At 61.5% G+C, this 48340-nt stretch carries 43 protein-coding genes; 22 read left to right on the forward strand and 21 right to left on the reverse strand.

Features of this window, described 5'->3' with window-relative positions; all coding sequences use genetic code 11:
* Nucleotides 1-266 precede the first annotated feature (266 nt).
* Both ACODTO_RS23320 and ACODTO_RS23325 read right to left on the reverse strand, forming a co-directional pair.
* Nucleotides 267-797 (reverse strand): REP-associated tyrosine transposase, encoded by a 531-nt coding sequence (locus ACODTO_RS23320; RefSeq protein ID WP_489107107.1) that lies wholly within the window; start codon nucleotides 795-797, stop codon nucleotides 267-269.
* A gap of 232 nt (nucleotides 798-1029) precedes the next feature.
* The gene (locus tag ACODTO_RS23325; protein ID WP_139640710.1) at nucleotides 1030-2070 is read right to left on the reverse strand and encodes a threonine aldolase family protein; all 1041 of its coding nucleotides are present in this window, start codon (nucleotides 2068-2070) and stop codon (nucleotides 1030-1032) included.
* Between the two features lie 192 nt (nucleotides 2071-2262).
* Here ACODTO_RS23325 and ACODTO_RS23330 point away from each other — a divergent pair, with 192 nt between their 5' ends.
* The 8 genes from ACODTO_RS23330 to fdhA all read left to right on the forward strand — a co-directional run bounded on the left by ACODTO_RS23330 (nucleotide 2263) and on the right by fdhA (nucleotide 12298).
* A complete protein-coding gene (locus ACODTO_RS23330) occupies nucleotides 2263-2967 on the forward strand; it encodes a TraX family protein (protein WP_489107108.1) in 705 nt (234 codons plus the stop codon).
* A gap of 280 nt (nucleotides 2968-3247) precedes the next feature.
* Nucleotides 3248-4501 (forward strand): serine hydroxymethyltransferase, encoded by a 1254-nt coding sequence (gene glyA / locus ACODTO_RS23335; RefSeq protein ID WP_024779447.1) that lies wholly within the window; start codon nucleotides 3248-3250, stop codon nucleotides 4499-4501.
* 21 nt (nucleotides 4502-4522) lie between these two features.
* On the forward strand, nucleotides 4523-5773 hold the full coding sequence (locus ACODTO_RS23340; protein WP_024779446.1) for a sarcosine oxidase subunit beta family protein: 1251 nt from the start codon (nucleotides 4523-4525) through the stop codon (nucleotides 5771-5773).
* A 15-nt stretch (nucleotides 5774-5788) separates the two neighbouring features.
* Nucleotides 5789-6118 (forward strand): sarcosine oxidase subunit delta, encoded by a 330-nt coding sequence (locus ACODTO_RS23345; RefSeq protein ID WP_024779445.1) that lies wholly within the window; start codon nucleotides 5789-5791, stop codon nucleotides 6116-6118.
* Nucleotides 6115-9132: a sarcosine oxidase subunit alpha gene (locus tag ACODTO_RS23350; RefSeq protein WP_139640705.1), complete on the forward strand. Its 3018-nt coding sequence runs from the start codon at nucleotides 6115-6117 to the stop codon at nucleotides 9130-9132. The genes ACODTO_RS23345 and ACODTO_RS23350 overlap by 4 nt, the downstream gene beginning before the upstream one ends.
* A gap of 132 nt (nucleotides 9133-9264) precedes the next feature.
* On the forward strand, nucleotides 9265-9897 hold the full coding sequence (locus ACODTO_RS23355) for a sarcosine oxidase subunit gamma (RefSeq protein WP_041022257.1): 633 nt from the start codon (nucleotides 9265-9267) through the stop codon (nucleotides 9895-9897).
* 160 nt (nucleotides 9898-10057) lie between these two features.
* On the forward strand, nucleotides 10058-10915 hold the full coding sequence (purU, locus tag ACODTO_RS23360) for a formyltetrahydrofolate deformylase (protein WP_489107109.1): 858 nt from the start codon (nucleotides 10058-10060) through the stop codon (nucleotides 10913-10915).
* Nucleotides 10916-11098: 183 nt separating this feature from the next.
* A complete protein-coding gene (fdhA, locus tag ACODTO_RS23365; protein WP_041022259.1) occupies nucleotides 11099-12298 on the forward strand; it encodes a formaldehyde dehydrogenase, glutathione-independent in 1200 nt (399 codons plus the stop codon).
* A 63-nt stretch (nucleotides 12299-12361) separates the two neighbouring features.
* Here fdhA and ACODTO_RS23370 read toward each other — a convergent pair whose 3' ends face one another.
* The 3 genes from ACODTO_RS23370 to ACODTO_RS23380 all read right to left on the reverse strand — a co-directional run bounded on the left by ACODTO_RS23370 (nucleotide 12362) and on the right by ACODTO_RS23380 (nucleotide 13955).
* The gene (locus ACODTO_RS23370) at nucleotides 12362-12706 is read right to left on the reverse strand and encodes a hypothetical protein (RefSeq protein ID WP_489107110.1); all 345 of its coding nucleotides are present in this window, start codon (nucleotides 12704-12706) and stop codon (nucleotides 12362-12364) included.
* 175 nt (nucleotides 12707-12881) lie between these two features.
* On the reverse strand, nucleotides 12882-13457 hold the full coding sequence (locus ACODTO_RS23375) for a hypothetical protein (RefSeq protein WP_489107111.1): 576 nt from the start codon (nucleotides 13455-13457) through the stop codon (nucleotides 12882-12884).
* 84 nt (nucleotides 13458-13541) lie between these two features.
* Entirely contained in the window at nucleotides 13542-13955 is a 414-nt protein-coding gene (locus ACODTO_RS23380; protein WP_489107112.1) for a DUF3757 domain-containing protein, read from the reverse strand.
* A 285-nt stretch (nucleotides 13956-14240) separates the two neighbouring features.
* Here ACODTO_RS23380 and ACODTO_RS23385 point away from each other — a divergent pair, with 285 nt between their 5' ends.
* Complete coding sequence (locus ACODTO_RS23385) at nucleotides 14241-14819, forward strand: DUF2780 domain-containing protein (protein ID WP_139640701.1); 579 nt, start codon at nucleotides 14241-14243, stop codon at nucleotides 14817-14819.
* Here ACODTO_RS23385 and yihG read toward each other — a convergent pair whose 3' ends face one another.
* Nucleotides 14820-15707 (reverse strand): 1-acylglycerol-3-phosphate O-acyltransferase, YihG family, encoded by an 888-nt coding sequence (gene yihG, locus ACODTO_RS23390; protein ID WP_139640699.1) that lies wholly within the window; start codon nucleotides 15705-15707, stop codon nucleotides 14820-14822.
* Nucleotides 15708-15880: 173 nt separating this feature from the next.
* Between yihG and rloA2 the strand changes: the two genes are divergently transcribed.
* The 4 genes from rloA2 to creD all read left to right on the forward strand — a co-directional run bounded on the left by rloA2 (nucleotide 15881) and on the right by creD (nucleotide 20136).
* Entirely contained in the window at nucleotides 15881-16387 is a 507-nt protein-coding gene (gene rloA2 / locus ACODTO_RS23395; protein WP_489107113.1) for a retropepsin-like aspartic peptidase RloA2, read from the forward strand.
* Between the two features lie 69 nt (nucleotides 16388-16456).
* Nucleotides 16457-17143: a two-component system response regulator CreB gene (creB, locus tag ACODTO_RS23400; RefSeq protein WP_175362383.1), complete on the forward strand. Its 687-nt coding sequence runs from the start codon at nucleotides 16457-16459 to the stop codon at nucleotides 17141-17143.
* A complete protein-coding gene (gene creC, locus ACODTO_RS23405; protein ID WP_489107114.1) occupies nucleotides 17143-18561 on the forward strand; it encodes a two-component system sensor histidine kinase CreC in 1419 nt (472 codons plus the stop codon). The genes creB and creC overlap by 1 nt, the downstream gene beginning before the upstream one ends.
* 201 nt (nucleotides 18562-18762) lie before the next feature.
* A complete protein-coding gene (gene creD / locus ACODTO_RS23410) occupies nucleotides 18763-20136 on the forward strand; it encodes a cell envelope integrity protein CreD (protein WP_489107115.1) in 1374 nt (457 codons plus the stop codon).
* A 183-nt stretch (nucleotides 20137-20319) separates the two neighbouring features.
* Here creD and ACODTO_RS23415 read toward each other — a convergent pair whose 3' ends face one another.
* From ACODTO_RS23415 to ACODTO_RS23455, 9 genes are all read right to left on the reverse strand, one after another.
* Nucleotides 20320-20949, reverse strand: coding sequence for a glutathione S-transferase (locus tag ACODTO_RS23415; RefSeq protein ID WP_053190510.1), 630 nt, complete (start codon nucleotides 20947-20949; stop codon nucleotides 20320-20322).
* Nucleotides 20950-21049: 100 nt separating this feature from the next.
* Nucleotides 21050-22351, reverse strand: a complete 1302-nt coding sequence (locus ACODTO_RS23420; RefSeq protein WP_139640686.1) for an MFS transporter — start codon at nucleotides 22349-22351, stop codon at nucleotides 21050-21052.
* Nucleotides 22352-22547: 196 nt separating this feature from the next.
* On the reverse strand, nucleotides 22548-22727 hold the full coding sequence (locus ACODTO_RS23425) for a hypothetical protein (protein ID WP_139640684.1): 180 nt from the start codon (nucleotides 22725-22727) through the stop codon (nucleotides 22548-22550).
* Nucleotides 22724-23854, reverse strand: a complete 1131-nt coding sequence (locus ACODTO_RS23430) for a PepSY-associated TM helix domain-containing protein (protein WP_024779429.1) — start codon at nucleotides 23852-23854, stop codon at nucleotides 22724-22726. The genes ACODTO_RS23425 and ACODTO_RS23430 overlap by 4 nt, the downstream gene beginning before the upstream one ends.
* A gap of 103 nt (nucleotides 23855-23957) precedes the next feature.
* Complete coding sequence (locus ACODTO_RS23435; RefSeq protein ID WP_139640682.1) at nucleotides 23958-26396, reverse strand: TonB-dependent siderophore receptor; 2439 nt, start codon at nucleotides 26394-26396, stop codon at nucleotides 23958-23960.
* A gap of 234 nt (nucleotides 26397-26630) precedes the next feature.
* Nucleotides 26631-27614 (reverse strand): FecR domain-containing protein, encoded by a 984-nt coding sequence (locus ACODTO_RS23440; RefSeq protein ID WP_139640680.1) that lies wholly within the window; start codon nucleotides 27612-27614, stop codon nucleotides 26631-26633.
* Nucleotides 27611-28129, reverse strand: coding sequence for an RNA polymerase sigma factor (locus tag ACODTO_RS23445; protein WP_489107116.1), 519 nt, complete (start codon nucleotides 28127-28129; stop codon nucleotides 27611-27613). The genes ACODTO_RS23440 and ACODTO_RS23445 overlap by 4 nt, the downstream gene beginning before the upstream one ends.
* A gap of 222 nt (nucleotides 28130-28351) precedes the next feature.
* The gene (locus ACODTO_RS23450) at nucleotides 28352-29059 is read right to left on the reverse strand and encodes a 3'-5' exonuclease (RefSeq protein WP_489107117.1); all 708 of its coding nucleotides are present in this window, start codon (nucleotides 29057-29059) and stop codon (nucleotides 28352-28354) included.
* Nucleotides 29056-30996 (reverse strand): putative nucleotidyltransferase substrate binding domain-containing protein, encoded by a 1941-nt coding sequence (locus ACODTO_RS23455; RefSeq protein ID WP_489107118.1) that lies wholly within the window; start codon nucleotides 30994-30996, stop codon nucleotides 29056-29058. The genes ACODTO_RS23450 and ACODTO_RS23455 overlap by 4 nt, the downstream gene beginning before the upstream one ends.
* 254 nt (nucleotides 30997-31250) lie before the next feature.
* On the opposite strand from ACODTO_RS23455, the gene ACODTO_RS23460 reads away from it, so the two are divergent.
* Complete coding sequence (locus ACODTO_RS23460) at nucleotides 31251-31697, forward strand: response regulator (protein WP_139640673.1); 447 nt, start codon at nucleotides 31251-31253, stop codon at nucleotides 31695-31697.
* Nucleotides 31698-31785: 88 nt separating this feature from the next.
* Here the strand turns inward: ACODTO_RS23460 and ACODTO_RS23465 are convergent, their stop codons facing one another.
* Nucleotides 31786-33963: a malate synthase G gene (locus tag ACODTO_RS23465; protein WP_489107119.1), complete on the reverse strand. Its 2178-nt coding sequence runs from the start codon at nucleotides 33961-33963 to the stop codon at nucleotides 31786-31788.
* A 549-nt stretch (nucleotides 33964-34512) separates the two neighbouring features.
* Here ACODTO_RS23465 and ACODTO_RS23470 point away from each other — a divergent pair.
* Nucleotides 34513-35031: a glycine cleavage system transcriptional repressor gene (locus tag ACODTO_RS23470; RefSeq protein ID WP_139640669.1), complete on the forward strand. Its 519-nt coding sequence runs from the start codon at nucleotides 34513-34515 to the stop codon at nucleotides 35029-35031.
* Between the two features lie 217 nt (nucleotides 35032-35248).
* On the opposite strand, the gene rarD is transcribed toward ACODTO_RS23470, so the two are convergent.
* From rarD to ACODTO_RS23495, 5 genes are all read right to left on the reverse strand, one after another.
* Nucleotides 35249-36136, reverse strand: coding sequence for an EamA family transporter RarD (gene rarD / locus ACODTO_RS23475; RefSeq protein ID WP_139640667.1), 888 nt, complete (start codon nucleotides 36134-36136; stop codon nucleotides 35249-35251).
* Between the two features lie 215 nt (nucleotides 36137-36351).
* Nucleotides 36352-37326, reverse strand: a complete 975-nt coding sequence (locus ACODTO_RS23480) for a serine/threonine protein kinase (protein ID WP_175384766.1) — start codon at nucleotides 37324-37326, stop codon at nucleotides 36352-36354.
* Between the two features lie 171 nt (nucleotides 37327-37497).
* Nucleotides 37498-39399 carry a PhoX family protein gene (locus tag ACODTO_RS23485; RefSeq protein WP_489107120.1) on the reverse strand — a complete coding sequence of 634 codons (1902 nt, stop codon included), beginning with the start codon at nucleotides 39397-39399 and terminating at the stop codon, nucleotides 37498-37500.
* 66 nt (nucleotides 39400-39465) lie between these two features.
* Nucleotides 39466-40230 carry a TOBE domain-containing protein gene (locus tag ACODTO_RS23490; RefSeq protein ID WP_175384768.1) on the reverse strand — a complete coding sequence of 255 codons (765 nt, stop codon included), beginning with the start codon at nucleotides 40228-40230 and terminating at the stop codon, nucleotides 39466-39468.
* A 57-nt stretch (nucleotides 40231-40287) separates the two neighbouring features.
* Complete coding sequence (locus tag ACODTO_RS23495) at nucleotides 40288-41028, reverse strand: ComFC family protein (protein WP_489107121.1); 741 nt, start codon at nucleotides 41026-41028, stop codon at nucleotides 40288-40290.
* A gap of 91 nt (nucleotides 41029-41119) precedes the next feature.
* On the opposite strand from ACODTO_RS23495, the gene bioB reads away from it, so the two are divergent.
* From bioB to ACODTO_RS23530, 7 genes are all read left to right on the forward strand, one after another.
* Entirely contained in the window at nucleotides 41120-42175 is a 1056-nt protein-coding gene (gene bioB, locus ACODTO_RS23500) for a biotin synthase BioB (RefSeq protein ID WP_139640656.1), read from the forward strand.
* A gap of 168 nt (nucleotides 42176-42343) precedes the next feature.
* Nucleotides 42344-43522 carry an 8-amino-7-oxononanoate synthase gene (gene bioF / locus ACODTO_RS23505; RefSeq protein WP_139640654.1) on the forward strand — a complete coding sequence of 393 codons (1179 nt, stop codon included), beginning with the start codon at nucleotides 42344-42346 and terminating at the stop codon, nucleotides 43520-43522.
* Nucleotides 43515-44246, forward strand: a complete 732-nt coding sequence (locus ACODTO_RS23510) for an alpha/beta fold hydrolase (protein WP_139640652.1) — start codon at nucleotides 43515-43517, stop codon at nucleotides 44244-44246. The genes bioF and ACODTO_RS23510 overlap by 8 nt, the downstream gene beginning before the upstream one ends.
* Nucleotides 44239-45051, forward strand: a complete 813-nt coding sequence (bioC, locus tag ACODTO_RS23515; RefSeq protein WP_489107122.1) for a malonyl-ACP O-methyltransferase BioC — start codon at nucleotides 44239-44241, stop codon at nucleotides 45049-45051. Before ACODTO_RS23510 ends, bioC begins: the two co-directional genes overlap by 8 nt.
* The gene (gene bioD / locus ACODTO_RS23520; RefSeq protein ID WP_139640649.1) at nucleotides 45048-45728 is read left to right on the forward strand and encodes a dethiobiotin synthase; all 681 of its coding nucleotides are present in this window, start codon (nucleotides 45048-45050) and stop codon (nucleotides 45726-45728) included. The genes bioC and bioD overlap by 4 nt, the downstream gene beginning before the upstream one ends.
* 105 nt (nucleotides 45729-45833) lie before the next feature.
* Complete coding sequence (locus tag ACODTO_RS23525; protein ID WP_139640647.1) at nucleotides 45834-46130, forward strand: pyrroloquinoline quinone biosynthesis protein PqqE; 297 nt, start codon at nucleotides 45834-45836, stop codon at nucleotides 46128-46130.
* Nucleotides 46131-46405: 275 nt separating this feature from the next.
* Entirely contained in the window at nucleotides 46406-48211 is a 1806-nt protein-coding gene (locus tag ACODTO_RS23530) for a phenylacyl-CoA dehydrogenase (protein WP_175362400.1), read from the forward strand.
* Nucleotides 48212-48340 lie beyond the last annotated feature (129 nt).

Genomic DNA, 48340 nt, shown 5'->3' on the forward strand with positions numbered 1-48340 from the left:
CTACCGTCGTTGAATCCGATCAAGCCTTCCATCCCGCGTAATTGCGCATTGGAATGCCTCCAATGTTGATAGGCGAAAAGAGCGCGTGGCAGGTGAGAGCCGTTCGTTTTCAGGCGCCGAACGCGGAGCGTCCGTGGAGGCGTTCCCACGCAGAGCGTGGGAACGATCGGTGTGGTGTCGGCGGCCTTCCTGCTGATCGTTCCCACGCTCTGCGTGGGAATGCCGCCAGGGACGCTTCGCGTCCCAGCTCCGCGGCCGTCTGCACGCTACCATCGTTGAATCTCGATCAAGCCTTCCATCCCCGCGTAATTGCGTGCACTGGAATACCGCCAATGTTCCGGTAATTCCACATACCCACGCTTCACCGGGTTGAAGTGGATGTAATCCAGCTTTTGCCGCATGACTGTTTCGCTATGAATCTGCTCCGCATGTGAGCCTTCCTGCCAAAGCTGATACCCCCGGTCTTGCTTATGTGCCCGCTTGCTGAACCTCAAGCGTTGCAACGCTCGTTCTGCGCCTTTGCTCTGCAGGTCATCAATAATCTGGCGTGCCGTAAATGATTTGAACTGGCGCAAGCACTTGTTCAGGTTCGGTGCCTGGGCGACGAAATGCAGATGATTCTCCAGAACGACATAACCCAGCAGTTGCAGGTTCTGGTGGGCTTGCTGATAACGCCAGCAATCGAGCAGGTGATCGACGAGGTAGGGCCGTACAAACAGCGGCAGCCAGTCCATGAGCGTGCAGGTGAGAAAGTGCGGTTTGTCAGGTTCGGTGATGACGTAGCGGCTCCGGCCCATGGATGCATTCCTTTGTAGCGCGTGGAATGGTCATGTTGCAGTTGCCGATTCATGGCGTGATAGGCGAAAAGGGTACGTGGCAGGTGAGAATAGTCTGTTCGTTTGCAGGCGCCGAACGCGGAGCGTCCGTGGAGGCATTCCCACGCAGAGCGTGGGAACGATCGGTGTGATGTCGACAGCCTTCCTGCTGATCGTTCCCACGTTCTGCGTGGGAACGATCAGTAGCCTGGCTTCAGGCGCTCATCACTTCCCGAATATCAGCCGCCAATTCCCTTACCCGCGCCTCTTCGGTATCCCAAGAACACATGAACCGTGCGCCGCCCTTGCCGATGAAGGTGTAGAAGCGCCAGCCGCGGGCGGTGAGGGCAGCGATGGCGGGTTCCGAGAGTTGCAGGAACACGCCGTTGGCCTGGACCGGGAACATCAGTTCCACACCAGGGATATCGCTCACCAGTTGCGCCAGCAGTTGGGCGCAGTGGTTGGCGTGGCGGGCATGCTTGAGCCAGGCGTCGTTTTGCAGGAGGCCGACCCAGGGGGCGGAGAGGAAGCGCATTTTCGATGCCAGTTGCCCGGCCTGTTTGCAGCGATAGTCGAAGTCCACCGCCAGGTCGTGGTTGAAGAACAGGATGGCTTCACCCACCGCCATGCCGTTTTTCGTGCCGCCGAAGCACAACACGTCCACGCCCACTTTCCAGGTCAGGTCTGCCGGTGAGCAGCCGAGGAAGGCGCAGGCATTGGAAAAGCGCGCGCCGTCCATGTGCAGGTTCAGCCCCAGTTCCTTGCAGGTGGTGCTGATGGCGCGGATTTCGTCCGGTGTATAGACGCTACCGACTTCCGTCGCCTGGGTCAGGGTCACGACCCGGGGCTTGGGGTAGTGGATGTCCTGGCGCTTGAGGGCGATTTCGCGGATCGAGTCAGGCGTCAGCTTGCCGTTTTCAGTGCGAGCCACCAGCAGTTTGGAGCCGTTGGAAAAGAACTCCGGTGCGCCGCATTCGTCGGTTTCGACGTGGGCGGTTTCCGAGCAGATCACGCTGTGGTAACTCTGGCATAACGAGGACAGTGCCAGGGAGTTGGCCGCGGTGCCGTTGAACGCGAAGAACACTTCGCAGTCGGTTTCGAACAGGGCGCGGAAATCGTCGGCCGCCCGGTGGGTCCATTCGTCGTCGCCGTAGGCGCGCTGGTGGCCCTGGTTGGCTTCTTCCATGGCCGCCCAGGCTTCGGGGCAAATGCCGGAATAGTTGTCGCTGGCGAACTGTTGACTCTTGTCGGTCATGGCCTTGCTCCTGAAGTAGAGGTCCTGGGTAAAGATCCCTGGCAGAAATTCCCGGGTGGGGAGCTTCATGGTTCGGCGTGTTTGATCAACGGCGCCGTGGTCGATGTTGGTGCGCACTTTACCCAAGATTAGCGAGGGAACACACCGGATGTTTCTGTCAGGAAATCTCAACTTCAGTGGATCGCCCTTTACATGAGTCGGCGCGACGGGGCGTTGGACCTGCTCAAGTGGCTGGCTTTGTTGGCGATGGTGCTCGATCATCTGCGATATGTCGGTTTTTCCGCCGATTGGCTCTACGTGCCGGGACGCCTGGCGTTTCCCGGGTTCTGCCTGGCGATGGCGGCGAACCTGGCGCGGAACGGGGCCGGTTTCATGCCGTGGCGTTATCTGGGCTGGCTGTTACTGTTCAGCGCGATCAGTGAAATACCTTATCGATTGTTCATCCCCGACCCCTCTACATTGAATGTATTGCCGACACTGATCCTGGGGCTGTTGGTGGCGCGTGGTTGGCAGGCATCGCAATGGGAGGCCCGGTGCCTGGCGTTGGGGGCATTGCTGCTGGCGGCACTGTGCGCTTCACACCTGATGTTCGGTTTCTTCGGCGTGCTGCTGCCCTTGGCGATGTTGGTGGTGTTTCGTCGGCCCTGGTACTTCGCATGGTTACCAGGGCTGGTGTGCCTGGCGGCCAATCAGTGGCGGGTGCTTTATGGCGCCGCATGGCTGGGGAGTGGGGTGGCGGTGTGGGGCATGCTGGCTTGCCTGTTTGCGCCAGGACTCGGGTTCTTGTTTTTGCGACGGGCGGATCGTTTTCATCCGCCGGCGATGCGGCGTTGGGCGTATGCCTTGTATCCCGGACACTTCCTGGTATTGCTCGCGGTTCGCCAGGTCATCCAGTAACGCCCATGGAACAGTTGTGGGAGCAAGGCTTGCCCGCGACCAGGCGCCTGGTTAGCCGAGCGACCGCGTTGTTTTCATCGCGGGCAAGCCTTGCTCCCACAGCTTTGTTCTATCCACACCTTCAACTCTGCAAGTGCATGTCGTAAACGCGCCTTTGCGTGGCGTCCATAGGCATTTGACCTGCCTGCGCCAGCCATACCATCGCATCCAAAGGGCACTGTCGAACGGGCGGTGCCTCACCAAGACAAAAAGGCGTACCGACGCCGCTGGGAGAGACGCGATGTTCAGCAAGCAAGACCAGATCCAAGGTTACGATGATGCACTGCTGGCGGCGATGAACGCCGAAGAGCAACGCCAGGAAGATCACATCGAACTGATCGCGTCAGAGAACTACACCAGCAAGCGTGTCATGCAGGCCCAGGGCAGCGGCCTGACCAACAAATACGCCGAAGGCTATCCAGGCAAGCGCTACTACGGTGGCTGCGAGCACGTCGACAAGGTCGAAGCCCTGGCCATCGAACGCGCCAAGCAACTGTTCGGCGCCGATTACGCCAACGTCCAGCCGCACTCCGGTTCCTCGGCCAACAGCGCCGTGTACCTGGCCCTGCTGCAAGCCGGCGACACCATCCTGGGCATGAGCCTGGCCCACGGCGGTCACCTGACCCATGGCGCCAAAGTGTCGTCCTCGGGCAAGCTCTACAACGCCGTGCAGTACGGCATCGACACCACCACCGGCTTGATCGACTACGACGAAGTCGAGCGCCTGGCGGTCGAGCACAAGCCGAAAATGATCGTTGCCGGTTTCTCGGCCTATTCCAAGACCCTGGACTTCCCACGCTTCCGCCAGATCGCCGACAAGGTCGGTGCTCTGCTGTTCGTCGACATGGCTCACGTCGCTGGCCTGGTTGCCGCCGGTCTGTACCCGAACCCACTGCCTTACGCCGACGTGGTCACCACCACCACCCACAAGACCCTGCGTGGTCCGCGTGGCGGCCTGATCCTGGCCAAGTCCAACGAAGAGATCGAGAAGAAGCTCAACGCCGCGGTATTCCCGGGCGCCCAGGGCGGCCCGCTGATGCACGTGATCGCCGGTAAGGCGGTGTGCTTCAAGGAGGCGCTGGAGCCTGGCTTCAAGGCCTACCAGCAGCAAGTGATCGAAAACGCCCAGGCCATGGCTGGCGTGTTCATCAAGCGCGGCTACGATGTAGTGTCCGGCGGCACCGATAACCACCTGTTCCTGGTCAGCCTGATCCGTCAGGGCTTGACCGGCAAGGACGCCGATGCCGCCCTGGGTCGCGCTCACATCACCGTCAACAAGAACGCCGTGCCGAACGATCCGCAGTCGCCATTCGTGACTTCGGGCCTGCGCATCGGTACCCCGGCGGTGACCACGCGCGGCTTCAAGGTTTCCCAGTGCGTGACGCTGGCCGGCTGGATCTGCGACATCCTCGACAACCTCGGCGACGCCGATGTCGAGGCCAATGTCGCCCAGCAAGTGGCAGCCCTGTGCGCGGACTTCCCGGTTTATCGCTGAGTCGGTTTTGGAGTAATGACTATGCAACGCTATTCGGGCTTCGGCCTCTTCAAGCACTCTCTCAGCCATCACGAAAACTGGCAGCGGATGTGGCGTACGCCGACGCCGAAAAAGGTCTACGACGTGGTTATCGTCGGCGGTGGCGGGCATGGTCTGGCGACCGCCTACTACCTGGCCAAGGAGCACGGCATCACCAACGTGGCCGTGGTCGAGAAAGGCTGGCTGGGCGGTGGTAACACCGCGCGCAACACCACCATCGTGCGCTCCAACTACCTGTGGGACGAATCGGCCCACCTGTACGAACACGCGATGAAACTCTGGGAAGGTCTGTCCCAGGACTTGAACTACAACGTGATGTTCTCCCAGCGCGGTGTGTACAACCTGTGCCACACCCTGCAGGACATCCGTGACTCCGAGCGTCGGGTCAACGCCAACCGCCTCAACGGTGTGGATGGCGAGCTGCTCAACGCCAAGCAAGTGGCCGACGAGATTCCGTACCTGGACTGCTCGAAGAACACCCGCTACCCGGTATTGGGCGCTACCGTTCAGCGTCGCGGCGGCGTGGCCCGTCACGATGCCGTGGCCTGGGGCTTTGCCCGTGCCGCGGACGCCCTCGGCGTGGACCTGATCCAGCAGACCGAAGTGATCGGTTTCCGCAAGGAAAACGGCGTGTGCATCGGTGTGGAAACCAACAAGGGCTTCATCGGCGCCAAGCGCGTCGGCGTGGTGACCGCCGGTAACTCGGGGCACATGGCCAAGCTGGCCGGCTTCCGCCTGCCGGTCGAATCCCACCCGTTGCAAGCGTTGGTGTCCGAGCCGATCAAGCCGATCATCGACAGCGTGATCATGTCCAACGCAGTGCACGGCTACATCAGCCAGTCCGACAAGGGCGACCTGGTGATCGGTGCCGGTATCGACGGCTGGGTCGGCTACGGCCAGCGCGGTTCGTACCCGGTGATCGAGCACACCATCCAGGCCATCGTCGAGATGTTCCCGGTGCTCTCGCGGGTGCGCATGAACCGTCAGTGGGGCGGCATCGTCGACACCACGCCGGACGCCTGCCCGATCATCTCCAAGACGCCGGTGCCGAACATGTTCTTCAACTGCGGTTGGGGTACCGGTGGCTTCAAGGCCACTCCGGGCTCGGGCAACGTGTTTGCCGCCAGCCTGGCCAAGGGTGAAATGCACCCACTGGCCGCACCGTTTTCCATCGACCGTTTCCACAACGGTGCATTGATCGACGAACACGGCGCTGCTGCCGTCGCCCACTAACAGGAGAAATTCCCTATGTTGCACATCTTCTGTCCTCACTGCGGCGAACTGCGCTCCGAAGAGGAATTCCATTCGTCCGGCCAGGCGCACATCCCGCGTCCACTGGACCCGAACAGCTGCACCGACGAGGAGTGGGGCGACTACATGTTCTTCCGCGACAACCCTCGCGGTTTGCACCATGAGTTGTGGATCCACGCTGCCGGTTGCCGCCAGTACTTCAACGCGACCCGCGACACCGTGACCTACGAAATCCTGGAAACCTACAAGATCGGCCAAAAGCCGCAATTCACCGACAAGGCTGACAGTCCGAAAGCGGCCGCACAGGCTCTGGGAGAGAAGGTATGAGCCAGATCAATCGCCTGTCCAACGGCGGACGGATCGACCGCAACAAAGTGCTGAGCTTCACTTTCAACGGCCAGACTTACAAGGGCTTCGAAGGCGACTCCCTGGCCGCTGCATTGCTGGCCAACGGCGTCGACATCATCGGCCGCAGCTTCAAGTATTCCCGTCCACGGGGCATCTTCGCCGCCGGTGCGGAAGAGCCGAACGCGGTGCTGCAGATCGGCGCCACCGAAGCCACGCAGATTCCTAACGTGCGTGCCACGCAACAGGCGCTGTACCAGGGCCTGGTCGCCACCAGCACCAACGGTTGGCCGAGCGTGAACAACGACATGATGGGCATTCTCGGCAAGGTCGGCGGCAAGCTGATGCCGCCGGGCTTCTACTACAAAACCTTCATGTACCCGCAATCGTTCTGGATGACTTACGAAAAGTACATCCGCAAGGCCGCCGGCCTGGGTCGCTCGCCGACCGAGAACGATCCGGATACCTACGACTACATGAACCGTCACTGCGACGTGCTGATCGTCGGTGCCGGCCCTGCCGGCCTGGCCGCGGCCTTGGCCGCCGGTCGCAGCGGTGCGCGGGTGATCGTGGCTGACGAGCAGGAAGAGTTCGGTGGCAGCCTGCTCGATTCCCGCGAAAGCCTGGACGGCAAGCCGGCGACCGAGTGGGTCGCGGCGGTGGTGGCTGAGCTGCGCTCGATGCCGGAAGTGTTGCTGTTGCCTCGCGCCACGGTGAACGGTTATCACGACCACAACTTCCTGACCATCCACGAACGCCTCACCGATCACCTCGGTGACCGCGCGCCGATCGGCCAGGTGCGTCAGCGTATCAACCGCGTCCGCGCCAAGCGCGTGGTGCTGGCCACCGGTGCTTGCGAGCGTCCGCTGGTCTACGGCAACAACGACGTGCCGGGCAACATGCTGGCCGGTGCAGTCTCTACCTATGTGCGTCGCTACGGCGTGGCACCGGGCAAGAAGCTGGTGCTGTCCACCAACAACGACCACGCCTATCGCGTTGCGCTGGACTGGTTCGACGCCGGCCTGCAAGTCGTCGCCGTCGCCGATGCCCGCAGCAACCCACGTGGTGCGCTGGTGGAAGAAGCACGCGCCAAAGGCATCCGCATCCTCACCGGCAGCGCCGTGATCGAGGCCCGTGGCAGCAAGCGCGTGACTGCTGCTCGCGTCGCCGCGATCGACGTTCGCGGACAAAAAGTCACCAGCCCCGGCGAATGGCTGGACTGCGACCTGGTCGCCAGCTCCGGCGGCTACAGCCCGGTGGTCCACCTGGCTTCGCACCTGGGCGGCAAGCCGATCTGGCGTGAAGACATCCTCGGTTTCGTACCGGGCGAAGCACCGCAGAAACGTGTATGCGTCGGCGGCGTGAATGGCGTCTACAGCCTCGGCGATACCCTGGCCGATGGTTTCGAGGGCGGCGCGCGCGCGGCCAGCGAAGCCGGCTTCAAGACCGTGGAAGGCGTTTTGCCTAAAGCCCTGAGCCGCCACGAAGAGCCTACCCTGGCGCTGTTCCAGGTGCCGCACGAAAAAGGGACCGCACGGGCGCCAAAGCAGTTCGTCGACCTGCAGAACGACGTCACCGCCGCCGCCATCGAGCTCGCCACCCGCGAAGGCTTCGAGTCGGTGGAGCACGTCAAGCGCTACACCGCACTGGGCTTCGGTACCGACCAGGGCAAGCTGGGCAACGTCAACGGCCTGGCCATCGCGGCCCGTTCGCTGAACGTGAGCATCCCACAGATGGGCACCACCATGTTCCGTCCGAACTACACGCCGGTGACATTCGGCGCGGTGGCCGGCCGGCACTGCGGGCACATCTTCGAACCGGTTCGCTTCACTGCGCTGCATGCCTGGCATGTGAAGAACGGCGCTGAATTCGAAGACGTCGGCCAGTGGAAGCGCCCTTGGTACTTCCCAAGGAACGGCGAAGATATGCATGCCGCGGTCAAGCGCGAATGCAAGGCTGTGCGCGACAGCGTCGGCCTGCTGGACGCCTCGACCCTGGGCAAGATCGACATCCAGGGTCCGGATGCCCGTGAGTTCCTCAACCGCATCTACACCAACGCCTGGACCAAGCTCGACGTGGGCAAGGCTCGCTACGGCCTGATGTGCAAGGAAGACGGCATGGTGTTCGACGACGGCGTGACCGCCTGCGTCGCTGACAACCATTTCATCATGACCACCACCACTGGCGGTGCGGCTCGTGTGCTGCAATGGCTGGAGATCTACCAGCAGACCGAATGGCCGGACCTGAAGGTGTACTTCACCTCGGTCACCGACCACTGGGCAACCATGACCCTGTCGGGGCCCAACAGCCGCAAGCTGTTGAGCGAAGTCACCGACATCGACCTGGATCGTGACGGCTTCCCGTTCATGACCTGGAAAGAAGGCCTGGTGGGTGGCGTGCCGGCGCGGGTGTTCCGGATCTCGTTCACCGGCGAGCTGTCGTACGAAGTCAACGTGCAGGCCGACTACGCCATGGGTGTGCTCGAGAAGATCGTCGAGGCCGGCAAGAAGTACAACCTGACCCCGTACGGCACTGAAACCATGCACGTACTGCGGGCCGAGAAGGGCTTCATCATCGTCGGCCAGGACACCGACGGCTCGATGACCCCGGACGACCTGAACATGGGCTGGTGCGTAGGCCGTACCAAGCCGTTCTCGTGGATCGGCTGGCGTGGCATGAACCGTGAAGATTGCGTGCGTGAGAACCGCAAGCAACTGGTGGGCCTCAAGCCGATCGACCCGAATGTCTGGCTGCCGGAAGGCGCACAGTTGGTCTTCAACCCCAAGCAGTCGATCCCGATGACCATGGTGGGTCACGTGACCTCCAGCTATGCGCACAACTCCCTGGGCTATTCGTTCGCCATGGGTGTGGTCAAGGGGGGCTTGAAGCGTATCGGTGAGCGGGTCTTCTCGCCGCAGGCTGATGGCAGCGTGATCGAGGCAGAGATCGTTTCTTCGGTGTTCTTCGATCCGAAGGGCGATCGGCAGAATATTTGATACCTGATCGTTCCCACGCTCCGCGTGGGAATGCATCCCGGGGCGCTCCGCGCCCCAAAGCGGACGCAGCGCGTCCATGGCGGCATTCCCACGCAGAGCGTGGGAACGATCAATTCAAGAGACAGGTGCTATATGACAGCAGCCAATGTTTACCAACAACGCCCAACCACCGGGGCCAAAGCCGAGTCGTCGCTGCATCATGCCGACCTCGCCAGCCTGGTGGGCAAGGGTCGCAAGAACGCCGGCGTGACCGTGCGCGAGAAAAAACTCCTGGGTCACCTGACCATCCGTGGCGATGGTCACGATGCGGCATTCGCCGCGGGCGTGCACAAGGCTCTCGGCATCGAATTGCCGGGCGCGTTGAGCGTTATCGTCAAGGGCGAGACCAGCCTGCAATGGATGGGGCCGGATGAATGGTTGCTGGTCGTGCCGACCGGTGAGGAGTTCGCCGCCGAGCAGAAACTGCGTGAAGCCCTGGGCGACCTGCACATCCAGATCGTCAACGTCAGCGGCGGCCAGCAGATTCTCGAACTGTCCGGCCCGAACGTGCGCGACGTGCTGATGAAGTCCACCAGCTACGATGTACACCCAAGCAACTTCCCGGTGGGCAAGGCCGTGGGCACGGTGTTCGCCAAGTCGCAACTGGTGATCCGCCACACCGCCGAAGACACCTGGGAACTTCTGATCCGCCGCAGCTTCTCCGATTACTGGTGGCTGTGGCTGCAGGATGCGTCGGCTGAGTATGGTTTGAGCGTGCAGGCCTGATTTTTGGCCTTGGCGGTCAATCTGTGGGAGCAAAGCTTGCTCGCGATCGGGCTACCTCGGTTTCAACGAGACTGCGTTGCTTTATCGCGAGCAAGCTTTGCTCCCACAGAGGCCTCCCTGCCATAGCAGCAGTTGTTCACAATCAACAGGAGTCACCGCAATGAGCCGCGCCCCAGACACATGGATTTTGACTGCCGACTGCCCCAGCGTGCTCGGCACGGTGGACGCGGTGACCCGCTTTCTGTTCGAGCAGGGCTGCTACGTCACCGAGCACCACTCCTTCGATGACCGGCTTTCGGGGCGTTTCTTCATTCGTGTGGAGTTTCGCCAACCCGATGGTTTCGACGAGCAGGATTTCCGTGCCGGCCTGGCCGAGCGCGCCGAAGCCTTTGGCATGGTGTTCGAACTGACGCCGCCCAACTACCGGCCGAAAGTGGTGATCATGGTGTCCAAGGCCGATCACTGCCTCAACGACTTGCTCTACCGCCAGCGCATCGGCCAGTTGTCCATGGACGTGATCGCGGTGGTGTCCAATCACCCTGATCTCAAGCCGCTGGCCGACTGGCACCAGATTCCCTACTACCATTTCCCCCTGGACCCGAACGACAAGCCGGCCCAGGAACGGCAGGTTTGGCAGGTGATTGAAGACACCGGTGCCGAACTGGTGATCCTCGCCCGCTACATGCAGGTGCTGTCGCCGGAGCTGTGTCGCAAGCTCGACGGCAAGGCGATCAATATCCACCACTCCCTGCTGCCGGGTTTCAAGGGCGCCAAACCGTATCACCAGGCCTACAACAAGGGCGTGAAACTGGTCGGCGCCACGGCGCACTACATCAACAACGACCTGGACGAGGGCCCGATCATCGCCCAAGGCGTGGAGGTCGTGGACCACAGTCATTATCCCGAGGACCTGATCGCCAAGGGGCGGGATATCGAAGGGCTCACATTGGCCCGGGCCGTGGGGTATCACATTGAAAGACGAGTTTTCCTGAACGCCAATCGTACGGTGGTGCTCTGACGGGCGCCATCGCGAGCAGGCTCGCTCCCACGGGAGATTGTGTATCCATTGTGGTAGCGAGCCTGCTCGCGATGAGGCGCTCCCATACAGCGCAGAAACAAAGACACAAGCACTAACCCGAGCAATCAACGCGCTGCCTGCCTGGGCAGCGCGGTTTCATAAAAACAACAGCGAGGTGAAAGCATGTCCGGTAATCGTGGTGTCGTGTATCTCGGCAACGGCAAGGTCGAAGTCCAGAAAATCGACTATCCAAAAATGCAGGACCCGCGTGGCAGGAAGATCGAACACGGCGTCATCCTGCGCGTGGTCTCCACCAACATCTGCGGCTCCGACCAACACATGGTGCGCGGCCGTACCACCGCCCAGACCGGCCTGGTCCTGGGTCACGAGATCACCGGTGAAGTGATCGAGAAAGGCAGCGACGTCGAGAACCTGAAGATCGGTGATCTGGTGTCGGTACCGTTCAACGTTGCGTGCGGTCGTTGCCGTTCCTGCAAGGAACAGCACACCGGCGTCTGCCTGACCGTCAACCCGGCCCGTGCCGGCGGTGCCTACGGTTACGTGGACATGGGTGATTGGACCGGCGGCCAGGCCGAATACGTGCTGGTGCCGTATGCCGACTTCAACCTGCTGAAACTGCCGGACCGTGACAAGGCCATGGAGAAAATCCGTGACCTGACCTGCCTGTCCGACATCCTGCCTACCGGTTACCACGGCGCAGTGACTGCCGGCGTTGGTCCTGGCAGCACCGTGTATATCGCGGGTGCCGGTCCGGTCGGCCTGGCGGCTGCAGCTTCTGCTCGTCTGCTCGGTGCAGCGGTGGTGATCGTCGGCGACGTCAACTCCATCCGCCTGGCTCACGCCAAGGCGCAGGGCTTTGAAGTTGTCGACCTGTCCACCGACACGCCATTGCACGAGCAAATCGCCGCGTTGTTGGGCGAACCTGAAGTCGATTGCGCCGTTGACTGCGTAGGCTTCGAAGCCCGTGGTCATGGTCATGACGGCGTCAAGCACGAAGCCCCGGCCACCGTGCTCAACTCGTTGATGCAAGTGACCCGTGTCGCCGGCAAGATCGGTATTCCTGGCCTGTACGTCACCGAAGATCCGGGCGCGGTCGATGCCGCCGCCAAGATCGGTGCCCTGAGCATCCGTTTCGGCCTCGGCTGGGCCAAGTCCCACAGCTTCCACACTGGCCAGACCCCAGTGATGAAGTACAACCGTGCGCTGATGCAGGCGATCATGTGGGACCGCATCAACATCGCGGAAATCGTCGGCGTACAGGTCATCAGCCTGGACGACGCGCCGAAAGGCTACGGCGAGTTCGACGCTGGCGTGCCGAAGAAATTCGTGATCGACCCGCACAAGCTGTTCAGCGCGGCGTAAGGCTGTAGGCAAGACGGAAAAAGGGCGACAGTGATGTCGCCCTTTTTATTGGGTCCCAGGGGCTCATTTTTTGTCTTTGGTCAGGGTCAGCGCTCGGGGATAGATCACATTGCCCTGATTATCTTCCTGGGGATTTCCCTCGTATTGGCAGGTGTCTCCCGTAGCGGAAATGGAGACTGCTCTGAGATTGTGGCTCAGGAAGTCGTCTGAGTTGGATTGAAATTGTTCCCCCGACCAAGAGCCTCCGTTTGCATCGGTTGCGGTGTATTTGAAGCCTTCATTATGTGGAGGTGGAAAAGATGAGGAAGCATGAAAAGACTTTATGGTGCCCGGCTGAGGGCATGACGCGATATTCGCAGCGTGGATAAGGCCAGGCAAAGCCACGAGCGAAAACATCCCGGCGAGCATTATTTTGCACATTCGATGTACTCCGTGACTTGATGACAGTCTGGATGTTCATCGATAGGCAGGCCCTCGACTACTGTCAGAGCTGACAGCATTCAAGGCTGATAAGAGATAGGCCCGCTCGTTTATATACCCATAAGTTGTTCGTTTCATTCCCCGTCAGCATGGATAACCCAACTCAGGGCTGGGTTACAGTGGCCGTTTTGACTCGCTCGCAGAAGTCAGGGTAGAAACCCCAGACATTCGTATCCCGACATTCATGCTGGGCCTGGGCAAGCGCATCCCTGTCGAATGTGAGGCTGCGGGGCAGGCTGGCGAAGGTGGTGTAGCCGTCCCTTTGGGTCTTGATCGCGTCGAACCCCCGCATGTCGTAGACCAGTTCAACGTCGTCGTCGGCAAGGAGCCGGGCCTTGACCGTTACCTGAGGGTACTGCTTCCCTCCTGGGGCGTTATTGAGCGCGGCGAGGCCATGGCCGACAACGCGTAGCAGGCGCGGCACCCAACCCTCGTCGGTCCCGTCGGCGTCCGGGCGATAGGTCACGGTAAGCGTTTGCTGGTCGCGGGTGACCGCGGTCAGAGACGGGTCGGAGCGCTTGATGCGGTGCTCGATGGTCAGCCAGGTCTTCTGCTCTTCGCTGACGCCATCGGCAACTTCCGGATTCAGCGGTCCTCGCTGGCATTCGTTGACACCCAGCGCAATCAGCATGCCCGCCAGGATGACCGCGAGGGTGGCGCCACCAATTTTTACGTCCATGGGCAAACTCTTCAGGGGGAGGCGCACTGTACGGTATCTATTGACTCCGGGTCATCTGCCAGCGGCGGGTGAACGATAAATCAATCAGAAACTCAGGTTGAAGTCGTCAGCATTGATGAGATTGCACACCTGAAGGGCAAGATTTTCGCAGCGCCGGTTCGTCCACTCTGAAAAAGGCGGCTGTACTTGAAGATACTGGAGGGCCAGATTTACGGACGCATATGCGCAAGTGAGGGTTGCTCTTCCCGGTGTTTGTGGAACGTCAATGTCGTGGAGAGCAAACTCGGCACCGTTGAGTTTCATGGATGCGGGATCGACCATTTTAATAGCGCTCTGATCTGCCCACTCCCGATCATCCTGTACTTCTATGGACTTAACATCCGAGAGTTTCAGGTGTTCACGAACCTCCGCAATGGCAGGACAGGTTATTTCACCGGCCTTAACATGGTTGATAAACAATAGAAGTAACCACGTGCATCCCGTCAGAGTATTTTTCATGTCCAGGCTCCATTGGTTCACATTGAACATGGTCCCCATTGGAGCCGATCGAGCTACTGTCAATCCTGACAGTTTTTTATGCCTATGTAGAATTAGCTCGCAGCCTTCATAGCACTTTCGGTGATAGTCGTCCTCTATGCGGGGGACATCGAGGGACGTTTCTAGCTTGGTCCGAAGACGGTCGGAATGTGGCCGGGGAACAATCCCTGCTGCCCTCAGTCCAACCCACGATTTTGTGCCGCCCTCATCTCGGGCGGTTTTTTTTGGCTCAAGAGGACGTTCGCAATGAAGGTTTCACGCGGTTTTGCACTGTCTTGCCTGCTCTCGCTGGCGGCCAGTCCAGCCTTCGCGCAGTTCAGCCTCAGTGATGCGGCCAATGCGGTGGCGGCCATGCAGGGCGGTCAGGGTGAGCAGGGGAAGGGCGCCGTGGCCGCCGCACCCGAGGCCGCCGGGCTGCTCAACACGTTGGGTTCGGAATTGAAGATCACACCGGAACAGGCCGTCGGCGGTGCCGGTGCGATGTTGGGGCTGGCGAAGAATCGTCTCAGCGAACCGCAGTTTTCCGAGTTGAGCCAAAGTGTGCCGGGCCTGGACCAGATCGCCGGCAACAGCGCCATCGGCGGGCTCAATGGCCTGGGCGGCCTGCTCGGTGGCGGTTCGCAGAAGAATGCCCTGCTCGATGGCCTGCTGGGCAACGTCAAGGACACCAATGACTTGAACAACGCCTTCAGTGCGTTGGGCATGGACAGCGGCATGATCGGCCAGTTTGCCCCGGTGATCCTCCAGTACCTCGGCCAGCAGGGCGTGGCCAGCTCCTTGCTGCAGAACCTCGGCGGCATCTGGGGCTCCGGCGCCGGTCTCTGATCAGCGGCGTTCGTCAAGCAAGGCGACGATGCGCCGGTCCTTTTCGGTCCAGAGCTGGTTGACCCAGTTCTGGACGTACTGGCGAAACACCGGATCGTTTTCGTAATCGCCTTGCCACAGTGCAGGATCCAGCGGACGAGTCTGGATGTCGATGATGACCCTCGGCACGGAACCGTTGATCAAATCCCAGAACCCCGGAATCCGCTCCTGCGGGTACACCACGGTGACATCCAGTATCGCGTCCAGTTGTTCGCCCATGGCCGCCAGCACGAACGCCACGCCACCGGCCTTGGGCTTGAGCAAGTGGGTAAAGGGGGATTGCTGCTGCTGGCTTTTTGCGGCGGTAAAGCGTGTCCCTTCGAGGTAGTTCACCACGGTGACGGGCTGGCGCTTGAACAGCTCGCAGGCCGCCCGAGTGATTTCCAGGTCCTTGCCGGCCAGTTCCGGGTTCTTTGCCAGGAAAGCCTTGGTGTAGCGCTTCATGAACGGATAATCCAGCGCCCACCAGGCCAATCCCAGGAACGGCACCCAGATCAGCTCCTTCTTGAGGAAAAACTTGAAGAACGGCGTGCGCCGGTTGAGGGTCTGGACGAGGGCGGGAATATCCACCCAGGATTGGTGATTGCTGATGACCAGGTAAGACGTATCGCCACGCAAGCCTTCGCCGCCGCGAATGTCCCAACGGGTGGGGATGCACAGGGCGAAGATCAGTTTGTCGATCTCGGCCCAGGTTTCGGCGATCCACATCACCCCCCACGAGGCATAGTCGCGAAGGCGTCCGGGCAGGATCAGCTTGAGCAGCGCGAACACCATCAACGGCCCGAACAGCACCAGGGTATTGAGCAACAGCAGCAGGGTGACGAAACAGCCGGTGAGCAGGCGGCGCATAAATGACTCTTGCAAGCGGGTGGGCGGGCCATGATAAGCAGCTTCGGGCGGCAGGCCAAATTGTGGTGGACGAATGTTTCACCTTTTGAGCGATATGCTGGTTGCCCTTCTGGAGCAACCGAACGAATCCGCCGCTCACGGTCTAAAAAGCCACTCACACGGAGCCCTATTGCATGAAATCCATTTTCGCCCTGCTTTCCCTGGCGGCCCTTCCCGTGCTGGCCGCCGAGCCGACCCTCTATGGACGTTACGAATACATCGCGCTGCCGGAAATCGGCGGTGAGGTGCTCAAGGCCAAGATGGACACCGGGGCCCTGACCGCCTCGTTGTCGGCCAAGGACATTGAAACGTTTACCCGCGACGGTGATGAGTGGGTGCGCTTCCGCCTGGCGACCAAGGACGCGAGCAACAAGGTCTACGAGCACAAGATCGCACGCATCAGCAAGATCAAGACCCGTTCCGAGGAGGATGAGGACGACGATGAAAAGATCGCCCCCACCAAACGTCCGGTCGTGGACCTGGAGCTGTGCCTGGGTAACGTCAAGCGTACCGTCGAGGTCAACCTGACCGACCGCAGCAGTTTCAATTACCCGCTATTGATCGGCGCCAAGGCCCTGCGCGAATTCGGTGCGGCGGTGAACCCGGCCCGACGTTTCACGGCGGACAAGCCCGACTGCTGATTTCCCCGATTGACGTGCCCCAAGGCTTGGGGCACCGTTCCGGCAACTTTACTGTCGGGCTCGCAAGACATGCCTCATATTCTGATTGTCGAAGACGAAGCCGCCATCGCCGATACGCTGGTGTTCGCCCTGCAAGGGGAGGGCTTCGAGACCACTTGGCTGAGCCTTGGGGCCGCCGCGCTCGAACACCAGAAAAGCACCCCCGCGGACCTGATCATCCTCGACGTGGGGCTGCCGGATATCAGTGGTTTCGAGACTTGCAAAAATCTCAGACGTTTCAGCGACGTTCCGGTCATTTTTCTGACAGCCCGGGATGGTGAGATCGACCGGATCGTGGGTCTGGAGATCGGTGCCGATGATTACGTGGTCAAACCCTTCAGCCCTCGCGAAGTGGCCGCCAGGGTCCGGGCGATCCTCAAGCGGGTAGCGCCAGTGCCACGACCGGCCGGGGAACTGGGCGCGGCGTTGTTCCAGGTGGACAGCGATCGCGTGCAAATCAATTATCGCGGTAAACCGCTGAACCTCACTCGCCACGAATTCCGCCTGCTGAACTGTCTGCTGGAGCAGCCCGAACGGGTATTCAGTCGCGAACAGCTGCTCGACGCCCTGGGCGTGGCCAGCGATGCCGGCTACGAGCGCAGCATCGACAGCCACATCAAGAGCGTGCGCGCCAAGTTGCGCCTGGTCAGGGCCGAGGCCGAACCGATCCAGACCCATCGTGGCCTCGGCTATAGCTACAGCCCGGGGCATAGCTGATGCCGTTGGGAATCCGCATCTTTCTGGTCTATGTGCTGTTCATCGGCTTGACCGGGTATTTCGTGCTCGGCACGGTGATCGAGCAGATCCGTCCCGGCGTTCGTCAGTCCACCGAGGAAACCCTGGTGGACACGGCCAACCTGATGGCCGAGATCCTGCGGGATGATTTCAAGGCTGGGACGCTCAACCAGAATCGTTGGCCGCAGCTGCTCAAGGCCTACGGTGAGCGTCAACCGGCGGCGACGATCTGGGGCTTGCCGAAGAACCAGGTCAGCCATCGCATCTACGTCACGGATGCCAAGGGCATCGTGGTACTCGACTCCAGCGGCGTGGCGGTGGGCCAGGACTACTCGAACTGGAACGATGTCTACCTGACCCTGCGTGGCCAGTACGGTGCCCGCTCGAGCCGCAGCGTCGCGGATGACCCGAGCTCTTCGGTGATGCACGTCGGTGCGCCGATCCGCGATAACGGCCGGATCATCGGCGTGGTCACGGTGGCCAAGCCCAACAGCTCGCTACAGCCCTATATCGACCGCACGGAACGGCGACTGCTGCTCTATGGTATCGGCTTGATCGGCCTCGGCCTGGTGCTGGGGGCGTTGCTGTCGTGGTGGCTCAGCTCGGCGCTACGCCGCTTGACCGCCTATGCCCAAGCCGTCAGCCAAGGGCAGCGAGTGGAAGTGCCGCATTATCGCGGCGGCGAGTTCGAGCAACTGGCGCACGCCCTGGAGCACATGCGTACGCAGCTCGAAGGCAAGGCCTACGTCGAGCGCTACGTGCACACCCTGACGCACGAACTCAAGAGCCCGCTGGCGGCGATTCGCGGCGCCGCCGAGCTGTTGCAGAGCGACATGCCCGCCGCGCAGCACCAGCGCTTTGTCAGCAACATCGACAGTGAAAGCGTGCGCATGCAACAGCTAATCGAACGGTTGCTCAACCTGGCCCAGGTCGAGCAGCGCCAGGGCCTGGAAGAACAGGTCGCGGTGCCGCTGGCGGCGCTGCTGGATGAACTGCTGGAGGCCCGTAGCGGTTGGATCGAACGCCGGCAACTGCGGGTCGAGCGGAACATCGCCGCCGACCTGACGCTGACCGGCGAAGCGTTTCTGTTGCGCCAGGCCTTGGGCAACCTGCTGGACAATGCCTTGGATTTCACCCCCGCCGAAGGCGTGTTGCGCGTCAGTGCCGGGCGTAGTGGCAATCGTGTCGAGATCCGCCTGTTCAACCAGGCCGAGCCGATTCCCGACTACGCCCTGCCGCGCCTGAGCGAGCGCTTCTATTCCCTGCCGCGCCCGGACACCGGCCGCAAGAGCACCGGCCTGGGGCTCAATTTCGTGGAGGAAGTGGTGCAGCTGCATGGAGGCGAATTCGCTATCGGCAATGTCGAGGGCGGGGTGGAAGTGGTGCTGCGGTTGCCCTGAGATTCGGCGCATAGCCTTTGTGGGAGCGAGCCTGCTCGCGAATGCGGTGAACCCGTCGACATCATCCTCAATGACACACCGCTTTCGCGAGCAGGCTCGCTCCCACAGGTTCTCTAGTCTCCACACAATCTCCACATTGCCTACATAAACAGCCCACACAGCGCCGCCAGACTCTCCCCATTCGAACAGGGAGAGCCCCACATGAACCGCAGTCTCGCCATAAAACTGGGCATGATCGCCCTATTGATTCTCTTGCTGATGATTCCGCTGTTGATGATCAACGGCCTCATCGACGAACGCCAGTCCCTGCGCGACGGTGTGTTGCAGGAGATCGCCAGCAGCTCCAGCCACAGCCAGCAGCTCATCGGGCCGATGATCGTGGTGCCGTTTCGCAAGGACGTGCGGGTCTGGAATACCAACGAAAAAACCGGTGTCCGCTTCTTGGAAACCGTTGAGCAGAGCGGTGAGTTGTATTTCCTGCCGGAGCAGTTCGAAGTCGACGGCCAGGTCCGGACCGAAACCCGTGCCCGGGGGATCTACGAGGCGCGGTTGTTCCACGCCGACAACCGGATCGATGGACGCTTCAAGGTGCCTGAGCGCTATGGCCTGGCCGCCAAGGATATGGCCGATTACCGCTTCGGCGAACCGTACCTGACCGTGGGCATCAGCGACATCCGGGGTATCGAGAATGCGCTGACTCTGAAACTCAACCAGCAGACGGTGGACTTCCTCCCCGGCTCGCGGGTCGGCTGGGTGGGGCAGGGGGTGCATGTGCCGCTGCCGATGGTCAACGCCCAGAACAGCGCCGAACTGACTTTCGGTTTCGACCTGAGCCTGCAAGGCACCGGCGAGTTGCAGATCCTGCCGGTGGGCAAGACCAGCAAAGTGCACTTGACCGCCGACTGGCCGCACCCGAGCTTCATCGGCAACTACTTGCCCGTCAGCCGCGACATCAACGAGAAGGGCTTCAGCGCCGACTGGCAGACCTCGTTCTTCTCGACCAACCTTGAAGAAGCGTTGCAGAACTGCGTGTCGGGCGAGAGCTGTGAGACGTTCCGCAGCCGTGCCTTCGGCGTGAGCTTCATCGACCCGGTGGACCAGTACCTCAAGAGCGATCGTGCGATCAAATATGCGTTGCTGTTCATCGCCCTGACCTTCGCCGGCTTCTTCCTTTTCGAAGTGCTCAAGAGCCTGGCGGTGCACCCGGTCCAATATGCCCTGGTGGGCGTGGCGCTGGCATTCTTCTACCTGCTGCTGTTGTCTCTGTCGGAACACATCGGCTTTGCCCCGGCGTACCTGGTGTCGGCCAGTGCCTGTGTACTGTTGATCGGGTTCTACGTCTGCCATGTGCTGCGCAGCGTGAACCATGGCCTGGGCTTCTCGGCGGGGTTGGCGGCGCTGTATGCCTTGCTCTACGGCTTGTTGAGTGCCGAAGACTACGCACTGTTGATGGGCTCGCTGTTGCTGTTCGGGCTGTTGGGTGTGTTCATGGTGCTGACCCGTAAACTGGATTGGTACGGGGTCGGATCGAAACCGGCGCCTGCCATGACCTTCGATCTGGGAGAGGTGAAATGAGCCGGTCGCTGGGGTTGCGCGAAGATCGGCGGGTGAGGGAAGTGCTCGTGGCGCTTGTATCTGAGTTGTTTCCGTTGGATCCGGTGGGCCTCTATCGCGAGCAGGCTCGCTCCCACAGGTCCGGGGCTGTCCTTTGTGGGAGCGAGCCTGCTCGCGATGAGGTCGTCACATTTGGAGAAAGATCTAGATCCTGGGCACGGTAGCGACCATTGAAGGCCGCAAGCTCACCTCGGCAAACCACGCCGCCAGCTGCGGATGGGTCTTGCGCCATTCCAGGTCGGGATGGCGCAGGTCCAGGTAACCCAAGGCGCAGGCGACGCTGATGGACGCCACGTCAAAATGGCTGGCCAGTTCGGCAATCGCTTCGGCTTCGAGCATGCCCAAGGCGCGGCGAATCTTGTCCCGTTGGGCGTCGAGCCATTCGTCCCAGTGCTTTTCCGCCGGCCGCAGGGCGGTTTCATAGCGGACCATCACCGCCGCATCCATGATCCCGTCAGCCAGGGAGGCCAGGGTCAGGCGCCGCCAGCGGGCCGCGCCGTCACGGGGGATCAGTGGATTGCCGACGTGCTGGTGATCGAGGTAATCGAGGATGACGCGGCTGTCGTGGATCACACTGCCGTTGGCCAGGCGCAGGGCCGGGATCTTGCTCAACGGGTTGTCATCGATGAGTTTCTGGTCCGGTTTGACGGGCGTGAGCTGGCTGAGCTGTAACGCCACGCGGTCCTGCTGGCCGGTTTCGTGCAGCAGCACCAGGACCTTGCGAACGAAGGGCGAGGCGGGGTTGTGGAACAGCGTCATGCTGGGAACGGACATGGCAGCGTCTCGATCAGGGAAGGATGTCGCGCAGCATAGCGCGATCATCAATGCGCAAGGCAAGGGTGACCGAGCCCTGCGGCCCGGTCTGTGCCTCGGATCACACGGCCGGTTGAAGGGCCTGCGGCTCCAACGGGGCTGGCGTTGCCGGTTGTTGCTTGAGTTCCCGGGCGACGGTCCAGACGATGAACGCAGCAATCACGTCAAAAATCGCCAGCAGCACGAACAGCGGGCTATAGCCGATTTTTGTCACCATCACGCCAAACAACAGCGTGAAGGCCGCGGCGCCCAGGTAACCGAACATGCCGCCCATGCCGGTGGCGGTGGCGACTTCATTCTTGCCGAACGAGTCGGACGTGATGGCATACAACGCACCCGACAGGGTCTGGTGGGCAAAGCCACCAATGCACAGCAGGGCGATTGCGGTGTACGGACTGTCCACCAGGCCGATGCAGGCCGGGCCAACCATGCAGGACGCGCCGAACAGCAAGACCATCTTGCGGGAGGTGAACAGTGACACTTTGCAGTATTTGTGAAAGAACGGGCTCAGGTAACCGCCCAGCACGCAACCCAGGTCGGCGGCCAGGAACGGCAGCCAGGCGAACATCGCGATCTCCTTGATGTTCATGTGCCGCTCGGTCATCAGATACAGCGGGATCCAGGCGTTGAAGGTCTGCCAGGCCGGCTCGGAGAGGATCCGGGCGCTGGCGATGGCGTAGAAGTTGCGGCTGGCGATGATCTTTTTCCAGTTGCCTTTCTTCGGATTCTGCTCCTGGAAGTGGGCTTCCTGGCCGCTGATGATGTAATCGCGCTCGGTGTCGCTCAGGCGCTTCTGGTCACGGGGGTGCTTATAGAGGACCAGCCAGAGAAACGTCCAGACGATGCCCAGGCCACCGACGATCAGGAATGCCAGTTCCCACCCACTGTTCAGGATTGCCCAGACCACCAGCGGCGGCGCGAGGACAGCACCGATCGACGAGCCGATGTTGAACCAGCCGATGGCGACCGAGCGCTCCTTGGCGGGGAACCATTCGGTCGATGCCTTGACGGCGGCGGGCAGCCCGGCGGCTTCTGTCAGGCCAAGCAAGCCACGGAAAAATGCCAGGCCTTGCCAGCCCGAGGCCATTGCTGCGGCGGCGCAGGCGATAGACCAGGCGAAGGCGAAAATGGCGAAGCCCATCTTGGTGCCAATGGCATCGATGATGTAACCGGCCACCGGCTGCATCAGCGCATAGCAGATTTGCCAGGCGACGACGATATGGGAGTACTGCTCGGTGGAGATATTCATCTCGCTCATCAGGGTCGGAGCGGCCACCGAGAGGGTATTGCGCGCCAGGTAGTTGACCATCAGGCCGGCCGTGACCAGGCCGACCATCCACCAGCGGATGCCTTTGATCTTCATCACTTCACCATCGATTATTTTTGGAGTTGGTGTCGCTGTTGTAGGTTGTCGTACAACATTTGCCTTTATAGGAGCGCAAGGAATAATTTGTCAACAAATATGTCAGATATTGGGCGAGTTTCAGGGCGCCCGAGGATGGCGTCATCGTATGACTGGTCTGTGGAGGGGGCTCAATCGGTTAGAGCGCCCTGGTGACTCAGCGGCGCGGGACCAGTCCCCACACCGCCACGACAGAAGGGATACCCAGCCCCAGCCAGCTCACCGCATCCCACAGACCATCGCCGAGCAAGGCGCTGAATAGCCCAGCTGCGCAAAGGGCGCCAATGGCTGCGGGCATGCCGAACACTTTCCAGACACTTGACTGCCGGGGCTTCACGAGACGGCCTCCCTATCGGCAGCCACGCGCAGGTTCGTTCTACGCCGCACCACCCAGAGGTAAACGCCGCTGCCGAGGACGATGATCGTTAGCACGTCCAGGGCCGCCCAGAAGATCTGCATCGGCCTGCCGCCGTAGTCGCCGAAGTGCAGCGGCAGGGACAGGCTCATCAGGTCCATGTACCACGGTCGTTCGGCCACGGCGGTGACGTCCAGAGTGCTGGCGTCGATGAGTACCGGTGTCAGCAGATGGGCGGTCAGGTGGGTACTGCCCTTCATGAACACGCCATAGTGGTGTGCGCTGGAAAACAAGGTGCCGGGGAAAGCAATGAAGCTCGGCTCCATGCCGGGTGCGACGTTCCTGGCGATGTCCAGCAGGCGGGTGGCCGGCGCCAGTTGCTCCAGTGGCGCCGCGTTGCGGTAGGGCTCGACCATGGCACTGAGACTGTCGTTGCGCCACGCCGCGATGATCAGGTCGGCGCAGGCGGCGATTACGCCGGTGACTCCAACCGTCAATGCCCAGACCAGCGTGACCACGCCGATCAGGTTATGCAGGTCGAGCCAGCGCAGACGCGGGGACTTGTCCTGGCGCACCGTGGCGAACTTCAGGCGCCGCATGAACGGCAAGTACAGGACCACGCCGGAAACGATGGCGACCACGAACAGCAGTCCCATCGATGCCAGCAATAATTTGCCAGGCAGTCCGGCATACATGTCCACGTGCAGGCGCCGCATGACCATCATGAAGCCGCCATTGGCCGCAGGTGTCTCCAGGGCCTCGCCGGTACGGGCGTCGAGCATGAAAGTATGGGAGGCATTGGGTTCGGTACCCGGTGTCGGGGCCATGATGGTGACGACGCCGTTGGGCTCGTCCTCGTCCCAGCCAAAATACTGCACCACTTCACCCGGGCGATGGGCCTTGGCCTTTTCCACCAGTTGCTGGAGGTCAAGCCGCGGCGTATCGGCGGGCATGTCCCGAAACTCCGGAGCATCGCCCAGCAGGTGTTCGATCTCGTGATGGAAAATCAGCGGCAACCCGGTGACTGCCAGCATCAGCAGGAACACTGTGCAGATCAGGCTGGACCACGTATGGACGAAGGACCAGCGGCGGATGGTTTTACTTTTCATGAGGGGGTCCGATTGCGAAAGCGCTTCACTCAAGAGCTGTGTGATTCATCGTGGCGAGGGAGCAAGCTTCCTCGCCACGGACTCTTCAAATGAAGGCGGCCAGTTACCACTTGTAATTCACACTGGCGACCACGTTGCGTTGATCGCCGTAGTAGCAATAGAAGCCGTCGCAGGTGGAGAGGTAGTCCTTGTTGAAGATGTTCTTTGCGTCCACCGCCACCGATACGCCTTTGAGGGAGCTGCTCACACGCCCCAGATCGTAATGGGCCGATGCGTCGTAGACGGTGTAGGAGCCGACATGACCCCAATCGGTGTTGGTGGTGTTGCCGTAGGTGTCGCCGACGTAACGCACACCGGCACCGACACCGAAGCCGTCGAGCAGGCCGTTGTGCCAGGTGTAGTCGGCCCACGCGGTGGCCTGGTTGCGTGGCACCTGGGCCATGCGCTTGCCCTTTTCAGCTGCGGTGCCCTTGGTGATTTCGCTGTCGTTGTAGGTGTAGGAACCGATCAGTTTCAGATTGTCGGTGACGTCACCGGAGGCTTCCAGCTCCAGGCCGCGTACCTGCACCTCGCCGACTTGGCGGGTGATGTTGTTTTCGGTCACGGAGTTGTTCTTCTGGGTCAGGTCGAACACTGCGGCTGTCAGCAGGGTCTTGGTGCCTGGGGGCTGGTACTTGATGCCAGCCTCGTACTGTTCGCCCTCGGTCGGTTTGAACGCGTCGGTGCTGTTGACGGTCGAGCCGGCCGCCGCCTGGAACGACTGGGCGAAAGAAATATAAGGCGTCACGCCGTTATCAAAGACGTAGCTCAGTGCGGCGTTACCGCTGAATTTCTTATCGCGCTGAGTGTTCGTGGCGTTGTTCAGGTTGTGGAACTCGGTGCCGGTGTGAATCCAGTCCTCACGACCGCCTAGGGTCAGGCGCCAGTTGTCCAGGGCCATCTGGTCCTGGATATACAGACCGGTCTGCTGGGTCTTCTGGTTGTAGTCGTACATATCGAAGTACTGGACGTTGGAAAAATCCTGCCCATAGATCGGGTTGTTGATATTGGTGGTCGGGACGCCGGTGGATCCCCATTTCCAGCGCGAATTGCTGTTGGAACGCTGATGGTCCAGGCCAAGCAATAGCGTATGGCTCAGGGCACCGGTCTGGAAGTCGGCCTGGAAATTGTTATCGACGGCGAACTGACTGATGTCTTCGTTAACGATACCGGCGCTGCGTTTGACCGTGCCGTCGGCGCTCACGGCTTGATCGGGGCCCGCCGGGAAGAACGACCCGCCGGCGGTGAGGCCCTGGAATTCCAGGTCGCTCTTGGTGTAGCGCAGGTTCTGGCGGAACTGCCAGGTGTCATTGAAGCGATGTTCGAAGGCATAGCCGAGGGCGTAGTAGGTGCGGTCGTAGAATTCCCAGTCCGGATCGCCCAGGTTCTTGTGGTGGGAAATCTTGCCGGCCGGCGAGGACAGCTTGGTGCCTTGCAAGGGCAGGAATTGCCCGGTGATGCCAGTGTCGTCGCGGGTGTACTGGGACAGGAAGGTCAGGCGAGTGTCGTCGTTGATGTTCCAGGTCAGGCTCGGGGCAATGTTGTAGCGCTTGTCCGGGATGTGATCGACCTGGGCATTGCTGTCGCGCACGGTGCCGCTGAGCCGATAGAGGAATTGGCCTTCGTCATCGATCTGGCCGGTGCTGTCGAAGTTGATCTGCTTGTGTTCATAGCTGCCGGCCTGCAACTCGACTTCGTGGCTGCTCTCGGCTTGTGGGCGACGGCTGACCATATCGAGCATGCCGCCGGGTGGTGTCTGGCCGTAGACCGACGATGCCGGACCACGCAGCACGGCGATGCGCTCCAGGTTCCAGGGCTCGATTTTCGGCGTGATGTAGTTGCCCTTGGGCAGCGGCAGGCCATCGAGAAACTGAGTCGGTATGAAACCGCGCACCAGCAGCCAGTCGTTGCGCGAATCCGAGCCGTAGCCGCTGCTCTGCACACCGGCGGTGTAGCGCAGGGCATCGTTGAGGTTGAGGACCGAGCGATCCTCCATCTGCTGGCGTGTCACCACCGAGACCGAGCGCGGCAGCTCGACGATCGGCGTATCGGTCTTGGTGCCGGCGGCGGTGCGAGTGGCTGCATAGCTCTCGCTCGGGCCCCAGGCGCTTTCGCTCAGGCCGGCGCCGATCACGCTGGTTTCCGGCAGGGCCATGACGCCTTCGGGCACGGCCACCAGGCTGTAGGTGCCGGTGCTGCTCTGTTGCAGTTGCAAGCCGGTGCCGCGCAAGGCTTCACGCAATGCGCCCGCGGCATCGAACTGGCCCTGGACCGGGGCCGAGGTTTTGCCTGCGGCCAATGTCGGGCTCAGGCTCAGAGCGAGACCGGCCTGACTGGCGATCTGGTTCAGGGTGCTGGCCAGTGACGCGGCGGGCAGGTTGTAAGTGCGCACGCTGGACGGCTGTTCGGCCGCCAGGAGTGGGCCGCTGGCCAACGGGACGGCAAGGACGATGGCAACGGCCAACAGGCTGGGGCGCAACAGGGTGTCTAGCGGGCGGGACATACGGCGGCTCCTGAATGGAAATATTTCTCAATTGCCTGGATGCCGAATGAAAATGCAAAAGTGATAGGGGTAGATGAAAATAATTTAGATTCAGGATTTAAATGGTGGGACCAGACCTGTTTTGTGCAGGGCTGACGGCCCCTTCGCGAGCAGGCTCGCTCCCACAGGGATGGATGCGCGCCAATGCATTGTGGAAGCGAGCCTGCTTGCGAAGGCGATCCCATGGATCACCTTTTATCGGGCCTTGGCCCCGGTGCTGGGTTGCACCACCACCCACCACCGCGTGTGATGCTCGATCTGCACCGGCAAGGTCGGCAGCAACGCGCTCAGGGCCAGGTCGGTGTCATGCAGCGGAAAGCTGCCGGTGATGCGCAAATCCGCCACTTTTGGCTCGACCCCCAGGTAGCCGCGTCGATAGCGCCCCAACTCATGCACCAGATCTTCAAGGCGAGCGTTCTCTACCACCAGCATGCCCCGGGTCCAGGCATCGGCGCCGGGGCTCAGGGCCAGGGTGGGGCCAAGGCCGTCACGGCGCATCAGCACCTGCTGGCCTTCGCGCAGAATCTGTTCTTGCCCCGAGGCCTGTGGGTGGGCGGCCACGGCGGATTGCAATACGCTCAGGCGAGTGCCGTCGTCCTCGCGCTTGACCAGGAACCGCGTGCCCAGGGCGCGCAGGCTGCCTTCGCGGGTTTCGACGATAAACGGACGTGGGTCGTTGTGGCCGGTCTCCACCAGGATCTCGCCCTCCTGGAGAACAATGCGCCGTTGTTTAGCGTCAAAGCGCACGTCCAGCGCGCTGTGGGTGTTGAGGTTGATCAGCGTGCCGTCGGCCAGGCGCAGGGTACGTTGCTCGCCGGTTGCGGTGCGTTGGTCGGCCAGCCAGTAGTCCAGCGGCAGATAACGTTCACCGGCAAACAATGTCAGGCCGATGACCGCGACAATGCTGGCCAGGCTGCTGCCCACTTTGCGTATCCGGCGACGGATACTCACCCGCGATTGCAGTAGCGCGGCCCGCGCCGGTCCGTTGGCAACGCTGAAGCGCTGGTCGAGCATGCCCAACTGCCGCCAGGCCCGGGCATGTTCTTCATCGGCGGCGTGCCAGCGGGCGAACGCTTCGCGCTCCTGAGCGCTGCCGCTGCCTGAATCCAGCGATAACTGCCAGGCAATGGCGGCATCCAATACGCTGGCCGAGACCGGTTTGGAATGGGCCGGGCTCATGTCGGCTCCCCATAGAGTGCGACGTAGCACTGTCGGATGCCCTGCGCCAGATACTGGCGTACCCGCGGCACCGAAACCCCCAGGCGCTTGGCGATTTCGGCATGGCCGAGGCCGTCCAGCCGGTTATACAGGAACGCGGCGCGAGCCTTGCTCGACAGCTTGCCGAGCAGGCGATCGATCTGCCTGAGGTCTTCGAGGATCAATTGCTGTTCTTCCAGCGACGGCTGTTCGCCTTCGGGAATCAGCATCAGTTCGGTGAGGTAAGCCTGCTCCAGGGCGGCCCGACGGAAATGATCGAACAGCAGGCCTTTGGCGATTGCCACCAGGAATGCCCGGGGCTCGCGGGGGGCCGTCAGCTCATTACGGCCGAGCAGGCGCACGAAGGTGTCCTGGCTCAAGTCCTCGGCCCGTTGCGGACAGGCCACGTTGCGCCGCAACCACGCCAGCAGCCAACCGCGATGATCACGGTACAACGCACCAACCAGATCGTTGCGGGGGCTAGGGACTGACGACACGGAGCATCACCGATGTTTTAAGTAACGAGAATTGTTCGCGATTGTGGCAGAGGCGGGGGCGGGAATGCAATTGGAGCTGATCGGGATACTGTCTGTGGATTTAGCTGACTCTGTGGGAGCAAGGCTTGCCCGCGATAGCATCATCCGGGATTAACAGCCTGACCGAGTTGTTTGCATCGCGGGCAAGCCATGCTCCTACAGGTCAGCCATGCTGGGTCAGTGTTACATGGAAGGCGCCTGCTGCCGGCGCTTCCACTGGCCCAGGCACTGTTGCAGGTTGAGCGGGCTGTGGATCTGTTGCTGGCGGGCGCGACTGAACAGGATCAGTGCCAGTTTCGCCGTGGCCAGGGCGTCGGCGCTGGCATTGTGACGATCAACCACTTGCAGCTTGAAAGCCTCGATCCAGTCGTCCAGGCCGCTCTTGCGCAGCGCTGCCTGGGGGCAGAGCATCGGCGCCAGGTCGGCTACGTCGAGGAACACGTGCTGCAAGCGGTAGCCCAGGTGGTCTTTCAGGGCGCGGCCGAGCATGTGGGCATCGAAGGGCGCGTGGAAGGCCAGCAGCGGACTGTCGCCGACGAACTCCATGAACGCCAGCAATGCTTCGGCCGGGTCGCTGCCCGCGGCGATTGCGCTGGGTGCCAGGCCATGGATCAACACACTCGGCCCGAGCTTCTGCTTCTCGCATTGCAAGGTGCGCTCGAACTGCTGGCTGAAATCGATGGCACCGTCTTCGATCACCACCGCCCCGATGGACAACACCTGATCCTTGTTCAAGTTCAGGCCGGTGGTTTCCAGGTCCACCACCACCCAGCGCTGTTCCCGCAGGCTGCGCTCATCCAGGGGCGAGGGCGGCGACAGGTTTTCCAGGCGCCGCTGCAACGCGTCCGGCAACGTCGGCGAGGCCGGGCGCAACCAGGAAAACAGGTTCACAGTTGATACCTCAAGGTCAGGCTGCTTTGCAGGCGTTGAGCCTGGCGCAGGGATTCACGCAGGATCCGCCGATCCAGGTGATTGAGGCTGTCGGGGTCGACACGGTTGGAGTAGGGCAGGTTCTCGCGGGTCTGCAGTTGGTGTTGCTGCATACGGGTTTGCTGGATGAAGTGGTAGGCCTCTTCATAGGCCGCACCATCCAGGGGATCGATCACCTCCCGGGCGACCAGTTGCCGCAAACGCTCCAGGGTGTTGTTGGCCTCGATGACATTGGCCAACGCCAGCAGGCGGGCGCCGTCGACGAAGGGCGTCAGGCCTTGCACTTTCAGGTCCAGGGTGGCTTTCTCACCGTTTTTACGGCTCAGCACGAAATCCCTGAAACGCCCGACCGGAGGGCGATGACGCAAGGCGTTCTCGGCCATCATGCGCTGGAATAGACGGTTATCGCCCACCTGATCGAGGATCTGCCGGCGCAACTGATTGCAGCCTTGCTCGTCGCCCCAGACCACCCGCAGGTCGAAATAAATGCTGGAGCCCAGCAGGTTTTCCGGCGTCGCTTCGCGAATGAAGGCGGCAAAGCGTCGGGACCATTCGGCGCGGGACAGGCACAGTTCCGGGTTGCCGGCCATGATATTGCCCTTGCACAGCGTGAAGCCGCACAGCGCCAGGCTCTGGTTGATCTGTTGGGCGATGGGCAGCAGCAGGCCGCGGATCTGCGCCGCATGGGCCGCGTCCCGGGCCTCGAACAGGATGCCGTTGTCTTGGTCGGTGTGCAGGGTTTGCTCGCGCCGGCCTTCACTGCCAAAGCACAACCAACTGAACGGCACTCCCGGATCGCCTTTTTCGGCCAGGGTCAGCTCGATGACGCGGCTCACGGTGTGATCGTTGAGCAAGGTGATGATATGGGTGATCTGGGTCGACGACGCGCCGTGGGCCAGCATGCGTTCCACCAGTTGGCCGATCTCGCCCCGCAGGGCCACCAGGTTTTCCACCCGAGGGGCGCTGCGAATGGTCCGGGCCAGGTGCACCAGGTCGACTCGCTGCAGGGAAAACAGATCCCGTTCCGATACCACGCCACACAGGCGCTGTTCCTTGACCAGGCAGACATGGGCAATGTGGCGTTCGGTCATGGCGATGGCCGCGTCGAAGGCGCTGTGATCCGGCGAGAGAAAAAACGGTGCCTGGGTCATGTGCGCCGCGATGGCCTGGGAAAAGTCCCCGGAACCGTCGGCCACGACCTGTCGCAGGTCACGCAGGGTGAAAATCCCCACCGGCGCCTTGTGTTCGTCCACCACCACGATGCTACCGACCTGTTGCTCGTGCATCAGCTTCACGGCTTCGCGCAACGGCGTGTCAGGGCTGCAGCTCACCGGATGACGCATCGCCAGCTCACCCAGGCGGGTATTCAGGGAGTATTGGGTGCCCAGGGTCTGCGCGGATTTTTGCTGGACCTGCTGGTTGACCTGGTCGAGCAGGCTGCTGACCCCGCGCAGGGCGAAATCGCGAAACGGGCCGGACAAGGCGAATAATTTGATGAAAGCCTGCTTGTTCAATTGCAGACAGAACGTGTCTTCGCCGGCCCGGTGCTCGGTGCGCGTGGCCCTTTCCCCGAGCAGTGCGGCAAGGGGAAAGCATTCGCCGGTGGTGATTTCGAAAGTGGTCTCGGTGCCACCCTTGGCCGAATGCGGACGCTCCCCTACCACCCGGCCCTGCTTGACGATGTAAAAGTGCTCCACCGGACCGTCGGCCGGCTTGATGATGGTTTCACCTGGCGCGTAGAAGCGCAGCAGGCATTGTTCCACCAGGTACGCCAGGTGAGCATTTTCCATCTGGTTGAACGGGGGGAAGCGTTGGAGGAACTGCAACGTGCCCTGGATGTTCTGCAACACCGCGGTTTTCCCCGCCTGGATGAAGGCGTCCGCTTTTTTCATAACCATTGCGCAATCTTTTTTGAATTGTTGTGGTCGGATCTGTTCCCCATGGTCGACCTCTGAGGGGGGGAGTGCCCATTGGACGTAAGTCTAGGTTCCTGCAAAGGGGGACGACCTACAGAAAAAGTCCTGCACGAGCCCTGGAAAAATCTTCATTGAATGTTCTTGGAAAAAAATCCGACGAAGTGCACATTGAAGCGCTGCCGAACGATGTCTGACCACTGTGCCAGGGGATCGATTCAAGGAATGTAGAGAGCATCATGTCCGATCACGATATTTTGAGTGACGCCGAGCGCGAAGCGTTGAGTGCCGTCATGCTGGAGCCTGACCTGCCGCCGCAGCGAGTCTTGATCGTCGATGACGACAAGGACGCTCGCGAGCTTCTGTCGGAAATCCTGGCGCTGGATGGCATCCATTGCATGACCGCCGCCAGCGGCGAAACCGCACTCAGGATGCTGGAAACCAAGCCGTCGATCGGCCTGCTGATCACCGATCTGCGTATGGGCAATGTCGATGGCCTGGAACTGGTGCGCCTGATCCGCGAGTCGGAGCGGGCCGCGCTGCCGATCATCATCGTGTCCGGCGATGCCGACGTGAAGGACGCCATCGAGGCGATGCACCTGAGCGTGGTGGATTTTCTGCTCAAGCCCATAGATACGGAGAAGTTGCTGGAGTTGGTCAAGCGGGAGCTGGGGATGGATCTCTAGCCTGTGGCGATCAGCAAAGGCGGTTATGCAAACAAAAAAGGCCCTGATCGCAAGATCAGGGCCTTCCTCATTTATCGCTACCGCTCAATCACAGACCATTGGCCGCCTTGAACTCGCGGCGACGACGGTGCAGCACCGGCTCGGTGTAGCCGTTAGGCTGCCGGGTGCCTTCGATCACCAGCTCGACCGCTGCCTGGAAAGCGATGTTGCTGTCGAAGTCCGGTGCCAACGGACGGTACAGCGGATCGCTGGCGTTCTGGCGGTCCACCACTGGCGCCATGCGCTTGAGGCTTTCCATCACCTGGTCCTGCGTGACGATGCCATGGCGCAGCCAGTTGGCGATGTGCTGGCTGGAAATGCGCAGCGTCGCCCGGTCCTCCATCAGGCCGATATCGTTGATGTCCGGCACCTTGGAGCAGCCGACGCCCTGGTCGATCCAGCGCACCACGTAGCCGAGGATGCCCTGGGCATTGTTGTCCAACTCGTTTTTGATCTGCTCCGGCGTCCAGCTCGGGTTGACCGCCAGCGGGATGGTCAGGATATCGTCTACCGAAGCGCGGGTCCGCTTGGCCAGTTCGGCCTGACGGGCGAACACGTCGACCTTGTGGTAATGCAGCGCATGCAACGCGGCGGCGGTCGGTGATGGAACCCAAGCGGTGTTGGCACCGGCCATCGGATGGGCGATTTTCTGTTCGAGCATCGCCGCCATCAGGTCCGGCATGGCCCACATGCCCTTGCCGATCTGCGCACGACCTTGCAGGCCGGTGCTCAGGCCGATGTCGACGTTCCAGTTTTCGTAGGCGCCGATCCACTTCTCGGCTTTCATGTCGGCCTTGCGCACCATCGGGCCGGCTTCCATCGAGGTGTGGATTTCGTCGCCGGTGCGATCCAGGAAACCGGTGTTGATGAACACCACGCGCTCGCTGGCAGCCTTGATGCAGGCCTTGAGGTTGACCGTGGTGCGGCGCTCCTCATCCATGATCCCGACCTTGAGGGTGTTGCGCGGCAGGTTCAGCACGTCTTCGATGCGACCGAACAGCTCGTTGGTGAACGCGGCCTCTTCCGGACCATGCATCTTCGGCTTGACGATGTACACCGAGCCGGTGCGGCTGTTGCGGCGCGACGTATTGCCGTTGAGGCTGTGGATCGCCGCCAGGCTTGTCACCAGACCGTCGAGAATGCCTTCCGGCACTTCGTTGCCATCTTTGTCGAGGATCGCGTCGATGGTCATCAGGTGACCGACATTGCGCACGAACAACAGCGAGCGACCGTGCAGCGTCAGGCTCGAACCGTCGACGGCGGTGTACGCGCGGTCCGGGTTCATGGTGCGGGTAAATGTCTGACCGCCCTTGGCGACCTGTTCCGACAGATCGCCTTTCATCAGGCCGAGCCAGTTACGGTAGATCACTACCTTGTCATCGGCATCGACGGCGGCGACCGAATCTTCGCAGTCCATGATGGTGGTCAGCGCGGCTTCCATCAGGATGTCTTTGACGCCGGCGGCGTCGGTCTGGCCGACCGGGGTGCTGGCATCGACCTGGATTTCGAAGTGCAGGCCGTTGTGCTTGAGCAGTACCGCGGTGGGAGCCGAGGCGTCGCCCTGGAAACCGATCAGTTGGGCATCGTCACGCAGGCCACTGTTGCTGCCACCCTTGAGGGCGACCACCAGTTTGCCGTCGACGATCTTGTAGGCGGTGGAGTCGACGTGGGAGCCGGCCGCCAGGGGGGCTGCTTCGTCGAGAAAGGCACGGGCGAAAGCGATGACCTTGTCGCCGCGAACCTTGTTGTAGCCTTTGCCTTTTTCCGCGCCATCGGCTTCGCTGATGGCGTCGGTGCCGTACAGCGCGTCGTACAACGAACCCCAGCGGGCGTTCGAAGCGTTGAGGGCGAAACGGGCATTCATCACCGGCACCACCAGCTGCGGGCCGGCCATGCGGGCGATTTCGTCATCGACGTTTTGGGTCGTAGCCTGGAAATCCGCCACTTCTGGCAGCAGGTATCCAATGTCTTGCAGGAAGGCTTTGTAAGCCACGGCATCAAAGGCCTGGCCGGCTTTCGACTGGTGCCAGGCATCGATCCGAGCCTGGAAATCATCGCGTTTGGCGAGTAGGGCTTTGTTCTTCGGTGCCAGGTCGTGGATGACCTTGTCGACACCGGCCCAGAACTGGTCGGCGGTCAGACCGGTACCGGGGATGGCTTCGTTGTTCACGAAGTCGAACAGGACTCTGGCGACCCGAAGGCCACCGACTTGAACGTGTTCAGTCATTGCTTGCCTCTCACTCTGCTCAGCTATTTCGCTTTTCAGCTCTTCGATTTTGACAATGAAGCCTCGGGACATTTAAACCACAAACCCCGGAACCAGTACATGCCATCGCTGGCGGCTGGGTGGGACCTATCATGGGCGTTAAGCCTTGCTGATGGGGCTTTCAGGGATGCGACTGCGCCTTGGCAGACATCGGTCCAACATTATGTAGTGCTCGCTGCGGAATACTACATGAACAGTTGCGGTTGTGAAAATTAGACTAATTGCGTCGTTCCGCGACCGACTAAAGCAGTACAGTCACGACGAGACGTCTGATGTTCTCAAAAAACTGATGAATTGTTCCATATAAATCTTATGACTTGTACACGATTGTAAGTGGACCTCAGAATGATAAATGCGGCCGCCGAGTGTAGGAGCCTGCGATCTTTGCTTTTTGATCTTTCGCTCCCGAATCAATTGGTATGGGAAAGATCGCAGCCTCGTTGCACTCGACAGCTCCTACACAGCTCATGCTGCCTATACTCTTTCTTCCCATAACAAGAGGGCTGCGCCATGGACCATCTCGTCATCACCGTTTTCGCCCCGGACAAACCCGGGCAGGTCGAGCGCATCGCCCAATGCATTGCCGAGCACGGCGGTAACTGGCTGGAAAGCCGCATGTCGCATCTGGCGGGGCAATTTGCCGGAATACTGCGTCTCAGTGCTCCGGCCGAATCCCATGAGGAACTGATCGAAGCCTTGCAGGGGTTGGCGAGCCATGGCATTCGCGTGCTCATCGCGCAGAGCACGATCGAGGAGTCCTGCAGTTGGAAACCCATTGCCATGGAGCTGGTGGGTAACGACCGCCCCGGTATCGTGCGGGACATCACCCGGTTGCTGAGCGAGCAGGGGGTCAATGTCGAGCGGCTGGTGACCCATGTCGGGCCGGCACCGATGAGCAGCGAACTGCTGTTTCACGCCGAAGCGATCCTGGGCGTGCCGCTGACGCTGTCGTTGGACACCTTGCAGGAACGCTTGGAGACCTTGGCCGACGAATTGATGGTGGAACTCAAACTGAGCGATGAGGCGTGAGGCCGGTTATCCAAGGAAAAGCTGCACCTGCCTGTGGATAACCTGTAGAAACCCGGCGCCAGCCCAGGCCCGGCGGGCCTTTGCCGGCGATGATCAAAAAATCGCCAGTTTTCAAGGGCTTGTGCACAAACGGCGGGGATGACGCTGTGGATAACCTTGGGGTGGATCAACGCAGGCCACGTCAAGCGTGGCCTGCAGAGGGATGTACGATTTTTGATCAGTTGCGTCGGCGCATACTGATCACGGCGTCGATGCTGTATACCGCAAGTCCGGCCCAGATAAACAGAAACGCCACCAAGGTGCTGGACGACAGATGCTCGCCAAACAGCAGCACTGCCAGCAGCAGCACCAGTGTCGGTGCGATGTACTGGAGAAAGCCCAGCGTGGTGTAGGGCAGATGCCGGGCGGCGGCGTTGAAGCACACCAGCGGAACCAGTGTCACCGGGCCGGCCGCCACCAGCCACCAGGCTTCGGAGGTAGTCCAGAACGCTGCCTGGGCACTGGTGGCGGTCGGGTTGAACAGCAACCAGGCTATGGCGATCGGTACCAGCATCCAGGTTTCCACCACCAGCCCTGGCAAGGCTTTGACCGGGGCTTGCTTGCGAATCAGACCATAGAAGCCGAAGGTCAACGCCAACGCCAGGGACACCCACGGCAAACTGCCGACCTGCCAGACCTGCTGCGCCACGCCAACCGCTGCCAACCCCACCGCCAGCCATTGCATGCGCCGCAGCCGTTCGCCGAGGATCAGCATCCCCAGCAGCACATTCACCAGCGGGTTGATGTAGTAACCCAGGCTGGCTTCGAGCATGCGACCATTGTTCACCGCCCAGACGTAGATCAGCCAGTTGGCCGCGATCAATGTGCCACTTAAGGCCAGGATCGCGAAGCGACGCGGGTTGTCCCGCAGCTCGCGCCACCAGCCTGGGTGTTTCCAGACCATCAGCAGCGCCGCGCCGAACAGCGCCGACCACAGCGCCCTGTGGATGATGATCTCCACGGCCGGCACGCTGGCTATCGCTTTGAAATAGATGGGGAACAATCCCCAGATGACGTAGGCACTCAGGCCCAGGATGTACCCGCGACGCGGGTTGGCGGCTTGCATGCAGAATCCTTGCTTAGGCAGCTAACAAAGGAGTGATTGTAAGTAGATTTGTCAGGTTTTGGGCGAACCTTTGAGCAACAACGCAAATACCTCCTGTGGGAGCGAGCCTGCTCGCGATCGCGGTGTATCAGCTTACGAATATGTTGTCTGACACACCGCGATCGCGGGCGGGCTCGCTCCCACAGGGGATTGTGGTGATGGTTGAAGTGCGCTCTTCAGAACAACTTCAACGGCTCTTCATTGAGCGCCGCCAGTTGCTCGCGCAATGCCAGCACCTGGTCGCCCCAATAGCGCTCGCTGCCGAACCACGGGAAGCTGCGGGGGAATGCCGGGTCGTCCCAGCGACGGGCCAGCCAGGCGCTGTAGTGCATCAGGCGCAGGGCGCGCAAAGGTTCGATCAACGCCAGTTCCCGTGAGTCGAAGTCATGGAACTCCTGGTAGCCGTCCATCAATTCCGATAACTGGCCCAGGCATGCCTGACGATCGCCGGCCAGCATCATCCACAGATCCTGTACCGCCGGGCCCATGCGACAGTCGTCCAGATCGACGATGTGGAAAACCTCGTCGCGACACATCATGTTGCCCGGGTGACAGTCACCGTGCATGCGGATGTTCTGATGGGGCGTGGCGGCGTAGGTTTCTTCGACACGCTTGAGCAGATCCCTTGCCACCGACTCGTAGGCCGGAAGCAGGCTGCGGGGCACGAAACCGCTTTCCAATACGGTCGCCAGTGAGTCATGGCCGAAGTTCTTCACGCCCAGGGCCTCGCGGTGTTCGAACGGGCGGCTGGCGCCTACCGCATGCAGACGTCCGAGCAATTGGCCAAGGCGATAGAGTTGGTCGAGATTGCCCGGCTCCGGCGCACGGCCGCCGCGGCGAGGGAACAGGGTGAAACGAAACCCGGCGTGTTCGTGCAGGCTGGCGCCGTTGTGAACCAGCGGCGCCACTACCGGCACTTCGCAATCGGCCAGCTCGAAGGTGAAGCGGTGTTCTTCCAGGATCGCCTCGTTGGTCCAGCGCTGGGGGCGATAGAACTTGGCGATCAGCGGCTCGGCGTCTTCGATGCCGACTTGGTAGACGCGGTTCTCGTAGCTGTTGAGAGCCAGCACACGGGCGTCGCTGAGGAAGCCGATACTTTCTACGGCATCGAGCACCAGGTCGGGCGTGAGGGTTTCGAACGGATGGGACATGCTGACTCCTGCGCAGCGGCAGGGCTGCCGCGTCCGGCCCAGCATGGTAGCGCAGACGGAGGCAGATAGGTGGTGGCTGTGCTGAAGCCATCGCCAGCAGGCTCGCTCCCACATCGGATCTTCAAGGTTGCTGATCCTTGTGGGAGCGAGCCTGCTCGCGATGGGGCCTTATCAGGCGCCGATGATGCCGCCGTCCTCGCGGGTAATCACCATCACCGACGAGCGCGGCTTGCCGTTGGGCAGGTGCTCGGGGAAGGTCGAACCGCCGTTTTCGCCAGGGTGCTGGATCCCGACGAACAAGGCCTTCTGGTCCGGCGCGAAGCTGATGCCGGTCACTTCGCAGCCCACCGGCCCGACCATGAATCGACGGATTTCGCCGCTGTTGGGGTCGGCACAGAGCATCTGGTTGTTGCCCATGCCGGCGAAATCCCCGGTGTTGCTGACGTCACCATCGGTGAGGATCCACAGCCGGCCGGCCTTGTCGAAGCCCAGGCCATCGGGGCTGTTGAACATGTTCTGCGGGTTGATATTGGACGAACCGGCTTTCGGTGTACCGGCATGTACGGTCGGGTTTCCGGCCACTACGAACAGGTCCCAGCTGAAGGTCATGGACACGTGGTCGTCGCGGTCGGTGCGCCAGCGCAGGATCTGCCCATAGACGTTCTTGGCCCGAGGGTTGGGCCCGCCCACCGGTTGGCCGTCTTCGCCGCGCTTGGCATTGTTGGTCAGGGTGCAATAGACCTGGCCGTCGTTCGGGCTGACTACGATCCACTCCGGGCGGTCCATTCGTGTGGCGCCCACGGCACTGGCGGCCAGGCGCGCGTGGATCAGCACTTCGGCCTGGTCGGCGAAGCCGCTGCTGGCGTCGAGGCCGTTCTTGCCATGGGTCAGTTCGATCCACTGGCCCTTGCCTTTCGGGTGGTCCGGATTGCTGTCACCGGCGTCGAAGCGCGCCACATACAAGGTGCCATGGTCCAACAGGTTGCGGTTGGCCTTGGGGTTCTTGTGATTGATGCGCTCGCGGCTGACGAATTTGTAGATGAATTCACCACGCTCGTCGTCGCCCATGTAGACCACGGCGCGACCATCCCCGGTTTGTGCCAGGGCAGCGTTTTCGTGTTTGAAGCGGCCCAGGGCGGTGCGTTTCACGGGGGTGGACGCTGGATCGAATGGGTCGATTTCCACTACCCAACCATGGCGATTGAGCTCGTTGGGATTCTTCGCCAGATCGAAGCGTGGATCGTACAAGTGCCAGTTGATCTCGCGGCTGGTGACGGTGGCGCCGTAGCGCTTTTGCGCTTCATCGAACTGCAAATCGGACTTGCTGCTGCCAAAGCAGTCGGTGAAGTTTTCTTCGCAGGTCAGGTAGGTGCCCCACGGCGTCATGCCATTGGCGCAGTTCTGGAAAGTACCGAGGACTTTCTTACCGCTCTTGTCGCTGCCGGTTTTCAGCAGTTCATGTCCGGCGGCCGGCCCGCTCAGTTCGATCGGGGTGTTGCCATGGATCCTGCGGTTGTAGCGCGATGCCTGGACGAATTGCCACTGGCCGCCCTGGCGCTTCACTTCGATCACCGATACGCCTTCGCTGGCCTGGGCCTTGTGCACGTCTTCGGCCGACTGCGGCTGGCCGCCATGGGCGAAGAGGTAGCGGTAGTTGGTGTATTCGTTGTTGATTGCCATCAGCGCTCGGTTCTCGTCGCCCGGGAACGGGAACAGGCTCATGCCGTCGTTGTTGTCGCCAAATTGCATTTCCTGGTCACGCGCGGTGCCATTGCCACTCGGGTCGAATGCGGGGGCGTTCTTCTGCAACGGCTGACCCCAACTGATCAACACCGAGGACTTGTAGCCGGGTGGCAGGGTGAGGGTGTCGGTCGTGGCGGCAGCGATGCTGTCGAAGCCCAGCAACTTGCTGTTGCCTTCGCTGACGGCGGCGGCAAGGGCGCTGCGGCTCAACAGGTTGCCACCCAGGAACATGGCCGCGCCACACAAGGCGCCGGCGCCGATAAAGCTACGGCGGCTCAGGCCGACGATCTTTTCCAGGTCGGTGGATTGGTTTTCTTCTAATAGGCTCATCTCAGGCTCCCTGCTGGTTTGGCAGTCACCTTAAAGCGGGTCGATGAAGCTTTTGTTTCAGTACCTTTATAACGGTGTCCCGAGCAACACATTCGTTGCCGAAAACACCACTTGCACCGGTGAGCCGGTGTCCAGGTTGCGCGCTTGCAGTTGTAGCGGATCGGCCAGGGCGCACAGGGTCTGGCCGTTGGGCAAGCTGATACGCACCTCGCTGGGACCGTCGGTGGCCAGGGCGATATGTTCGATGACGCCTTGTAGGGCATTTAAGCCTGATTTCTCCAGGGGCCCGTTGGGGAACAATTCCAGCCAGCCGGCCTTGATCAGCGCAACCACCTCGGTGCCGATAGCCAGCTCCAGGCGCACCGTACTGTCGTGGGTGATCTGTGCCTCGATGACCAGGCCACGGGCCAGTTCCAGGCGCACCCGGTCGTTATGGCCCTGGGCGTCGATGCCAAGGACTTTGCCGTGCAACTGATTGCGAGCGCTGGTGCGCAGCATCAGGCGACTCAGCAGGCCGAGGTCCCCGGCGTCTTCGCTCGCCTCCAGCAACTGCGCCTGCAAGGCTTGCAGGCGCAGGTACAGGCGCAGCACCCGTTGCCCTTCTTCCGACAGCCTGGCACCGCCACCGCCCTTGCCACCGACGCTGCGTTCCACCAGCGGCTGGTCCGCCAGGTTGTTCAACTCATCGATGGCATCCCATGCCGCCTTGTAGCTCAGGCCCGCGCTCTTGGCGGCACGGGTGATGGAGCCTTGCTCGGCAATATGTTGCAACAGGGCGATGCGTTGCGGACGCCGGACAATGTGTTGGGTCAGAAGCGTAGGTAAGGACATGGCGGAAACTGCGCGCGAGGGTGAATGAATGGACGTTGGCGCCTCGGCCGCCGCGCGTCAAGCCGGCTCACCGGGTTTGGGCGTGCGCGCCAGGCAATACACATCGACCCGGGCCGCACCGCCATCGAGCAGCAATTGGGCCAGCGTCTGGGCGGTTGCGCCGGTGGTGAGCACATCGTCTACCAGGGCCAGGTGGCGGTTGCGCAACGGGGCATCGGGCGCGAGGGCAAAGGCCTGGCGCAGATTCCGGCGCCGGTCCCTGGCATCGAGTGCCTGTTGCGCCGGGGTGTCGTGGATGCGCAGCAGCAGATGTTCTTCGCAGGGAATCTGTAACTCAGCACCGAGCCAGCGCGCCAGCAGGGTCGCCTGGTTGAACCCGCGCTGGCGCAAGCGTCGACCCGCCAGCGGTACCGGCACCAGCGCGTCGGGCCGCTCCAGGCCTTCGTCGAAATGATGTTGCAGCGACTGCGCCAACAGTTCGCCCATGAGGCGCCCGAGAGGCCATTTTGCCTGGTGCTTGAAACGGGTGATCAGACTGTCCACAGGGAAATCATAAGCCCAGGGCGCCAGGACGCGCTTGAAAGCTGGTGGTTGCGTGGCGCATTGCCCGCAACGGAGCCCGGCCATGGGCAGCGGCAGGGCGCAAATGACGCATTGATCGCCGAGCCAGGGCAATTCGCTTTCGCAGGGTGTGCAGATTGGCTGCTGCGTATCGGTAGCGTCGCCACACAGGAGGCAGGATTGCTTGTTTTTTAACCAGATGTAAACCGGTCCTTCGTATGGTGGTTGACAGCGCATGACTCTTCCTTAAATATGCCGAACATCCGTGTCGCACCTGTGGGTATTGCGTGTCCCCAGTCGCCAGCCAAGCATAATCAAGGAAATACCCATGAGCGCCAGCATCACTGCCAACCTGCGTCATGACTGGTCTTTGGCCGAAGTCAAAGCACTCTTTGTCCAGCCGTTCAATGACCTGTTGTTCCAGGCGCAGACCGTGCATCGTGCGCATTTCGACGCCAACCGCGTTCAGGTTTCCACGCTGCTCTCGATCAAGACCGGCGCCTGCCCGGAAGATTGCAAATATTGTCCGCAATCCGGCCACTACAACACCGGGCTGGACAAGGAAAAGCTGCTGGAAGTGCAGAAGGTCCTCGAAGAGGCCGCGCGTGCCAAGGCCATCGGTTCGACCCGTTTCTGCATGGGCGCGGCGTGGAAGCATCCGTCGGCCAAGGACATGCCCTACGTGTTGGAAATGGTCAAAGGCGTGAAGGCCATGGGCCTGGAAACCTGCATGACCCTGGGGCGTCTCGACCAGGAGCAGACCGAGGCACTGGCCCAGGCCGGCCTGGATTACTACAACCACAACCTCGATACCTCGCCGGAATTCTACGGCAGCATCATCACCACCCGTACCTACAGCGAGCGCCTGCAAACCCTGGCCTACGTGCGTGATTCGGGGATGAAGATCTGCTCCGGCGGCATCCTCGGCATGGGCGAGTCCCTCGATGACCGCGCCAACCTGCTGATCCAGTTGGCGAACCTGCCAGAACATCCGGAGTCGGTGCCGATCAACATGCTGGTCAAGGTCGCCGGCACGCCGTTGGAAAATGCCGAGGATGTCGACCCGTTCGATTTCATCCGCATGCTCGCCGTGGCGCGGATCCTGATGCCCAAATCCCATGTTCGCCTGTCCGCCGGTCGCGAAGCGATGAACGAACAGATGCAGGCCCTGGCCTTCCTGGCCGGCGCCAACTCGATTTTCTACGGCGACAAGCTGCTGACCACCGCCAACCCGCAGGCCGACAAGGACATGCAACTGTTCGCTCGCCTGGGCATCCAGCCCGAAGTCCGCGAAGAACATGCCGACGAAGTGCACCAGGCCGCGATTGAACAGGCGCTGGTGGAGCAGAAGAGCAGCGAGCAGTTCTATAACGCGGCTGTGTGATCAACCCCGATTTTTCTGTTTGGAATGGGGGACCTGTGGGAGCGAGCCTGCTCGCGATAGCAATAGAGCATTCAACATTTACGTCGAATGACACACCGCCATCGCGAGCAGGCTCGCTCCCACAGGGGAACCCTTCAATCTTTGAATAGTGGTCACCCCGAGGCCAGCATGCCCTTCGATCTCGCCGCACGCCTGGCTGCCCGTCGTGCCGAAAACCTCTATCGCCAACGTCCGCTGCTCGAAAGCCCCCAGGGCCCGGAGGTGGTGGTGGATGGGCAACCGTTGCTGGCGTTCTGCAATAACGACTACCTGGGCCTGGCCAATCACCCGCAGGTGATCGAAGCCTGGCGTGCCGGGGCGACCCGTTGGGGGGTGGGTGGCGGTGCTTCCCATCTGGTGATCGGCCATAGCGGTCCCCATCACGCCCTGGAGGAGGCCCTTGCCGATCTCACCGGTCGTCCGCGGGCGCTGCTGTTCACCACCGGCTACATGGCCAACCTCGGCGCCGTGACCGCACTGGTCGGGCAGGGCGATACGGTGCTGGAGGACCGGCTCAATCACGCGTCGTTGCTCGACGCCGGGATACTGTCCGGCGCGCGTTTCAGCCGTTATCTGCACAACGACGCCCGGAGCCTGGCCAGCCGTCTGGAGAAAGCCACCGGCAATACGCTGGTGGTCACCGACGGGGTCTTCAGCATGGACGGCGACATTGCCGATCTGCCGGCCCTGGCCCGTGAAGCCAAGGCCAGGGGCGCCTGGCTGATGGTCGACGATGCTCACGGTTTCGGTCCGTTGGGCGCGAGCGGAGGCGGTATCGTCGAGCACTTCGGCCTCAGCCAGGACGACGTGCCGGTGCTGGTCGGCACCCTGGGCAAGGCCTTCGGCACCGCTGGCGCTTTTGTGGCAGGCAGTGAAGAGCTGATCGAGAGCCTGATCCAGTTTGCCCGCCCCTATATCTACACCACCAGCCAACCGCCGGCCCTGGCCTGCGCCACGCTCAAAAGTCTTGAGTTGTTGCGCAGCGAGCATTGGCGGCGCGAGCATTTGCAAGTGTTGATCCGTCAGTTTCGCCATGGCGCGGAGCAGATTGGCCTGCAACTGATGGACAGCTTCACGCCGATCCAGCCGATTCTGATCGGCGATGCCGGGCGAGCGATGCGCCTGTCGCAAATGCTGCGCGAACGGGGTCTGATGGTCACCGCGATACGGCCACCCACCGTACCGGCCGGCAGCGCCCGTTTGCGTGTGACCCTGACGGCCGCCCACAGCGAGGCCCAGGTGCAACTATTGTTGAATGCACTGGCCGAGTGTTTTGCTCTGCTGGGGCCGGAGGCAAGCCATGCGTGATCGATTGATATTGCTGCCTGGTTGGGGGTTGGGCGTTTCCCCGCTGGAACCGCTGGCCGCTGCGTTGCACGGGCTCGACGAACATCTGCGGGTGGAAATCGAGCCATTGCCGGCCCTGGTAACGAGTAATCCCGAGGAATGGCTCGACGAGTTGGACGCCAGCGTGCCCCAGGATGCCTGGTTGGGCGGCTGGTCCCTGGGCGGCATGCTGGCCTCCGAGTTGGCCGCGCGCCGGGGCGAGCATTGCTGCGGGCTGTTGACCCTGGCGAGCAATGCTTCGTTTGTGGCTCATGAGCAATGGCCGAGCGCGATGGCCAGTGACACCTTCGACGGTTTCCTCGACGGGTGTGCCGCCGATCCACGCCTGACCCTCAAGCGTTTCAGTTTGTTATGCGCCCAGGGCTGCAGCGACCCCCGTGGGTTGGCGAGGCTGCTGCTGGCCGGCGCACCGAACACCGCGCCGGAGGTGTCGATGGCCGGTCTGCAAGTGCTGGCGCAGCTGGATACCCGTGCCGCTTTGCAACGCTTCCGTGGCCCGCAATTGCATCTGTTTGCCGGGCTCGACGCCCTGGTGCCGGCCGAAGCCGCGAGTGAATTGCTGGCATTGTTGCCGGACGTCGAGATCGGCCTGATCGAACAGGCCGGTCATGGATTTCTTCTGGAAGACCCGCACGGTGTCGCGGGGGCGATCCAGGCCTTTTTTCATGAGGCCGGTGATGACTGACCTATCCCTTCCCAAATTGCCCGGGGCCTTGCCTGACAAGCGCCAGGTGGCAGCCTCTTTCTCCCGGGCGGCGGCCAGCTACGACAGCGTGGCGGAATTGCAGCGCGACGTGGGTCAACAGTTGCTGGAGCAGTTACCTGCCTCGCTCGTGCCGGGACGCTGGATGGACGTGGGGTGCGGCACCGGTCACTTCACCCGTGCGCTGGGCGCGCGCTTCGGCGTGGCCAGCGGCGTTGCGCTGGATATCGCCGAAGGCATGCTCAACCATGCCCGTCCCCAGGGTGGGGCTGCGCATTTCGTGGCCGGGGACGCGGAGCGCCTGCCCCTGCAAGCGTCGAGCTGCGACCTGGTGTTCTCCAGCCTTGCGGTGCAGTGGTGTGCGGACTTTGCCTCGGTGTTGAATGAGGCCCATCGTGTACTGAAGCCGGGCGGGGTCTTTGCCTTCACCAGCCTCTGTGCCGGTACGTTGTATGAGTTGCGCGAAAGCTGGCGCCAGGTGGACGGCCTGGTGCACGTCAACCGTTTCCGGGAGTTCGAAACCTATCGACAACTGTGCATGGAAAGCGGGTTGAAGGTCATCAGCCTCGAGAACCGCCCCCATGTGTTGCATTACCCGGACGTACGCAGCCTGACCCATGAATTGAAATCCCTCGGTGCCCATAATCTGAATCCCGGCCGCCCGGGAGGGTTGACCGGCAGAGCGAGGATCCTGGGGATGATTGAAGCCTACGAGCAATTTCGTCGGGTAGAAGGGTTGCCCGCGACCTATCAGGTGGTCTACGCGGTGCTGGAGAAACCTCTATGAGCCAGGCTTACTTCATCACCGGCACCGATACCGACGTGGGCAAGACCACTGTTGCGGCCGGCCTGCTGCACGCAGCACGACAGGCCGGCATGAGCACCGCCGCCGGAAAGCCCGTGGCCTCCGGTTGCGAAGTCACGCCCAAGGGCCTGCGCAATGCCGACGCCCTGGCCCTGCTCGCGGAATGCTCGGTGCCGCTGACGTATGCCCAAGTCAACCCGGTGGCGTTCGAGCCGGCCATTGCGCCGCATCTGGCGGCCCGGGAAGCCGGCGTGGCGTTGACGGTGCAGTCGTTGTTGGGGCCGATGCGTGACGTGCTGGCCCTGCAAGCCGATTTCACCTTGATTGAGGGCGCGGGCGGTTGGCGCGTTCCGTTGGCTGATCAGGACAATCTCTCGGACCTGGCAATGGCCCTGGGGCTGCCGGTAATTCTGGTAGTGGGGGTACGGTTGGGCTGTATCAGTCACGCGTTGCTCACCGCCGAAGCCATCGCCCGGGATGGCCTGCAATTGGCTGGTTGGGTGGCGAATATCGTCGACCCCAAGACGTCGCGCCTGGAGGAAAATCTGGCCACGCTCGCCGAACGCCTTCCGGCACCGTGCCTGGGCCGGGTGCCACGAATCAAGGGCGTAACGGCGGAAGCCGTGGCCGGGTACCTGCATCTGGACCTGCTGGATTAGGGTTTGCCTATAACAAGGCACTGTGCCATTAGTGTTTTTGTCGGGCCTTTTCCCAGTGCTTCTGATTCAATGGCCTTGTCGACCCTTCAAGATACGAGCCTTGCCATGGAAATCTCAGGAAGTACCGCATTCTATGCTGGTCTGAGTACTATTCAGACAGGGCAGAACCGTGTCGATCAGGCTTCATCTCAAATCGCCAACAACACCATCGAGCGGGCGGTTACCAGTCAGTCGTCCGAAGTCCAGGTCGATCGCCTGCGGTCGGTGGATCGCAGCCAGCAGTCGGACCTGGCCAGCAACATGGTTGAAATGGCCCAGGGCAAGTTCCAGGTGCAAGCGGGCGTGAGCGTGGCTAAAGCGTCCGACGAAATGCTGGGTACGTTGATCGATACCTTCGCCTGATCTTGAGTTCCCCGATTTGCGAAAGCGCCGCGATTATTCGCGGCGTTTTCGTCTCTAACTCCCTCACGCTCAACTAATCTTTTCCTTCACTCGCTGTGGGTGTAAACCGCACGGGATGGACGTACCTGAGTTTTTTTGAGGGGGCGATGACGAACGGCAAAAGATCGGCGCTTGACAAGATTTAGGCGTAAACGTATGTTTCAAACAACTGTTTGACCGCCATAACAAATCCACGCGGTCGTTCATCCCCGGTTACATCAGCAGAGGTTATCGCTATGCCTGACTACAAGGCCCCCTTGCGTGATATTCGCTTCGTTCGTGATGAACTGCTTGGCTATGAAGCGCATTATCAGAGCCTTCCGGCTTGCCAGGACGCAACTCCGGACATGGTTGACGCCATTCTCGAAGAAGGCGCCAAGTTTTGTGAGCAGGTGCTGGCTCCGCTGAACCGTGTGGGTGACACCGAAGGCTGCACCTGGAGCGAGTCCGGCGTGAAAACCCCGACCGGTTTCAAGGAAGCCTACAAGCAATTCGTTGAAGGCGGCTGGCCAAGCCTGGCCCATGACGTCGAGCATGGTGGTCAGGGCCTGCCGGAGTCGCTGGGCCTGGCCGTCAGCGAAATGGTCGGCGAAGCCAACTGGTCGTGGGGCATGTACCCGGGCCTGTCCCACGGCGCGATGAACACGATTTCCGAGCACGGTACGCCCGAGCAGCAAGAGGCTTACCTGACCAAGCTGGTGTCCGGTGAATGGACTGGCACCATGTGCCTGACCGAACCCCACTGTGGCACCGACCTGGGCATGCTGCGCACCAAGGCCGAGCCACAGGCCGATGGCTCCTACAAGGTAACCGGTACCAAGATCTTCATTTCGGCCGGCGAACACGACATGGCCGACAACATCGTCCACATCGTTCTGGCGCGTCTGCCGGACGCTCCGGCCGGTACCAAGGGCATTTCGCTGTTCATCGTGCCCAAGTTCCTGCCTAACGCCGACGGCACCATCGGCCAGCGCAACGCGGTGAGCTGTGGTTCGATCGAACACAAGATGGGCATCCACGGCAACGCTACCTGCGTGATGAACTTCGACGCGGCCACCGGTTTCCTGATCGGCCCGGCGAACAAAGGCCTGAACTGCATGTTCACCTTCATGAACACCGCACGCCTGGGCACCGCTTTGCAAGGCTTGGCCCACGCTGAAATCGGCTTTCAGGGCGGCTTGAAATACGCCCGTGACCGCTTGCAAATGCGCTCCCTGACGGGCCCGAAAGCGCCGGACAAGCCCGCTGACCCGATCATCGTGCACCCTGACGTGCGTCGCATGCTGCTGACCATGAAGGCCTTTGCCGAAGGTAACCGGGCGATGGTCTACTTCACCGCCAAGCAGGTCGACATCGTCAAGTACGGCGTCGATGAGGAAGAGAAGAAAAAGGCCGATGCGCTATTGGCGTTCATGACGCCGATCGCCAAGGCGTTCATGACCGAAGTCGGCTTCGAATCGGCCAACCACGGCGTGCAGATCTACGGCGGCCACGGCTTCATCGCCGAGTGGGGCATGGAGCAGAACGTTCGCGACAGTCGCATTTCGATGCTGTACGAAGGCACCACCGGCATCCAGGCCCTCGACCTGCTGGGCCGTAAAGTGCTGATGACCCAGGGCGAAGCGCTCAAGGGCTTCACCAAGATCGTCCACAAGTTCTGCCAGGGCAACGAAGGCAACGAAGCGGTCAAGGAGTTCGTCGGACCGTTGGCCGCGCTGAACAAGGAGTGGGGCGAGCTGACCATGAAGGTTGGCATGGCGGCCATGAAGGACCGCGAAGAAGTCGGCGCGGCCTCGGTGGACTACCTGATGTACTCCGGTTACGCCTGCCTGGCCTACTTCTGGGCCGACATGGCGCGTCTGGCGGCGGAAAAACTGGCTGCCGGCACCACCGAAGAGGCTTTCTACACCGCCAAGCTGCAGACGGCGCGCTTCTACTTCCAGCGCATCCTGCCGCGTACCCGTACCCACGTGGCTGCCATGTTGTCGGGCGCCAATAACTTGATGGACATGAAAGAAGAAGACTTCGCACTGGGTTACTAAGCCTCAGGCGGTATCTTCTGAAAGCCGCTGCCTCCTTCGGGACGCAGCGGCTTTTTCATGCCCGCAGGAAAAAACTGTGGGAGCGAGCCTGCTCGCGATGCGGTGTGTCAGTCGACAGAAATGCTGACT

The sequence above is a fragment of the Pseudomonas sp. FG13 genome (assembly GCF_057809755.1).

Bases quoted from the DNA above. Each gene is read 5' to 3' on its own strand.
- ACODTO_RS23530 (WP_175362400.1), top strand. From the start codon at position 46,406: ATGCCTGACTACAAGGCCCCCTTGCGTGATATTCGCTTCGTTCGTGAT.
- ACODTO_RS23525 (WP_139640647.1), top strand. From the start codon at position 45,834: ATGGAAATCTCAGGAAGTACCGCATTCTATGCTGGTCTGAGTACTATT.
- ACODTO_RS23480 (WP_175384766.1), bottom strand. From the start codon at position 37,326: ATGTCCCATCCGTTCGAAACCCTCACGCCCGACCTGGTGCTCGATGCC.
- rarD (WP_139640667.1), bottom strand. From the start codon at position 36,136: ATGCAAGCCGCCAACCCGCGTCGCGGGTACATCCTGGGCCTGAGTGCC.
- ACODTO_RS23385 (WP_139640701.1), top strand. From the start codon at position 14,241: ATGAAGGTTTCACGCGGTTTTGCACTGTCTTGCCTGCTCTCGCTGGCG.
- ACODTO_RS23330 (WP_489107108.1), top strand. From the start codon at position 2,263: ATGAGTCGGCGCGACGGGGCGTTGGACCTGCTCAAGTGGCTGGCTTTG.
- creC (WP_489107114.1), top strand. From the start codon at position 17,143: ATGCCGTTGGGAATCCGCATCTTTCTGGTCTATGTGCTGTTCATCGGC.
- creB (WP_175362383.1), top strand. From the start codon at position 16,457: ATGCCTCATATTCTGATTGTCGAAGACGAAGCCGCCATCGCCGATACG.
- fdhA (WP_041022259.1), top strand. From the start codon at position 11,099: ATGTCCGGTAATCGTGGTGTCGTGTATCTCGGCAACGGCAAGGTCGAA.
- ACODTO_RS23465 (WP_489107119.1), bottom strand. From the start codon at position 33,963: ATGACTGAACACGTTCAAGTCGGTGGCCTTCGGGTCGCCAGAGTCCTG.
- ACODTO_RS23375 (WP_489107111.1), bottom strand. From the start codon at position 13,457: ATGGACGTAAAAATTGGTGGCGCCACCCTCGCGGTCATCCTGGCGGGC.
- ACODTO_RS23325 (WP_139640710.1), bottom strand. From the start codon at position 2,070: ATGACCGACAAGAGTCAACAGTTCGCCAGCGACAACTATTCCGGCATT.
- ACODTO_RS23510 (WP_139640652.1), top strand. From the start codon at position 43,515: ATGCGTGATCGATTGATATTGCTGCCTGGTTGGGGGTTGGGCGTTTCC.
- ACODTO_RS23320 (WP_489107107.1), bottom strand. From the start codon at position 797: ATGGGCCGGAGCCGCTACGTCATCACCGAACCTGACAAACCGCACTTT.
- rloA2 (WP_489107113.1), top strand. From the start codon at position 15,881: ATGAAATCCATTTTCGCCCTGCTTTCCCTGGCGGCCCTTCCCGTGCTG.
- purU (WP_489107109.1), top strand. From the start codon at position 10,058: ATGAGCCGCGCCCCAGACACATGGATTTTGACTGCCGACTGCCCCAGC.
- ACODTO_RS23420 (WP_139640686.1), bottom strand. From the start codon at position 22,351: ATGAAGATCAAAGGCATCCGCTGGTGGATGGTCGGCCTGGTCACGGCC.
- ACODTO_RS23380 (WP_489107112.1), bottom strand. From the start codon at position 13,955: ATGAAAAATACTCTGACGGGATGCACGTGGTTACTTCTATTGTTTATC.
- bioF (WP_139640654.1), top strand. From the start codon at position 42,344: ATGCCCTTCGATCTCGCCGCACGCCTGGCTGCCCGTCGTGCCGAAAAC.
- bioC (WP_489107122.1), top strand. From the start codon at position 44,239: ATGACTGACCTATCCCTTCCCAAATTGCCCGGGGCCTTGCCTGACAAG.
- creD (WP_489107115.1), top strand. From the start codon at position 18,763: ATGAACCGCAGTCTCGCCATAAAACTGGGCATGATCGCCCTATTGATT.
- ACODTO_RS23455 (WP_489107118.1), bottom strand. From the start codon at position 30,996: ATGGTTATGAAAAAAGCGGACGCCTTCATCCAGGCGGGGAAAACCGCG.
- ACODTO_RS23435 (WP_139640682.1), bottom strand. From the start codon at position 26,396: ATGTCCCGCCCGCTAGACACCCTGTTGCGCCCCAGCCTGTTGGCCGTT.
- ACODTO_RS23485 (WP_489107120.1), bottom strand. From the start codon at position 39,399: ATGAGCCTATTAGAAGAAAACCAATCCACCGACCTGGAAAAGATCGTC.
- ACODTO_RS23350 (WP_139640705.1), top strand. From the start codon at position 6,115: ATGAGCCAGATCAATCGCCTGTCCAACGGCGGACGGATCGACCGCAAC.
- glyA (WP_024779447.1), top strand. From the start codon at position 3,248: ATGTTCAGCAAGCAAGACCAGATCCAAGGTTACGATGATGCACTGCTG.
- ACODTO_RS23430 (WP_024779429.1), bottom strand. From the start codon at position 23,854: ATGAAAAGTAAAACCATCCGCCGCTGGTCCTTCGTCCATACGTGGTCC.
- ACODTO_RS23470 (WP_139640669.1), top strand. From the start codon at position 34,513: ATGGACCATCTCGTCATCACCGTTTTCGCCCCGGACAAACCCGGGCAG.
- ACODTO_RS23355 (WP_041022257.1), top strand. From the start codon at position 9,265: ATGACAGCAGCCAATGTTTACCAACAACGCCCAACCACCGGGGCCAAA.
- ACODTO_RS23490 (WP_175384768.1), bottom strand. From the start codon at position 40,230: ATGTCCTTACCTACGCTTCTGACCCAACACATTGTCCGGCGTCCGCAA.
- ACODTO_RS23340 (WP_024779446.1), top strand. From the start codon at position 4,523: ATGCAACGCTATTCGGGCTTCGGCCTCTTCAAGCACTCTCTCAGCCAT.
- bioD (WP_139640649.1), top strand. From the start codon at position 45,048: ATGAGCCAGGCTTACTTCATCACCGGCACCGATACCGACGTGGGCAAG.
- ACODTO_RS23440 (WP_139640680.1), bottom strand. From the start codon at position 27,614: ATGAGCCCGGCCCATTCCAAACCGGTCTCGGCCAGCGTATTGGATGCC.
- ACODTO_RS23345 (WP_024779445.1), top strand. From the start codon at position 5,789: ATGTTGCACATCTTCTGTCCTCACTGCGGCGAACTGCGCTCCGAAGAG.
- ACODTO_RS23370 (WP_489107110.1), bottom strand. From the start codon at position 12,706: ATGCTCGCCGGGATGTTTTCGCTCGTGGCTTTGCCTGGCCTTATCCAC.
- yihG (WP_139640699.1), bottom strand. From the start codon at position 15,707: ATGCGCCGCCTGCTCACCGGCTGTTTCGTCACCCTGCTGCTGTTGCTC.
- ACODTO_RS23495 (WP_489107121.1), bottom strand. From the start codon at position 41,028: ATGCGCTGTCAACCACCATACGAAGGACCGGTTTACATCTGGTTAAAA.
- ACODTO_RS23415 (WP_053190510.1), bottom strand. From the start codon at position 20,949: ATGTCCGTTCCCAGCATGACGCTGTTCCACAACCCCGCCTCGCCCTTC.
- bioB (WP_139640656.1), top strand. From the start codon at position 41,120: ATGAGCGCCAGCATCACTGCCAACCTGCGTCATGACTGGTCTTTGGCC.
- ACODTO_RS23460 (WP_139640673.1), top strand. From the start codon at position 31,251: ATGTCCGATCACGATATTTTGAGTGACGCCGAGCGCGAAGCGTTGAGT.